The following is a 44,423-nucleotide window of genomic DNA, read 5'->3' on the forward strand; positions in this document are numbered from 1 at the left end:
CGGTGGCGGTGGGTCCGTTCTGGTCGACGATCTCCCAGGCCCGCGTCAGCGACGCCGGCAGCCCGGCGGAGGAGACGAGACGCAGGGCCGACATCGGGCCCCGCAGATAGACGGCCCCGCCGACGCTCCCCAGTTCCGCCATGGAGTGCTGGAGGGCGAGCCGGAAGACCTCGCTTTCCGTCATGCCGTCGTCAGCGGTGTCGAGTACGTCCAGCCGCCTGATCACAGACCCAATATAGGGGGGAATGCCGGTAATGACATCGTCTGCCAGTCGGACCGCATCCTGACAGGGGAAAGCCACGCGGCGAGGGCGGCTCGGGCAGCGGATCGCTGGAACCCGGGTGAGGAACGCTCGGCGGCGCGCCAAGGGACGGCGCAATCCGCGCGTGTCGCCATGATGATCGCTTTTGGTGGTGCAACGCAGAACCACCGACATCGAAGGGACACACCCATGCGCATCCGCACCGCTCTCGCCCTCCCCGCCGTCGCCGTCGTCGCGCTGGTCGGCCTGGCCGGAACCGCCGCCGCCGACGGTGACGCCGGAAACGGCAACGGCGACGGGACCACCGCCACCCAGACCATCACGGACAACACCCTCAGCGGCCTGGGCCTCCCCGGACACGTCTTCAGCGTCGGCAACACCGGCCTGGAGCAGAACCCGGTCACCATCACCTTCGCGAACATCGACTAGTCCGTTCGGCCGACGGCATCGCCCGCCGCGGCCGACAGTCGCTTCCAGCGGGGCCCGGCTCCCGAGCCGCCACGTCCGGCACACCGGGACGGAAGGGCCGACGCCCCGGTGACCACCTTCCCGGGGCGGCACCGGACCCCGGCTCCCGCCCGTCACCGGAGTGCCGTCACCGTACGACTCCCGGGTTGCGGGCCCCGGTACGCGCCCCCACGCTGACCTGGACGCCCACGGGAGTACCGATCACGACCCGGTCGCGGCATCCCCGCGCCACCTGGGTCGCCCGGCGATTCCCGTACGCGAGCACGGGGGCGTCGGTCCCGACGACGCGAGGGCGGTGGCACACGGGTGAACGCCGGACCGCGTCGTTCGCACCGGCAGCGGGACGCGCCCGGCACGGGGCGCGGCGGACGCCGGATGCGCTCCGTCGTGCTCGGGAACCGTTCCGCGCGCGGGTCCCGTTCCGTGGCGCGGGCCCGCACGGCCGTCGCGACCGCGGGCTCCGGCGGCGCAGGCCGCGACGGCGCGGCCGTGGGCCACGGACTCCGGGTGGCCGCCGCGTACGCCTGGCGGTTGGTGGTCGTCGGCGTGGTCGCCTACGCGGTCTTCTCCCTCCTGGGCCGACTGCAACTCGTCGCCGTGGCGCTCTTCCTCGCGCTGGTCATCACGGCTGTCCTGCGCCCCCTCGCCGACCTGCTGGCCCGTCACATGCCCCGGACGCCGGCCGTGGTGATCAGCATCGGGGGCAGCGTGCTGCTCGTCCTCGGGCTGTTGGCACTGGTCGGCGGGCTCGTGGCGGGCGAGTCGGGCCGCCTGGGGCACGAGTTCGCCGGGGGACTGGGGCGCATCGAGCGGTGGCTGGAGGGATCCCCCTTCCACGTCAGCCACGCGGTGCTGTCGAACCTCCAGGACAAGGTCGCCCATCTCGTCTCCGAGAACCGGTCGGTGCTGATCAGCAGCGCCCTGAGCGGCGTCGGGCGTGCGGTGGAGGTCGTCACCGGGCTGGTGCTCGCCCTGTTCTGCTCACTGTTCTTCATCCGCTCAGGGGACAGGTTCTGGCGCTGGTTCAAGGACCTGATCCCGCAGAGCGCACGCGACCCCTGGGACCGGGCGGGACGCGCGGCCTGGCGGTCCTTCGCCGGGTACACGCGCGGCATCATCATCGTGGCCGCCACCAACGCCGTGCTCGTCGGGATCGCCCTGTACGCGCTGGGGGTCCCCCTCGCGCTGCCGCTCACCCTGCTGGAGTTCTTCGCGGCGTTCATCCCGCTGGTGGGCTCGCCCGTCGCGCTCGGCGTGGCCACCGTCGTCGCCCTGGCCACCAGGGGGCCGGTCGTCGCGATCGTGGTGCTCTGCCTGATCGTCGTCATCGGCCAGTTGGAGGGCCACGTACTGCATCCGCTCGTCCTGAGCTGGGCGGTCCGCCTGCACCCCGTGGTCGTCGCGGTCTCCGTCATCGGCGGAAGCATCCTCGCCGGCGTCATCGGCGCCGTCGTGGCCGTGCCGATGGTGTCGGTCGCGTGGTCAGTGATCGGCGAACTCCGCACACCGCCCGAGCCGACGGGCCGCTCACCGGACAGCCCGCCCGCGCCACCCTGACCCCCGCGCCGTCGCGGGGGCCGCCTCCGACATGACCTGGCGCCTCACTCCGCCCAGCCGAGCGACGTGTAGACGCTCCCGGCGGCGATGGCGGTGAGTGCCGTACGGGTGTAGCCGACCAGGTCGTCCGGGAGCGCGTCCAGGGGCCACCACCGCCATGCCGTGCACCGGTCGGGTTCGAGGACCCGGGGTTCGCCGCTCCAGCGGGCCGCGGCGAAGAACAACTGCACACGGGGAAAGGGACTTCCGGGGTTGCACAGGTCCACGGTGTGGACGAGGGAGAGCGCGTCCGGCTCGACGGCGATCCCGGTCTCCTCCGCGGTCTCCCGCACCATGCAGGCGAGCGCGGACTCACCGGGCTCCCGATGCCCGGCCGGCACATGCCACGTCGAGGGGGCGTACGCGCTGTCCGGGTGCCGTCTGCCGAGCAGCACCGCACCGTCCCGTACGAGGACGAGGTGGGCGCCCACGATGCTGCGGGCGCGGACCTCGCCACCCTCCCGGACACACACGGTCCGCGGCACTCCGTCGGCGTCCAGGCGGGGACGCGGGTCCCTCCGGTGCTCGCGGAGAACCGCCGTCGTGCCGGGATCCATGGCCATGTGCGCCGTCTCGGTGATGCTGGTCCAGCGCAGTTGGATGCCTTCGTGGAGGGGAATCTCGTGGGCCGGCCGGTTCAGCGTGCCCACGTGGACGAGGCAGCGGTCGGTCAGTGTGCCGTCGACGTCGAAGGTGTCGACGACGAGGAAGGGTGCGAGATCCGGAACGGTGAGGCCGGTCTCTTCGAGGAGCTCGCGGGCGATGCCCTGGGCGGGCGACTCGCCGGGCTCCGTACCCCCGCCCAGCAGACCCCATTGGCCGGGCCGCCAGATGGGCTTGTTCGCGTCCCGCAGATGCAGCAGGTACCGCCCTGAGTCGTCGACGAGAAGAGCCGAGGTGCCGTGGTGCCCGGTGGCGGGTCGGGAGTGCGGGGACGGCATGGCGTCCAGGCTGGTCATGCGCGTGTCCTTTCGGTCGGCCGCGGTGGTGGCGAGGTTGCTGAGGCGGAGGTGGAAGCAGAGGTCAACTGCACGCCCCCTCAGGTGATTTCGTGTGGTGAGGGCTGCTTTCACCGGACTCAACGACACGTGCCGCGATATCGAACGCACGTGTTTCGGCCGCATCGGAATCCGTGGGGGACGGGGAGGCGGGACCGGACGTGCCGCGATATCGGGGCCGGTCCGCACCCGTTCATGTCCGAATCGCCGTTGACGATGCGGGAGTGACAGATGAGACGCAGCGCACGGCCGACGCGACGCCGGGGGCTGGACGTCGAGGTCGGGTGGCCGGTGCAGAAGCCGCACGGGATCACAGAGGCCGCACGGGATCGCAGAAGGGATCCCGGATGACAGAAGTCACGCGGGAGTACAGTTGAAGATCCGGCCGCTGATCCCCGCCCCGCACCACGGGGCGCCGCGTGCCGAACTTCGAGGTCGCCATGCAGCCAACGGAAGTCGCGTCGGACGGACACGCGGAGGTACGCATCACAGCCGCCTCCCCGAAGGTCGCCCGCCGCGTGGCGGAAGTGCTCCGGCACTGCTTCGCAGCCACCGAACAGCGCAGCTACCCCGCGAGCGTCGAAGGCGGTACCCGACTTCACCTCACGGTGGACACCGACCGAGCGGCGGAACCGGCACGTTCCTGGCTGGAGTCCAGCCGCTCCTCTGCCGGGCGCTCCGACCGGAGATGAGCGGGCCCCGGCGAAGGGTCCGTTCTGCCCTTCCCGGGAGTAGCGTTGACGCATCGGGAGCATTCCGCGCACCGGCCCCGATGCCGGTGTCGTTCCTGGTGAGTCACGACACCGGGCGTCCGCGTACGAGTGGCGGTCCGGGGACGGGTCCCGCACGATGACCACGACCACAGACCAGCCCTCGCCGCGTGCCGTGCCCTTCAGATCCCCGACCACACGTCTCGCCCTGAAGCCCGTGAGCCCGAGTCCGTCGGCCGGTCCCACCGGTCTGGACGGGGCATGGTGGCCCCGAACGCGTGATCTGGCCCGCGAACTCACCGCCTTGGCCGATGTGCTCGACCCCCTCTGGGGGCGCATCACGCGGATCGCCGTCAACCCCCTCCAGTGGCCGATCATCCCGCGCAGGATCGTGGTGAACGGCCACGTGGTGAAGGTCGATTGGTTCACCTCGCCGTTCGAGCAGCACAAGATCCTGCTGCTGTCCTACACGGCGGGCCGCTGGGACCTCCTGGTGATCCCCCCGGAGACCGACGCCGCCGCGGCGGACCGGCTGATGACCGCCGCGACGGCGGTCGCCGTGCCGGCGCCGACCGCCTCCGACCTCATGGCGGTGGACCAGGAAGGCCGCCCTTCCCCGTCGTACGGATACGACGGGGAACGGCACGCGCGACCGGTGGCGGGGAGGTGACGGTCGCCGCCACCGGCCGGCCGGGCAGGGCGGGTCCGTCGTGGGTCGGCCTCCCGGCTGTTCGTGGGACGTGCCGCCGACGGCCGGTCAGCGGAAGAGGCCCGCAGCGGCCGACATGAGAGGTTCGGCGGCGTCCTCGGTCGCGCCCGGAGGGACGACCAGCAGGTCCCAGCGCCCCTCTCCGGGCGCGACGAGGACGATGGTGTGGGGGTCGGACGTCGTCGCGGTCGTGGTGAGCCGTACGACCTGGTTGACGACGAGGATGCGGCCGGGCAGCGCGGACCACGCGGCGCTGTTGACCGTGACACTGCTGATGTGGCCCCATGCGCTCGGCAACCCGGCGAGCAGCTGGGGGAGTTCGGTGAGCAGGTCGTCGGAGTGCGGCCACCATGCCCCGTCGATGGCTCGGGGCAGCCCGCCGTGCGGCGCCAGGCGCAGGCGGAGGAACGGGCGCTCGGGAAGCGGGGGTTGCACTGCGGTGGTCATGGTGGCTCCAGCCAACGGACCTGCACGGAAAGGCGGTTGAGTTCACAGGCGGCGAGCGGTGACGCGCTCCGCTGTCGGCCAGTGCACCTCGGACACCCAGCCGAGCCGTTCGAGAAGGCGGATGGTGGCGGCCGACGGGTCGATCTGGCCGCGGTCCACGCCGTGACGGGCGCTCGTCGGATCGGCGTGGTGCATGTTGTGCCAGCTCTCACCGAACGACAGCAGGGCCAGGGGCCACAGGTTGGTGGCCCGGTCGTGGCGCCTGGTCCGGAACGGACGGTCACCGATCAGATGGCACAGCGAGTTGACGCTCCACGTGACGTGATGCAGCAGCGCGATCCGGACAAGTCCCGCCCACAGCAGGGCGGTCACGCCGTACACCCAGCTGCCGCCGATCGCCCACCCCAGACCGAAGGGCAGGGCGAGCGTGAGGAAGCACAGGGCAGGGAAGGCCCGGGAGACGGCGCGCATGTCGCGGTCGGCGAGAAGGTCCGGGGCGAACCGCTCGGCCGGTGTCGCTTCGCTGCGGAACAGCCAGCCGACGTGTGCGTGGAACAGTCCGCGCAACTGGCCGCGCAGATGGGTGCCGTAGCGGTACGGGGAGTGCGGGTCTCCCGGGCGGTCGGTGAACGCGTGATGCCGGCGGTGGGTCGCGACCCAGCCGATGACGTCGCCCTGGAAGCTCATCGACCCGGCGACCGCGAGCGCGACGCGCACCGGACGGACGGCTCGGTAGCCGCCGTGGGTGAGGCCGCGGTGGAAGCCGACGGTGACGCCGAGGCCGGTGACGATGTAGAGGACGCCCGCGAGAACGACGTCGGCGGGATGGATGAGCCGTCCCCACAACAGCCATCCGGCCAGGCCGAGGGCGACGAACGGCAGGACCACGATCACCGCGGTCACCGTCACGTAGAGCCGCTCGCCGCCGCCGCGCGGGGTGCGCGAGTCACCGATCGGGAAGGGAGACGTCCCGTCGTAGACCGCAGGTGGTGGTGCGTTGTCGGACGGGACACCCCTTGGAGTAGGGGTGGACGTGAGTGCCATGGGGAACTCCTCGGCCTCGGTGCGGCTGGCGCGGCCGGGGTCAGGGGCTGCCCCTGTGACGGGATGGGTGAGAGCTGGACAGGGCGGGACAGCGACAAGTGAGTCCTCGCTCCCTCACCGTACTCCCGAACGCTCGGCATCGGGGCGTGGCCCGTCGCACGACCGGGGCGGGTGACGTGCGCGGAGTACTGTGGACGGTACCGAGGGCACTTCGTGCACCGGCTTCCATGCCGGGTCGTTCTCGGCGAGACACGAAACCCGGGCCGCCGACAAGCGGCTCGGAGACAGGCCCGCATCATGTCGGCGACCTTGTCCACCCTGCCCTCCGTCGAGTCCGTCGAGTCCGTCGAGTCCGTCGAGTCCGTCGAACCCGTCGCAACTCCGGCCGCGCGGCTCGCTCTCAAGACCGAAGGCGGCGCCCGCGGACTCCTGGACGGCGCCTGGTGGCCCCGTTCACGGGATCTGCTGATCGAACTGCCCGAGCTGACCGAGGTACTTGACTCGCGGTGGGGCCGCATCACCCGTGTCGCGGTCAACCCGCAGTACTGGCCGGTCATCCCGCGCAAGGTTCCCGTGAACGGCCATGTCGTCAAGGTCGGTTGGTTCACGCCGGAGATCGACGCCCACAAGCTGCTCCTGCTCTCCTACGGCACCGGCCGCTGGGATCTCCTGATCATCCCGCCCGAGACCGACGCGGAGTCGGCGGCCTGGCTGATGGCAGCCGCGTCCGACCATGACGGTCCGCCGTTGACCGCCAGCGCGCTCGTCGAGGCGTGCGGGGACCGGCAGGGTGTGACCACGACCGAGGGGATGCCGAGCCCGGCCGAAGCGTGGGAGGACGAGGGCGGAGCGTCGGCGAAGGCGCCGGCCGTTCCCGCGCAGACCGGCCCGGATCACGTCGACCGCGCACCCACCGGCGCCGAACCGGTCTGCGCGGACGGTCGTCACGGCCGCCTGATCGTCGGACTGTGAGGCGAGACCCGTACCCCTGCTCCCGGCCGACCGGTCACAACTGACCGGTGCGGCCAAGGTCCTGACCGACCCGTACCTGCGGCGTCCTCAGCAGGTCCTGACCGACCCGTACCCCTGCGGCGTCCTCAGCCGATGCCGACGGGACCGGCCGAGGACGGCGGACGGCGGGTCAGGACGCCTCGACCGCGGCCTTGATGCGCTGGCCGAACGCCGGCGCGTCCTTGCGGGCCGCGCCGAGGGCGAAGCCGACCAGCAGCTTGCCGATGCCGTGGCCGTTGAGCACGTTGAAGATCCGCACGCGGGTCGTGCCGTCGCCGGTGGACTCGAGGTCGTAGCCGCCCTCGTCCGCCGTCACGGAGTTCTTCGAGATCTCCGTCCAGCGGATCAGGTGGGGCGCCTCGAACTCGGTGATCCGGAACCTGCGGGCCGACTTCATGCCGGCGTCCTTCACCGTGCTGGTGAAGATCGTGCCCACGGCCGTCGGGCCCTCGGGCGTCTTCGTGATCTCCTGCACCCTGGGGCTGAACTTGGGGTCGTTCGTGCCGGCGGCGAGAAAGGCGAACACCTCCTCGACGGGACGGTTGACCTCGGTTGTCGCCTCGAACTGACCGGACACGATTCCTCCTGTGCTGCGATCACGAACGCCGCTGAGCACGCGGACCGGCCGCGCACTTCCAGACTATGGGCCATGCGCGCCCCCGTCGCGTCAACAAGGACCCATTCGCAACGCGACCGTCACGTGGGCCGGTCCCCAGGCCGGTCGCAGTCCCAGGCCGATCGCAGTCCCCGGCCCGTCAGCGGTCCAGCGACTCGGTCAGGCGCACGGTGTAGCCGTCCTCCTCCATCAGGACGACGGTGACACCGAAGGGATTGGGATGGTCCATGTCCATCGGTGTGAAGGCGTAGTCCACGGCGGCCCGGACGGGCGCAACCAGGTCGCCGCCCTCCTGGGGTGCCGGGGTCGCCTGCCACGCGATGCTCACCGTCGCCGCCTCGCCCTCCGCCCCCGGGGCGGACCCCACCTCGTCGTAGGGGAACCGGTGCAGCACATGGCCCGCGGGGGTGGCGTGGACCATGTTCAGGCAGGGGACAGGGCCGGCGGAGGGCAGCCGGCAGACGGTGGCGACGTCGTGGGACTCCCACGCGAGGACGACCTCGTCCGCCCCGGCCGCCGCGGCGATGTTCGAGAGCGCGGCGATCCCGGTGAGCGCGTCCGCTCCGGGTTCGACCGGGCGGAGCCAGATCAGCCCGACCAGTTCGCCGCGGACCAGCGGCATGATGACCGGCTTCGGCACCGCGCCCTCGCCCACTCCTGTCGCGTAGGTGCCTTTCATCGAGCCGACCAGCGTGTCCCACGTTCGGCTGTCCACAAAGGCCCCCCTTCTCCTCGCTGCTGTCCTCGATCACCGCCGACCCTGCCACGCCGGGCGTCACCGTGTCAGCGCGATGTCCGGCTTGTGCCTCCTTGGGGCCGGACCCGGCCACCTGCGGGCGGTCGCTTAGGCTCGATCAGGTGCAGCATGTGGAAATCCTTCAGTTGTTGGTGTCCGCCGTGCACCGTTTCGAGGGGCGACCCCGTGACGGGGCGCCCGCACTGCCGGACGAGGACCTGGTGACGACCGCCCAGGTACGCGCGGACCTGGGCATCGTCGGCGACCGGTACTTCAACCGTCCGGCCCACCGCAACGCCTCGATCACGCTCATGGCGGCCGAACGCTTCCCCGAGGGCCTCGACGCCACGGCGGACCTGCGATCGACGCGGCGGAACGTCCTGCTGAGGGGCCTCGACATCGAGTCGTACGTCGGCGCCACCGTGTCGCTGGACTGTGGCACCGGGCCCGTCGTCCTGGCCGTACGCGGCGAGGCACGGCCCTGCGCGTGGATGGACACGATGTTCGGCCCGGGTGCCCAGCGGGCACTGCGCGGCCGCGCCGGGGTCCGCTGCCGCCCGCTGTCCGACGGGACCCTCACCGTGGGACCCGCCGTGTTCGCCGTCGTGGAGCCCGCGCCGGACAAGGGCTGAGCGAGGACGACGTAAGCGAACGGGGCGACGTACGCGCTGGGAGCGGCGGTACGTGAACGGGACGAGGTACGCACTGACCGGGGCGTACGCGAGCGGGCCGACGGTCGTGACCGCCGGCCCGCTCGCGCCTCGCGTACCGGCGCGCTGTCGGGTCAGAGTTCCTGGACGAAGTACGGCTCCACGGTCATCCAGCCGTTCCCGCGGGCTCCGTAGCGGGTGCCGGTGTCGCTGCGGGCGAGGGTGTACCAGGAGTCGACGTAGTCGGGGTCGTCCGTCCACCAGTCGTCCGGGATCGCGTCCAGCACGGCGTTCACGAGCGGGATGTAGGTGCCCTGGTCCGTGATGGTGAGCAGGGCGGTAGCGATGGCCTTCGCGAGGTCGCGGTAGTTGGTGCTGCCGTCCTCCTCCATCATCACGGCGTCGGCCAGGTCGTACTTGTAGTTCGCCCAGTTGACGAGGACCTGGTTCGGCCGGTAGACGGTCCCGTCGTTGTCGAGGTACGGCATGTCGACGGGGTCGACCCGCACCGCGCCGTCCTGTCCGAAGCCCGTGACGAGGGTGTAGATCTCCGCGTCGCCCTTCGCCCAGGGCTCTTCGTCGTCCGAGAGCTCCACGGCCGTGATCCGGCTGGTCCAGAAGCCCCCTCCGGCCGTCCGTGCCCCTGCCGAGCGGCCGACCTGCGGCTGCGCGTGCGGGGCCGTGGAGCGGAGGCCGTACCGGTTGAGCCGGTCGCTGAGGACGTCGAGGCCGGCGGCCAGCGCCGCCGAGCCGTCGATGTCGACGACGTACACGGGGCGGGCAGGTGGGTCGTGGGCGTCGAGCGTGTGTGCCCGGCCGTGGCGGTCGTAGGCGACGAGCGTTCGCGTGTCGTCGTCGGAGGTGGCCGCGGCGACCCAGGGTGCCGTCCCGGAGCTGAGCGCCGTGCGCATGCCGTCGGCGCCCAGGCGCAGCCTGAGCAGTGAACCGGCTTTCGCGTCCAGCCCCTTGGCGGCGGCGATCCGCTGGTCGGCGGCCGCGAGCGTGGCCTTGAGCGGGCCGGCCGCCCGGGCCGCGAGGGCGGTGACGGGCACGTCGGCGGACGTGAGCGCGGCGCGCTGTACGCGGGCGCGCCAGGTGGAGTCGGTCAGGGAGCGGGCGATCGCGCGGGCCGCCCGGTCCTGTGCGGTGCTCACGGTGGTGGCGGTAGCGGTCACGGGGTCCGCCGCGGTCGCCCGGGCGGCGACGGCGGTCTGACCGGCGGACAGGGCGAGCAGCGTTCCGGCGAGGGCGGCGACGGCGCCGCGCGTACGGGGTCGACGGGGTCTCACTGGGGCGATCCTCCTGGGCGTGGGGGAAGGACGGTCGCTTGCAGCGGAGCGGGTACGGCTGACGGAGCGGCGAGGACCCGGGTCTATGCGGGTAGATCGCCGCCGACAAGCATGGCGTGTACATGTCTGCTCGGCAAGGGTGCGGCGTCCGCTGTCGCGCGCCGCAGGGCTCCTCGGCGGGGCGCCCGCGCGTATTCAACCGATCGGTTGACAATGAGGTGTCGGCGGTCGTACGGTTATTCAACCGAGGGGTTGAATATGGGAGGTGGGAAGTGGTCGACGACCGGCTGTCCCGGGTGTTCTCCGCGCTGGCCGACCCGACCCGACGCGACATCGTCGCGAGGCTGGCCGGCGGCGACGCCACGGTGAACGAACTGGCCGAGCCCTACGACGTGACCGTCCAGGCCGTCTCGAAGCACATCAAGGTCCTGGAGGACGCCGGCCTCGTCAGTCGCACCAGGGACGCCCAGCGGCGGCCCTGCCACCTCGAAGGTGAGGTGTTCGACCTGATGACGAAGTGGATCGAGCGATACCGCCGCGAGGCGGAGGACCGTTTCCGCCGACTCGACGCCGTACTCGAGCAGATGGAGGAACGGCCCGCGCAGGACAACACGCCCAAGGAGGAAGCATCATGAGCACCACAGAGGTCAACCGCCGGCTCGAGACGCAGATCGAGGCCGACCCGGCGCTGCCGACCATCGTCATCACCCGTGAGTTCGACGCCTCGCCGGACCGGGTGTTCAGGGCCTACACCGACCCCGACCTCGTCGTCCAGTGGCTCGGCCCGCGCCGGCTGGAGATGCGGATCGACGAGTACGACGCCCGCAGCGGCGGCGCCTACCGGTACGTGCATCGCGAGGACGACGGCACCGAGTACGGCTTCCGCGGCGTGTTCCACGAAGTGCGCCCCGACGAACGCATCGTCCAGACCTTCGCCTACGACGGTTTCCCCGACAGCGTCAGCCTGGAGAAGGCCGTCTTCGAGGACCTCGGCGGCCGCACCCGCGTGACCACGACATCGGTCATGGAGTCCGTCGAGGCCCGCGACGCGATCATCAAGAGCGGTATGCAGGACGGCGTCCGGCAGGGTTACGAGCGGCTCGACGAACTGCTCGCGGGCCGGGGGAGCGGCGAGGCCGACGACACCACCGACTCCGACGGGGAGCTTCGGACCGACGGAAAGGGACTGAAGCCATGACGAGCGCAGCCGACGAACACCACACCGTCGCGGGGGCTTTCACGGAACGCGTGCGCGGGGTCAGCCCGGAGGCGTGGAACAACCCGGCGCCCTGCGAGGACTGGGTTGCCCGGGACGTGGTGCGCCACCTCGTCGAGTGGTTCCCGGCCTTCCTGAAGTCCGGCGCCGGCGTCGAACTCCCCCAGGGGCCCTCGGTGGACGACGATCCCGTCGCGGCCTGGACGGTCCACAGCGACGGGGTGCAGGCGCTCCTCGACGATCCGGCCACCGCGGGCAAGGTCCTGTCGAACCCGCACATCGGCGAGGTCCCTCTCGACCAGGCGGTCGACCGCTTCTACACCGCCGACGTCTTCATGCACACCTGGGACCTGGCGCGGGCCAGCGGCCAGGAGGAGACCCTCGACCCCGGCAGGTGCGCGCGGCTGCTCGACGGGATGCTGCCGCTCGACGACGTGCTCCGTAAGAGCGGTCAGTACGGGCCGCGGGTCGAGGTCCCCGACAGCGCCGACGTGCAGACGCGCCTGCTCGCCTTCATCGGCCGTAACCCCTGAGCGACAGGACGGGGTCCGCGGGGCGACCGGCCCGGCGCTCGGGACCGACTCCCCGTCTCCGTCCCTCCGTCGTGAACGTGCCGTACGGGCCGTGGCGTGATGCCACGGCCCGTACGGTGCCTACGCCGTTGTGCGGCCGGTGGGGGGTCAGGCGGCCTTGTTCACCTTGGCGAGGGCCTTCGCCAGACCGTTGGCCCACAGCTGGTTGACGCGGGAGCGCTCGGTCGCGTTCGGGTAGCGGTTGGTGCAGGACGTGCCGGGGCCGCCGCCCGACATCAACTCGCTGCACGGGCCGCTGTAGTGGTCCGGCAGGCCCAGGACGTGTCCGGTCTCGTGGGCGGTGACACGGATCGAGTCGTACTGCCGGTTCTGCGCGTAGTCCAGGAAGATGTAGCCGCTGCCGTGACCGTTCGTGGAGGCGTACGACCCACGCGAGTCGTTGCCCTCGTAGTAGGTGAAGTCCGCGCCTCCCGTGGTCGACTGGAGCTTGACGTTGGCCACGGAGCTGTTCCAGATCGAGGCGGCACTCGATATCTGCGAGCGGAAGCTCGGCGCCTGGGAGGCGTTGTAGTACACGGTCACCGACGCCAGCGACGGGTTGGCCGTCTGCCTCTTGGCGACCGACTTCAGCACGGCGTCGAAGAACGCCTTGTTGCCGGCGGCGCCTTCGGCTCCACCGACGTACCGGGCGTTCGCGGTGGCCGCGGAAGCGGCCGGGGCGACCGGGGCCGGCTGGGCACTCGCCGGCACCGCGGTGCCGAGCGCGGCGGACACCAGGCCGGTGCCGAGCGCCAGGGCCACGAGTCTGCGGGACGTCTTCGAGGAAAGCATGGGGGGTGCTCCTACTCGTTCGTGTGGGGTGTGAACGATGGGTTCAGCAGGAGTGTCGGGCAGGCGAAGGGTCCTGCGGATGATGGCAACAGGGGATAGGACCGAGCTATCGGGGCCAACTCGTGAGCGTTCGTCGCGATTTGAACATCTGGTGCGACGCCCCGTGCCGCCCTACCCTTCCGGCATGGATCTGGAGGTGAGGCACTTACGTGCCCTCTGCGCCATCGCCGACGCGGGCAGCCTGCACAAGGCTGCCCGCGAACTCGGCGTCGCGCAGCCTTCGTTGAGCACTCAGTTGCGCCGCATCGAGCAGACCCTCGGCGGCCAGCTCTTCGTCCGCGCGGGCACGGGCTGCCGCCCTACGCCGCTCGGTCACGCCGTACTGAGCCGGGCGCGGCCTCTCGTCGCCGAGTTCACGGCGATGGTCACGGAGACGAGGGCGGCGGTCGCCCGGGCCGCCGACGAACGCCGGCTGCGCATCGGCGCCACGGCCAGCCGCGCCCTGCCCGGCTGGATCCGGAGACTGCGCACCCGGGTCCCGCGAACCGAACCCACCCTGCGGATGGACGTGTCGGCGAACTCCCTGCTGCGCATGGTCGCCGGGGGCTGGCTCGAACTCGCCTTCGTCCACGAGGTCGAGGGCAGTCCGCTCTGCGTCCCGCCGGAGCTGTGCCTGCGCGTTCTGGTGGAACGCGAGCCCCAGTTCGTCACCCTCGCCCCCGAACACCCGGCGGCCCGGCGACACGAAGTACCGCTCGCCGAACTCGCCGACGAGCAGTGGATGGTGGACTCGACCGTCGACGGCGAGTGGGACGGCGTCTGTCGCGTGCTGCGCGGGGCGGGACTCGATCCCGACATGCTGCACGGCGACTACCTGACCGCCTACTCGCTGGCCGCCACCGGCGAGGTGGTCACGGTCAGCCAGCCCACCGCACGCCCTCGCTCCGACGTCGCCATCCGCCCGCTCCAGGGCGACCCGATCGGCGTGCGGCTCCTGCTGGCGGCACGCACCGAGGCCGAACTCGACAACGGATACAAGGAGTTGGAGGAGGCGTACTGGGAGGCCGCTCACCAGGCGCCGGCCTACCGGGAGTGGCTGATCCGCAAGGAGGCGCGGGACGCGGCGCGAGCGCTGGGCGAGAGCGTCGCGGGAGCGGACCAGGAGGGCCCGGAGCGGATGCTCGTCGCGGAGGCGGGGCAGAGCGGGTGAGCGCTCACCTTCGGTAAGGCGTGACGGGCGGTAGCGGTGACGGCGGGCGGGGCGACGGGCTCCGGGTGAACGCCTCGGCGGCCTCGGCCGTGGTTCCTCGGGGAGGCCGCCGCGCGGCGGTGTGGTCCGCTGATGGGTGTCGTCAGCGGACGACGTCCAGAACGTTCATCTGGAGGCCGTTGGAGTACACCGCGTGCTCGACGAGCTTCAGCTTCTGGGTGTCCTTGTCGGTCGCCGGGAACAGCCGCTTGCCCGCGCCGAGCAGCAGCGGAAAGACGAGCAGGTGATAACGGTCGACGAGACCGGCGTCCGCGAGGCCGTGGTTCAGGGCGGCGCTGCCGTGCACGATGATCGGGCCGCCGTCGGTCTCCTTGAGGGCGGCGACCTCGTCGAGATCGCGCAGGATGGTGGTCTCGCCCCAGTTGGAGACCAGCTTGTCCTCGGTGAGGTTGCTGGAGACCACGTACTTCGGCATGTCCTTGTAGCGGGCGAACTCCGGCATGTCGGGCCAGACGGGGCTGAACGCCTCGTAGCTGACCCGGCCCATCAGGATCGCGGCGGACTCCTCCTGCTCCCGCCCCTTGAGCTCGAAGGCCTCGGGGACGAACTCGACCTCCTTGAAGGTCCATCCGGAGTTGCGGTAGCCGGCTTCGCCGCCGGGGGCCTCCATGACGCCGTCGAGCGAGACGAACGCGGAGCTGATCAGGGTGCGCATGCTGGTTCCTTAGGTGTCCGGTGTGTGGCCCTATGTGAGGAGTCTTGCGGGCCGCACCGAAGACGTACCGGTACGACACCCACGGCATTCGGCCGCCTGAGGTTCCTCGATCACGGCGGCGTCCAGCACTGCTCCAGGATCCGTCCGACAAAAAAATTTGTCAAGGAGGGAAAAGGTGTCGGTGGCGAACGGTGTGCCGGCCTGACCGTGGCGGCCGATCTCTCCCGAGCGGACCGGTCGCATCAAGCGGTGGGCCCCGCACCGGATTTCGGGGCAGCGGCCTCCAGGTCGGTGATCGTGCCCGACATGATGGTGCGGACGTGCTCGGTGATGTGGTCCGCCGGCCAGTCCCACCAGGCCACGTCGAGGAGGCGGTCGATCTCCTCTTCGCTGTAGCGCGTACGGATGAGGCGGGCGGGATTGCCGCCGACGATGCCGTAGTCGGGCACGTCCGAGGTGACCACGGCCCCGGAGGCGATGATCGCGCCGTTGCCGATCCGTACGCCGGGCATGACCGTCGTGCCGTGTCCGAACCAGACGTCGTGGCCGACGACGGTGTCCCCTCGGTTCGGCAGGCCGGTGAGCAGGTCGACGTGCTCGGCCCAGGAGCCGCCCATGGTGGGGAAGGGGAAGGTCGAGGGGCCGTCCATGCGGTGGTTGGCGCCGTTCATGATGAACCGCACCCCCGTGCCCAGCGCGCAGTACCTGCCGATGATCAGCCTCTCCGGCCCGTAGTGGTAGAGCACGTTGCGCGTCTCGAACGCGGTCGCGTCGTCCGGGTCGTCGTAGTACGAGTACTCCCCGACCTCGATCAGCGGGGACTTCACCAGGGGTTTGAGCAGCACCACCCGGGGCTGGTCGGGCAGGGGATGGAGAACCGTCGGGTCGGCGGGCAGTGGCATGGCGAGTGATTCCTTCCGGGCACGAGTCGGTGTCTGATCCATGATCACGCCACTGGGCCGGTGACGACAGCTGTGTGCGCGTACGGCAACAGGCGCCCGCCGCCCGCCTCTTGTGGGCAATTGTCCGAAGCGGCGCTTTCCGAGGAGAGGGAGCGGGGAGGGGGGCAGGGACACTGCTGCCGTCGGGTACTCAGGCGATGACGACGCCCCGTCTCGCCAGCGCGTCGCGCAGTTCCTCCGCGAGCGGAACCGTGCTCACCACGCGTCCGAGCCGGGGGAGCAGGTCGAGGTCGGCGGGCGACACCACGTCGAAGAGTTCGTCCTCGCCGTCCCAGGCGGGTGCGCACTCCTGGTACACGCGAAGCCCGCCGTCGACAACCAACTCGTCCACCGTCAGGAGGAGTTCGTCGTCGATCTCCAGGGCCTCGAAGTGGGCGCGGGCCTCGGGGACCACCTGGTGGGACACGTCCTGCTCGTAGGCGTACGACCAGGGGTCGTCACCGAGCCCCCGCGCCCGCAGGAGGTCGGCGAGGCTGAACCGGGGCGTCAGCGTCTCGTCCGAGTACATCAGCTTCTCGATGACGAGCAGCTTGAAGTTGAAGTCCTGGAAGTCAGCCATGCGATCACCGTAAGTCACGCTACCGAGCAGGCGGCTGACGTGTCTGGGTTTCGCCGTCCCGCACGGGCGGCGACGGCTCGTCCGTGTCACCCCCGCCGATGGTCGCCAGCTCCGCCGCGAGGGTCCGTAGCCACCCGTCGATGTCGACCAGCGTGGGTCGCACGGGCGCTGGAGCCGCCGAGATCACCTCGGCCGGCAGGGGCGTCGGTCGCACGCGTACGCCGCCCGGCGGGAAGGTGGCGGCCCGGTCCATGGCGGTGGTCAGCCGGGCGACCGACTCCCGGGCCCATCGAACGGCATTGGGTGGCGCGGGGCCGTGGTCCTGCCGGGGCAGCCAGTGCGCCCCGGCCATCGCGTGGGAGCCGCAGTTGAGCGCGGCGAGCCAGTCGGGGCCGCCACCGCCGGGGTCTCTGCCGCCCTCCGTCCGGTACTGGGCGTAGGCACCCTCGGCGATCCGGAGCCGGTGCCGGGCCAGACGCAGCGCCTCCTCGGTCGCGTCGTCACGAGCGCGCGCCTCGTCGGGCGCGTCGACCAGGTTGGCGGTGGTGAGCGCGACCAGGCGCGCCACGGCGTGCAGCAGTTCGGCGGCACTGCGCCGGACCTCCGCGCGGGCCCCGGCGGGCCAGGCGAGCACGCCGCAGAGCAGCCCGATCGTGCATCCCGTCAGGACGTCGAGGAGCCGTACCTCCGCGAGCCGCCAGGTGGCCGGGGTGAGCTGGCTGAAGGCGGCGGACACGACCAGGGTGAACAGGCCCTGTGCCCAGGCGGGTCCGGCGATCGGTCCCACGGCGAAGGCCACGAACATGGCCGGCACGAGTATGACGGCGTACACGATGGTGGCGTCGCCCGCCCCGAACAGCAGGACCCCGGCGGCCAGCGCGCCCAGCAGGGTGCCGACCGCCGCCGACCGGACCGTGGACCAGGTCGCTCCCGCGGTCGTGCGTCCCAGGGTCAGGACGGCGAGCAGAACCCAGAATCCGTGCGAGAGGTCCAGCGTTCCGGCCACGAGCCGGGCCGCCCCGAGCCCGAGAGCCGTACGGACGGCGTTCTGGAACAGCACCGAGCGCAGGGTGAGGTTGCCGGTCAGCCGCACGGTCAGGAGTCGGCGCGTGGAGGGTTGCGCGTACCAGAACTGTTCGTGCGGCATCCCGGGTGAGCTGCGGCGACCGCCGATCGCGACGGTGACGGCGGTCTGCACGGTCAATGCGGACGCGGCGGTGGCCAGCACGTCGGACCTGTGGCGCAGAAGCCGCGGCGACGCCGCGGCTCCGTTCTCGGAGGGATGTCCGCGTACGGCGACGAAGTCGGCGACCTCCTCCTCCAGCATCTCCTGGCCCGGGACGGCGCGGGTGGCCCGCAGGGCGTCCGCCGTCGCGGTACAGGCCGTGGCGACCTCACGCAGCAGCGCCGCGCAGTGCGGGTCGTCGCCCGGTTCGGGAGCGGGCCTTTCGAACGTACGGGCCAAGTGGTCCAGTACCCGCCGCGTGGCGGATCCGGCGTGCGCCAGCCCACGGGCGGTCCGTCCCGCCCCGGTCGGGCGGGAGGCCGGGGGCAGCTGGGAGAAGCGCAGCGCTCGCCCCTCGTCCCTCAGGCGCCGCGCCCGTTCGGGATCGTGGCCGTGTCCCCGGGCGACGGCGACCGCCGCAGCGGCCGCGAGATCGAGGGCGGCGGCGATCCGGGCACGGTAGGGCGGCGAGGGCGAGGCGGGCAGGAGCAGCAGTTCGCACACGACCAGCAGCGCGCCACCGGCGAGCAGGCCGCAGAGCCGCTCCGGCAGCGTTTCCGGCGCGTAGGGCGGGAAGCACGCGAGCACGTAGAAGAGCAGCAGCCCCGGTACGACGCTCGCGGGCGCCGGACCGTAGGCAGCGCCGAAGGAGACGATGAAACCGATCACCAGCATCCCCGCCACGGCCGAGGCGGTGGTCACGGCGAGTGTGGTGCCGAGGGCGGTCAGGGCCACGGCGAGCGGCAGCACGAGCAGGACCGTGCGCGCTCGCTGCCGGCCGCCGCCGGGCACGGGGGAGAGGACGCCGAGCGCGATCGGTGTGAAGAGGGCGTAGACCGCGACGACCGGCCGGTCCAGCGCGTAGAGCGCGGTGTAGAAGCCGGCGAGGGAGGCGACCGTGACCCGCGCGGCCTGCCGCGCGGCCCGTACGCGGGCGGGGGAGAAGAGCCCCTGCGGCATCGACGCTCCTTCCCGGCGCCTCCCCGGGTCCGTCCCCGCCGTAGGTCCATTGTCGGCCGGGAGACGGGCGGCGGCAGCGCGGCGCGGGCCGTCCCACCGGCCATGTGTCACGCCCGCCCGCGGGGTCCTCAGCCGATCAGGGCCTCGCTGATCTGGCGCGTGGTCTGTGCGGCGACACGCGGTTCGGTGTCCGCGTAGGAGGTGTACGCGTTCAGGGCGGTGGTCAGGGCCCAGCCGCGGCCCCGGGTCCACGTCGCGTCGTCCACCCCGAGCGCCGCGCGGAAGATCGCCCGGCTCGCCGCGGACAGGGAGGTGAAGGCGACGGTCATGTCGGGGGCGGGGTCGCCGATGCCGAGTCCACCGAAGTCGATGACCGCGCTGAGCCGGCCGTCGAGGGTCAGCAGGTTGCCGGTGTGGAAGTCGCCGTGGAACCAGACCGGCGGGCGTTCCCATCCCGGGGCGCTCAGTGCCGCCTCCCACAGTGCGGTCAGGGCCGCGCTGTCGAACGTGCCCGTGACCTCGGCGATGGCGGCGCGGGTCGTGCGGTCGCGGTCTGCGAGCCCTTTGGCCGTGAGGTCGGGGCGGGCGCCCTCGGTGGGCATGCCGTCCGGTGTGCAGCGCTGCAGGGCCGCGAGGAAGCCGGCCAGCTCGGCGGCGGCCACGGACGAGTCGGCCAGGGCCGCCGCCGTCGCCACGTCACCGTCCAGCCAGTGGGACACCGCCCAGGCCCACGGGTAGCCGAAGTCCGGCTCCCCGACCGCGACCGGTACGGGGATCGACAGGGGGAGATGCGGGGCGAGTCGCGGCAGCCATTCGAACTCCTTCCTGGCCTGTCCGAGGGCACCGGCATGGCGGGGCAGCCGGACGGCCAGTCCCTCGCCGAGGCGGTGGATGACGTGGTCCGAACCGGCCGGATCGACGCGCCGCAGGGGCAGTTCGGCCCACTGGGGGAACTGCGTGTCGACCAGGCGCCTGACGAGGGCGGCCTCGATCTCGGGACGGCGGTCCGGGGTGTCCCTCGCGGGCACGTGCGCTCCTGTGGTCGGCCCGCGGCGTACGGCGGGCGGTCGGAGCCATCACAGTGCGCGGCGGTCGCGCCTGTCCAACGCATTCGGCGGCGGCCTGAGTCGGGACGATCCGAAGACCATGACGCGCGCCCCTGACGGTCGTGCAACCCTGAGGTTGCTTCTCGTGGGCTGTCGTGCAACCCTGGAGTTGCATCTGATCGTGGCGACGAAGGAGCCCCTCATGAGCGAGGACCGGATCGAACGCGAGACCCTGATCGAGGCACCCCTGGACCGGGTCTGGTCGCTGGTGGCCCAACCCGGGTTCTGGGTGGCCGACAAGGCGAGCCTGCCGGGCACCGTGGCCAAGGAGGGCGATTCGCTGGTGCTGAAGAACTCCGAGCACGGCGACTTCCCGGTACGGGTGGAGAAGGTCGACCCCCCGACCTATCTCGCGTACCGCTGGACGAGTGCGTTCCCCGGAGAGGAACTGCGCGAGGACAACAGCACGCTCGTCGAGTTCACGCTGACCGAGGAGGGCGACCGGACCCGGCTGCGGGTGGTCGAGAGCGGCTTCGCGGCGCTGGCCGCTTCCGAGGAACTCCGGGGTCGGAACCTGAAGGACCACACCCAGGGCTGGCCCCTGGAGCTCGACGCGCTCAAGAAGCGCGCCGAACAGCCCTCGACGTGAGCGAAGCACGTCCCGGTGGCGGCGCTGAGGATGTCGACAGCGTCCTCGGTGCGCTGGCCGACCCGACGCGACGCCAACTCCTCGACCTGCTGGCCGAGAAGGGCACCGCCACTGCCACGACGCTCGCCGAACGACTCCCCGTCTCACGGCAGGCGGTGGTCAAGCACCTCGTCGTGCTGGACGCCGCCGGGCTGGTGTCCGGCGGTCGCGTGGGACGTGAGGTGCGGTACGCGCTACGGCCCGCGGCGCTGGACGCGGCGGCCCGGTGGATGGCCGCGCTCGCGGCGGACTGGGACCGACGGTTGGCGCACATCAAGCAGGCCGCGGAGACGCCGGACGAGGCGCCGCCGTTCCCCCGGGACGACTGACCGGGATGGGGGCGGGTCGGCGCGGACGCCCTCGACTTGGGGCGAGGTGGTCCTGAGCGCGGTGCGCGGACGGGTCCACCTGGTGGCCGGGCAGGCCGGTGCGCCCGGCTGGTCGGGGGTCAGGGCGGGCGCACCGACCGACCTTGACCTGGATCCTGGATCGGGTCAGGCGCCGGCCTCGTCCGGCCGGCTCCGGCGGTTGCCTGATGCGTCCGGCTCGCTCCGGGCTGGTGTCCACCTGGACCGGCTTCCAACGTGGGTGCCTGCCGCGTCCGGCTCGCTCCCGTCGGGCGCCGGCCTCCGTGCCGGACGGCAGGGTCGTACGGGACCGGCCGGTCCCCCGGCCGGTCTCCTCGACGGCCGTGCCGGGAGCAACGCACCCCGGCACACCCGTCAGTTCCGGGACCCGCGCGGCACGGACGCGGGAACCGGCTGACCTCAGGTTCGGTCGGAGTGGAAGGCGTGGACGGCTTCGACGACGCGGTCCGCCTCCTGGTCCGTCAGCTCCGGGGCGATCGGCAGGCACACCGTTCGAGGCACGACATCGAGAGAGACGTCGATGTCTTCCACCCGGTGCGGGATGTCGGCCATCGCCGGCTGGTGGGGGAGCGCCTGCGGATACACCTGCTCGGTGGTGATGCCCGCGCGGCTCAGATGCGCCATGAGGGAGGCGGCGACCGCCGGATCGGCCGTCGTCAGCGGGTACTTGTAGTACGTGTGCGACCGTCCGGCCACGTCGCCGGGCCTGTGCACGGGCAGGCCCGCGAACGCGTCGGTGTAGCGGGCGGCGACGGCACGACGGCGCTCGGTCCAGGCGGGCAGCAGGTCGAGCTGGTGACGGATCACGGCCGCGTCGATCTCGCCCATCCGGCCCCGACTGCCGCGCACATGATGGGTGTTGCGCTCCCCGTCCCGCCCCAGATCGGTCAGCTTGCGGAGCAGGGGCAGACGCGCGGGATCCCGGGTGAGGAGGAGACCGCCGTCGGCGAGGCCGCCGAGGTTCTTGCCGACCCACATCGAGAAGCAGCCGATGTCCCCCATCGACCCGGCGTGCCGTCCCGCGTCGGTGGCCCCCGCCGCCTGCGCGCAGTCCTCGATCACCGCGAGCCCGTGTGTGTCCGCCACTGCGCGGATCGCGGTCATGTCGGCCATCAGACCGTGCAGGTGCACGGGGATCACCGCGCGGGTGCGCGGCGTGACGGCGGCGGCCACGGCCCGCGGGTCGATGGTGCGGGTGGACGGGTCGATGTCGACGAACACCGGAACCGCTCCCGCGGCCGCCACGGCGAACGCCGTCGACACGAACGTGAGCGCCGGCACGATGACTTCGTCCCCCGCGCCGATCCCCAGGGCGCGTACGGCGGTCTCCAGGGCCATCGTGCCCGAGCTCACGCACAGCGCGTGGCCGCCCCAGCGCTCCCCGGCCGTTGCCTCCAGCTCCCGGATCCGGCGCCCGCCGTGGAAGACACCGTCGTCGATGACCTCCTCCACCAGCCGCAGGACGTCCTGCTTGAGACCGCGCACACGCCGCGCGTGGAACTCTCCGGCGATCATTCCGACAGTCAGGGTGTTCAAGGTGCTTCTCCGTCGTCTGTGCAGGTCAGCTGGGAGGGGACGGTTCTTCAAGATCGTCCTTCGGGCGGGATAACGACGAAACGATCTTTCCGGAACTGGCCGACTGCCTCGAACCTCGTGGAGCGTCCGCCTGCCCTTGCGGCCTGCCGTGAGGAGGGCGGCCCCGAGCGCCAACTGCGTTCGTTCACATGCCACTCGGACGCAGCGGCGGAACGCGTTGAGTCCCGGGCCCACGGCATGGCCGTACGCTGACCCGCGTCCGACGTCCGTTCCTCCGTGGGGCGGGGCCTTCAGGGCGTCGCACGAGCCGTCACGGGCCCGTCGGAAGCCGCCGGATTGTGGGCCGCCGTGGTGAGCGCGGGCCCGAAGCGTGTCTCGTCCGCGCTGCCGTGCGCGGCGGTCAGGACGACGATCTTGAGTTCGGACTCGCCGTCGATCGGCACGTCGCAGTCCACCTCCACCGGCCCGGCCCCGGGAAGGGCACCGACGCGATCGTCCGGCCGGCGACCGAGGGGCCGGGTGCGGGCTCGGGACGGTTCGTCGACCGCTCCGGCCCGGTGGACTGGGGAATCGGGGCCCGTTCACCGTCTGATGTCAGGTGGGTCACGATGACCGGCACGGACGTGGCCGACCGTGGTGTGTCTCGTTGGACCCGTCATGACGATGTGGCACCAGGACAGACCCGTCACGGTCTCGGTCCGGCCTGCGGGCACGGACTGGCTGAGCGGTGCGGAGGGCGACTGCCGGTGGTGCTGTGAGCTGGGCGCCCCCGTTCCCGCAGGCGCGGTGACCCCGGTCGGCACCCCTTGCGCAGACCCCGCCGGCGCGTCGTCCGTCGTGCCGATGACCGACGGCCGGACCGAGCGGACGGCACCCGGACCGACGAGCGGGTCGTCACCGGCGCTGACGCACGTGTACGGATGGATCGAGCGGACGCGGGTCGTCATGGTGCCGGTGGCCATGATCACCGTACTGGCCGCCCTGACGCTGGTGGCCATCGGCTGAGACCTGTACTCGTGCCAGGTGCCCGCGTTCTGACCCGACCTTGAGAACACGACCCTGACCGATTGCCTTCGGTCACCTGCTCCTCGGCCCCTTTCGCGCTCGCCCACTCGACTACTTGGACTCGATCCGTCCCACCGGGTCGGACGCGGTCGCCAGTGTGTCGAGGGCCGTCTGCCAGGTGGAGTCCCCCGGGTCGAGTTCGCTGCGGAGATAGGCCGCGGTGAGCCGCGCGACGGCGGTGACGCGCTCGGGGTTCTCGTCCGTGGTCTCGGCGACGTCGTATCCCGAGACCCCGCCGAGACCGTGCTCCGCGTCGAAGAGGGTGAGCAGGGACTTGCGGCCGGGGGAGAGGACGTACGGGTCCGTGTGCCATTCCGGGCCCCGGACCGTCAGGTGGGTGGAGGTGTCCTTGTCGCCGGCGACCACGAGTGCGGGGGTCCGCATGGTGGAGAAGTCCGTGGTGAGGAAGAACGAGTAGTTCTCGGCGGCGAACGCGCTGAGCGAGTCTCCGCCCCGGCCGGGAGCGGCGAGCAGCACGCCGGCCTTGATGCGGGGCTCGGCGAGGTTCACCACGGTCCCGTCGTGCGGGTCCGTGAGGCGGGCGCCGAGCAGCAGGCTCGCTGTGTGTCCGCCCATGGAGTGCCCGGCCACGGCGACCCTGGATCGGTCCATCCGGCCGCGGAGCAGCGGTACGGCGTCCTCGATCGCGTCGAACTGGTCGAGGACGCGCGTCATGTCCTCCGCCCGCGACCGCCAGTGCAGCGGGGCCCCGGGCAGGACCGGGTCGAGGCTCAGTGACCGGGAACTCAGATGGGTGGGCTGGACGACCACGAAGCCGTGCGCCGCCCAGTGGTTGGCGAGCGGCGCGTAGCCGTTCAGCGAGGAGAGGTTGTTCGACGGGCCCTGGCCGTGCGACAGGAGGATGACGGGCAGCCCGGTGCCGGTCAGAGGTGCGGAGACGCGTACCTGAAGGTCCACGACGCGGCCGGGAGCGGGGAGCACCACCGGGCTGACCGAGAGGACGGGCGCGGGCGAGTCGCCGCTGCCTGAGGTGGTGGGTTCAGTCATGATCCGTGATTCCTTTCGTGGCCGCTCCTGCCCGCTCGCGCTGATGCCGGCGGGCGGGGGCGATGGTGGGCGGCGGTCGGCGCGGGCCGACCGCAGCTCAAGCGGGACGTTGTTCCGTTTAATATACGGAACGACGTCCCGCTTAGTCAATCGCGCAGCGTTTCGACGCCTCGGTGATGCGCCGGAAACTCGACCACCCTCACACTTCCCACCCGTTGTCCGCTCTCTCCGTTGACACCCTCTGTTCGCCCTCCTAGGGTCACGCCACCGTTTCGAACGCATGACGAAATTTCGAACAACGCAACAACTGGCCGTCCGGGTCGGGGGGTTGGGCTGCCTTCCCCGCCTGATACATGACGGCCCGTCACCTCTTTCTCAATGACGAGAAGAACAAGGAACGATGACCATGCGCAACCGAAGAACCGCCTTCGTCGCCATCGCCGGGGCCGCCTCGGTCTCCCTCGCCCTGTCCGCCTGCGGCGAGTCCCGCGAGGTCAGCTCCGACAAGGGGGGCGTGGTCGGCGTAGCCATGCCGACCAAGGCGTCCGAGCGCTGGATCACGGACGGCAACAACGTCGTCAAGGACCTGCGGGAGAAGGGCTACGGGACCACGCTGGTCTACGGCGACGACAAGCCCGACCAACAGGTGTCCCAGATCAAGAACCTGATCACGCAGCACGTCGACGCGTTGATCGTCGCCGCCATCGACAACAGGTCCCTCGGCACGGTGCTCAAGCGGGCGGCCGCCGCGGGCATACCGGTGATCTCCTACGACCGCCTCATCCTCGGCACCGCGAACGTCGACTACTACGCGTCGTTCGACAACGACCAGGTCGGCCGACTCCAGGCCCGTTACATCATCGACAAGCTCGGACTGGAGGACGGCAAGGGACCCTTCACCGTCGAGCTGTTCGCCGGTTCGAAGGACGACAACAACACCAAGTACTTCTTCAGCGGCGCGATGGAGCTGCTCGAGCCGTACCTGGAGAGCAGGCAGCTGGTCGTCCGGTCCGGCCAGACCGACCTGGACGAGGTCACCACCCTGCGCTGGGACGGCGCGACCGCGCGCAAGCGCATGGCAGGGATTCTCGCCAAGTCGTACGGGAGCGGAACGGTCGACGCGGTCCTGTCGCCGTACGACGGCATCTCCATGGGCGTCCTGGCCGCCCTGAAGGCGGACGGCTACGGCTCCGGCGCCAAGCCGCTGCCGGTCATCACCGGCCAGGACGCGGAACTGGCCTCGGTGAAGTCGATCATCGCGGGTGAGCAGTCGCAGACCGTCTACAAGGACCTGAGCCAGCTCGCCCTCGTCGCGTCGACCATGGTCGACGAGGTACTCAACGGCAGGCAGCCGAACGTCAACGACAAGGCGACCTACGACAACGGCGCCAAGGTCGTCCCGGCCTACCTCCTCCAGCCGACGAACGTCGACAAGACCAACTACAGGAGCGTCCTCGTCGCCAGCGGCTACTACTCGGAGACCGAACTCAAGTAGTCCCCAACAGGGGGTGGTTGCGAGCCGGTCGGCGTCGGCGGTTGTCCGGAGCGCGCGTGCCGCGCGTCCCTTTCCGGTGGTCGGACACGAAGATGCTCCCGGGCGATGGCGAGCACCCGGGAGCATCCAGTCGTCGAAACCGCCTAACGCCGTGCCCGTACCAGCAGATAGAGGAAGTACGGCGTGCCGATGACCGCGGTGACCACTCCCGCGCCCAGTTGGGCCGGGGCGATGAGGGTGCGGCCGAGGAGGTCGGCCGTGCAGACCAGGATCGCGCCGAGGAGCAGGGCGACCGGGACCACGCGGGCGTGGCGGCGGCCGACCAGGGCGCGTGCCGCGTGCGGGGCGACCAGGCCGACGAAGCCGATCGTGCCGGCGGCGGCGACGGCGGTGGCGCTCAGCAGGACGCTGACGACCAGCAGGCCGAGCCGGGCGGGTGCCGTGCGCAGGCCGAGCAGCTTCGGCGTGTCGTCGTCGAGGGCGATGAGGTCGAGTTCCGTGCGCCGCAGCACGGCGACGACGACGCCCAGGGCGAGCGCGGCGGCGACCGGCAGGGCGTCGGGCAGGGTGCGCCCGTAGGTCGACCCGGACAGCCAGGTCAGCGCCTTGGTGGCGTTGAACGGATCGGTGAGGACGATGAACAGGCTGATGAGTGCCGTGGTCGCCGCGGACACGCCGACGCCCACCAGGACCAGTCTGTTCTGCCCGAAGCCGTCGCTGGACGCGAGACCGAACACGACGACCGCGGTGACCGCGGCTCCCGCGAAGGCGGCGCCGGCGATGCTCCACGAGCCCGCGAGGGGCACGGTCGTCACGAGCAGGACGGCACCGAGCGCCCCGCCGCCCGAGACACCGAGCACCCCCGGCTCCGCGAGCGGATTGCGCGTGACGGCCTGGACGAGTGTGCCCGACAGGGCCAGCGCGGCACCCGCGAGGAGGGCGGCGAGGACGCGAGGCATCCGGGTGTCGAGGACGAACGACACGGACTGACCGGCTCTGCCCTGCGCCCAGTTGACCACGTCGCCCAGCAGCAGTTTGGTGTCGCCGAGGAGCACCGCTGCGACGACGGTCCCGGCCAGCACGACGGTGAGTACGGCCGCCGTCGTCAGGAAGGCCGACCTGCTCGGGATGCGTAGCCGTTCCGTGCTGGTGGCGGTGGTGGTGTCCCGTACGCGCAGGGCCATTCCGACGAGGAACACCGCGCCGAGGATGCTGGTGACGACACCGGTGGGGACGGCGACCGCGGCCTCGGGGCTCACGGTCGCGCGGAGCAGGACGTCCGCACCCAGCACGAGGGCCGCTCCGGCCAGCCCCGCGACGGGAAGGCCCGCCCGGATCCGGACCAGCGGCCTGACGCGCCGGGTCAACGGGCGGACCAGGGCTGGGGCGCAGAGGCCGACGAAGCCGATCGGACCGGCGAGCGTGACCGCCGCGGCGGCGAGCAGCGAGGCACAGACCACGACGATGATCCGCGTGCCGCGGACCGGTACGCCGAGACCGCGGGCCGCCTCGTCGCCGAGCGCCAGAGCGTCCACCCGGCGGGCCACCAGCAGGAGTCCGGCGAGGCCGACGACCGCGACGGGCGTCATCTGAAGGACGCCGTCGAACCCGTTCTGGCTGATGCTGCCCTGGTTCCACTGGTAGAGGCCGTTCGTCCGCTCCGGGTACAGCAGGAGCAGTGCCTCGGTGACGGAGGACAGGCCGAGGGACAGCGCACTGCCGGCCAGGACCAGCCGTACGGTGCCGGCGCCCGGTCCGGTGAGGGACAGGACGACAGCCGCCGCGGCGAGCGCACCGGCGAACGCCACGCCCGAGGACGCGACGAGCGGCAGACCGGCGCCGGTGACGGTGAGCAGACCGAGAGCCAGGTACGAACCCGAGTTCACGGCAAGGGTATCGGGCGCGGCGAGCACGTTGCGGCTGACGGCCTGGAGTGCGGCGCCGGCGACGCCGAGGGCCGCGCCGACGAGGAGGCCCGCGGCCGCCCGGGGCAGCCGGGAGGCGATGACCACCGAGGCGTCGCCGGGGTCGGCTCCGCCGGTGAGGGCCTTCCAGACCTCGGCCGCGCCGACGGCGGCGGTGCCCTGGGTGATGTCGACGACCGCGAGAGCGGCGACCAGGAGCACGAGCACGGCCGTCACCGCGACCGCGCCCGTCCTGGAGGTGATGGCCCGTGAGCCGACGGCGGGGGCTGGTGCGGTGACGGCCATGGCGCTACTTCGTCAGGGCGCCGACGAGCGCGTCGACGTAGGCCTGCATGGACTTCGGGCCGCCGAACATCCAGATGCCGTCGGGCAGCCGGTGCACGTTGTCCTTCTTCACGAAGGGGAGCGAGGTCCAGGCGGAGTTCTTGGCGAGGTCCTTGGCGAACGGGTCGGAGGGCTCGCTGGCGTTGCCGATGTAGGCGAAGTCCAGGTCGCCGAGACCGGACAGGCCCTCGACGTCGGTGCTGCCCAGGCCGTAGCTCTTGTCTCCCTTGACCTTCCAGGCGTTCTTCAGGCCTATCGCCTCGTTGACGGTGCCGATCAGTGATCCGCTGGTGTAGGGGCGGACGGAGACCTGGTTGGAGGCGACCCAGCCGTCGGCGAAGGCGACGGACCGTCCGGCCAGCCCGGCGTCGGCGAGCGCCTTCCTGCCCTCGGCGACCTTGGCGTCGAACTCCTTGTTCGCCTGCGTGGCCTCGGCGGTGGTGCCGGTGGCGCGGGCGATGAGGTCGAGGTTCTCCTTCATCCGCCCGATCTGGTCGGAGGCGTCGGCAGGGCTCAGCTCCAGCACCGGTGCGATCTTGCGCAGCTGCTTGACGGCGGCGGCCGGCAGGTCACTGGTGGCGACGATCAGGTCGGGGGAGAGCGAGGCCACCGTGTCCATGCTGGGCTCGCCGCGCGTACCGATGTCCTTCGGCGCGTTCTTCAGCGGGGCGGAGGTGTCCCAGGCCTTGTAGCCCTTGACGTCGGCGACACCGACAGGGTCGACGCCGAGGGTCACCAGGCTCTCGACGACGTTCCATTCGGTCGCGACGACCTTCTTGGCCGGCCCGTCGAGCTTGATCTTCGCGCCGGTCGCGTCGGTCAGGGTGATGTGCCGGGTGCCCTTCGCGGCGGCGTTCGTCGAGGCGGGCTCGGTCGTGCCGCAGCCGGCCAGGGCGAGCGCCGCGGCGGACGCGGCCGTGAGGGCGAGGAGGTGGCGTCTCATGAGGTGGTGCTGAGCCTTCCGGTTCGTGCGTGGTGGCGGCCGACGGCGCGGGTGCGCAGGCGGCCGGTCAGAGGGTCGGTGTCGACATCGATGCGGATGCCGTACGTGTCGGTGAGGCGGTCGGCCGTGAGGACGTCCTCCGGTCTGCCGTCGGCGATGATCCGTCCGGCCCGTAGCAGGGCGATCCGGTCGGCCACGGCGGCCGCCTGGTCCAGGTCGTGCAGGACGACGCCGACGGCGATGCCGTGCTCGTCGGCCAAGTCCCTCATGAGGTCCAGCAGTTCGACCTGATAGCGGAGGTCGAGATAGGTGGTGGGCTCGTCCAGGAGGAGCACTCCGGTCTCCTGGGCGAGGCAACCGGCCAGCCAGACGCGCTGGAGCTGTCCGCCCGAGAGGTGTTCGGCACCCCGGTCGGCGAGGTCGTCGAGGTCGGTCATGGCGAGCGCGCGCCGGATCGCGTCCGGGCCGCCGGGGTCGGCTCTCGACCAGCGTGCCCGGTGCGGATAGCGCCCGAACTCCACGATGTCCCGCACGGTCAGACCGCTCGGCGTGGGCCGCCCCTGGGTCAGGAGCGCCACCCGGCGGGAGAACTCACGGGCGGTCAGCGCGAGGCCGTCGGCCGGCTCGTCCCCGTCGTCGAGGGTCAGGGTGGCGGTACGCGGGCGCTGGAGACGCGCCAGGGTGCGCAGCAGCGTCGACTTGCCGCTGCCGTTGGGGCCCACCAGAGCGGTGACGTCGCCGGGCCGGAGCGTGATCGCCGCTTGGTGGACCACGTCCGTTCCGTCGTACGCCACGGTCACGTCCCGGGCGGACAGTTCATGACCGCGCGCACGGGGGATCTCGATTGCTTCATCACCGGAACTCACGGCGATAAGGTTAGCCTACCCTTAGTGCTATCGATCATTCCGGATCCATCTCAGATGAGGAGCCCTTCGCGCCATGGCGAAGATCCACCGGCTCACGCCGCAGCAGCCCAGGATGTTCCGCGCCCACGTCCTGCGCACCGAACGCGTCTCCCCGTCCCTGCGCCGCGTGACGGTCGCCGGACCGGAACTCGGGGACTTCCCCTGGCAGGGCTACGACCACTGGTTCCGCCTCTTCCTCCAGCTCCCGCACCAACACGGGCTGCGGCTGCCGGAGTTCACCGGGACGCGCTGGTACCAGCCGTACCTGGCCATCCCCGAGGACGAGCGGCCGCACTGCGCCAACTACACGGTGGCCGACTTCCGTCCCGAGGCGGCGGAGATGGACATCGACTTCGTCGTGCACTGCGGACCCGACGGTGAGATCGAGGGCGGCGCGGCCATCTGGGCCTGCCGCGCCCGGCCCGGCGACGCGCTCGCCGTCCTCGACCAGGGTGTCCTCTTCGACTGCCCGCCGGACGCGTCCGAGGTCGTCATCGTCGCCGACGAGACCGGCCTGCCCGCCACCACCGGCATCCTGCGCTCGCTGCCCCGCGACACCGTCGGCCGCCTCATCCAGGAGGTGCCGACCGCCGCCGACCGCCGCACCCTGGACGCGCCGCCCGGCGTGACCGTCACCTGGGTCGTGCGCGACGACGACGGATCCGTCGCCGGCACCGCCGCACTCCGTGAACTCCGTCGGCTCACCTCCGCCGACGCCGCCGGGTACGCCTTCGTCGTCGGTGAGTCGACCCTGGCGCAGGAGGGACGCAGGCACCTCCACCGCCTGGGTCTGCCCAAGGACCGCATCACCTTCTCGGGCTTCTGGCGCCACGCGGCGTCCGTGGCGGCCTGAGCCGTCGACTCCGTTGCGGAGGTGGGGGAGTCGGAGGGGGATCTGTCGATCTGCCCCAGTGCTACTGGGAGGGCGCCTCGTCCGCCCGTGGCGAGACCCCGTCGCCCAGCGTCTCCCTGGCGATCGCCACGAAGTCGCGGACGTGACGCTCGCGCCGGTCCTTGGCGACGACGACGCACACGTCGACCGGCTCGGCGTCCGTCACGGGGATGTGCGCGAGGTCGGACCGCGAGTAGGAGCGTGCGACGCTGTGGGGAACCAGCGCGATGCCGTGCCCCGCGGCGACGAGCTCGAACTTCTCCTCCACCGACGACGTACGGCGCTCGCGCGCGTCGAGGATCGACTCGCCCTCCAGGTCCGCCATCAGCAGCGCCGATCGACGGGCCAGGGGATGGGTCACCGGCAGGCAGGCGTCCTTCCGCTCGGTGCCGACGGGGACGGCGTGCAGCCCCCTGTCGTCGAACGGCCGGCGCAGGTATCCGACGTCGGCACGCCCGTCGCGCAGCGGCGCGGTCTGCTCCCACCACTTCACCTGGAGCAGCTCGATCTCGACGTCGGGGTGCCCGGCGGAGAACACCCGCACGGCGTCGGACACGTGCAGTCCGGCGGTGAAGGCGACGACGAGCCGCTCCACTCCGCGGCCGATCTCGTGGACGCGGCGGACCGCCGAGTCCACGCTCGCGAGCAGCCCCGGCGCCTCCTCACTCAACTGCTCACCCGCCGCCGTGAGCTGCACGCTGCGGGTCGTCCGCACGAACAGGGCGCAGCCCAGCTCCTGTTCCAGCGCGCGGATCTGCCGGCTGAGGACGGGCTGCGCGATGTAGAGCTCCTCGGCTGCGCGCCCGAAGTGCCGGTGCTCGGCGACCGCGACGAAATAGCGGAGCTTGCGCAGGTCGAGATCCATACCCCGACGGTATCAATGTCCGGCGAGAGGTATTGGACGCCCGCCCGTGCCGCGCGCAGGCTGGAGCCATGATCGTCATCACGACGCCCACGGGCGACATCGGCAGCCAGGTCCTCGACACCCTTCTTCGGGACGCGAACGGGGAGGACCTGCGGGTCGTCGTGCGCGACCCCGGCAAGCTCTCCGCATCCGTCCGCGAACGGGTCGACGTCGTCGTCGGTTCGCACGGCGACGCCGCGGTCGTCGACCGGGCCTTCACCGCAGCGGACGCCGTTTTCTGGATCGTTCCGCCGGACCCGCAGGCCAAGAGCCTCGAAGCCGCCTTCTCCGGATTCACCGAAGCCGCCGCGCAGGCCTTCGCGGACCACGGAGTCGGCCATGTCGTCGGGGTGTCGGCGCTCGGCCGGGGCACCCCCCTCGCGGACCGGGCCGGGCTCGTCACGGCCTCGCTGGCCATGGACGACCTCGTCGCGAGCACCGGTGTGGCCTATCGGGCGCTGGCGAACCCGTCGTTCATGGACAACCTGCTGCGCCAGGTCGACGGGATCCGGGAGAAGGGGGTCTTCACCGACACCGTCGAACCCGACCGCACGGCGCCGTCGGCCGCCACCCGGGACATCGCCGCCGTCGCCGCCGGACTGCTCCTCGACCGCTCCTGGTCCGGGGTGGGCAGCGTGCCGGTCCTGGGCCCCGAGGACCTGTCGGCGAACGACATGGCCCGGATCATGTCCGAGGTGCTCGGGCGCCCGGTGCGTTACGAGCGTCAGCGGCTCGACGAACTCGGCAGCACCCTCTCGGGCTACGGGCTCGGCGACGCGTTCGTCCACGGCATGGTGGACATGATGCGAGCCAAGGACGAGGGGCTGGACGCCGGTGTGCCCCGCACCCCGGACACCTCGACCCCGACGACGTTCACGCAGTGGTGCGAGGAGGTCCTCAGGCCGGCCGTCCTCGCCTGACCACGGACCACCGCACCGGTGTTCACGCCCCCGCGTTCGCCCCGGCGATCCGCGGGGGCGTCGCGCTTCTCGGGAGGGAGGCGGGCGCTTGGCCTGGAGGTTCTCTCCGTCGAGACGTCGTCGAGACGTCGTCGAGACGCCCCTCGGACACAGGAACTGGAATTCACCCTTTTCAGTGCCGGAATAATGTGTCTACCATACGGAGATGCGTGAAGTACCCGAGTCACACACCGGATGGACGTTCCTGACCAACCACGCGCGCGTGCTGGGCGCGATCGCCGAGGACCGCGGCACCCGCATCCGTGACATCGCGGCCCGCTGCCGGCTCACCGAGCGGGCCGTGGGAAAGATCATCGCTGACCTGGAGGAGGGGGGCTATCTCACGCACACCCGGCACGGCCGTTCGAACGAGTACCGGATCGAGGAGGGGACCGCCCTCCGTCACCCGGCCGACTCCGGGCCGACGGTCGCCGACCTGCTCGCGCTGATGGCCCAGGACGACAACGGACACAGCGGCACACCCGCGGACGCGCAGGAAGCGCACGCGCACCGCGAGAGAGGGCCGATGGCGACACCGGCACCCCCTGCCGGCAACTGAAAGCGACGGCGCCGCGTCCGACTCTCGAAAGTCGGCTGCACGGCGCCGCGATTCATGGACAAGAGAACCAAGGGAACTGGCGCCGGACTCCTCAGACTTCGGAGGCGACGTTGACGTCCGACACGGACACGACCGAGCAGACCCCGCTGCCCGCCGAAACCTCGGCGGCCGCGGTGACACGCCTGGAGGGCGAGAACCTCCAGCTCAAGCAGGCCGTGCGCTCCCATGCCGTCGTCGATCAGGCCATCGGCGTCATCCTCGCCGTCGGGCAACTGACCCCGGACGAGGGCTGGGACGCGGTGCGGGCGATCTCGCAGAACACCAACATCAAGCTGCGCCATGTCGCCGAGCTGATCGTCGACTGGGCCCGCACGGGCGAGCTGCCGTCCGAGATCCGCGGTGAGCTCGAGCGCCAGCTCCGCCTCGACGGCACGGTGGGGGACGAAAGGTAAGACGCAGAGTAAGAAAAGCAGCCGGTCCGCGGAACGGGCTTTGGGGAGCGCACTCGGGGACACACGGACCTCGTGCTGAAGATACGTCTTGTCGTCCTGCTCGCCCTGCTGACAGCGGGCGGCCTCGTCGCCGCCGTCCTCGTCTCCCCCTGGTACTGGTGCGTGGCCGGCCCGCTGCTCGTGGCCTCGGTGGTTGCCGTCCACGACCTCGTGCAGCGGCGGCACTCGGTGCTGCGGAACTACCCGGTCCTCGGACACCTCCGTTTCCTGCTGGAGGCACTCCGCCCCGAACTCCAGCAGTACTTCATCGAGCGGAACTTCGACGGCCGGCCCTTCGACCGCGACACCCGCAGCATCGTCTACGAGCGCGCCAAGGGGACCGCGGCCGAGGAGCCCTTCGGTACCGAACTCGACCTCTACCGGGCCGGGAGCGAGTACCTCACCCCGTCCATGGCCCCCTGCCCGGTGCCCGAGGACGTGCCCCGCGTCCGCATCGGCGGACCCGACTGCACACAGCCGTACGACATGGCGCTCCTCAACGTCTCGGCGATGAGCTTCGGCTCCCTGTCAGCCAACGCCGTCCTCGCCCTCAACACGGGCGCCCGGCTCGGCGGTTTCGCCCACGACACCGGTGAGGGCGGCCTGTCCGAGTACCACCTGCGGCCCGGCGGAGACCTCGTCTGGGAGATCGGCACCGGCTACTTCGGCTGCCGCACGGACGACGGAGGCTTCGACGAGCGGAAGTTCGCCGACAAGGCCGCGCACGAGCACGTCAAGTGCGTGTCACTGAAGATCAGCCAGGGGGCCAAACCGGGCATCGGCGGTGTCCTGCCCGGAGCCAAGGTGAACGCGGAGATCGCCGAGGTCCGCGGAGTGCCGCAGGGGGAGACGGTGACCTCGCCGCCCTTCCACCGCGTGTACAGCACCCCGCGTGAACTGGTGCGCTTCCTGGGCCGCATGCGGGAACTCGCCGGCGGAAAGCCGGTCGGGTTCAAGCTGTGCGTCGGCTCGCGCCGGCAGTTCCTCGCCGTCTGCAAGGCCATGCTGGAGGAGGGTGTCACCCCCGACTTCATCATCGTCGACGGCGCCGAGGGCGGGACCGGCGCGGCACCGCTGGAGTTCGCCGACAACGTCGGGCTGCCGCTCGGCGAGGGCCTGATGACCGTGCACAACGCGCTCGTCGGCGTCGGCCTGCGCGACCGCGTCAGGATCGGCGCGAGCGGCAAGGTCGCCACCGGCAGTGACCTCGTGAAACGCCTGATCCAGGGCGCCGACTACACCAACGCCGCACGCGCCATGATGTTCGCCGTCGGATGCATCCAGGCGCAGCGCTGCCACACCAACACGTGCCCCGTCGGCGTCGCCACCCAGGACGAACGCCGCGGACGGGCCGTGGACGTCGAGGACAAGTCCCGGCGCGTCCACCGCTACCAGGAAGCGACGGTGAAGAGCGCCCTGCAGATCATGGCCGCGATGGGTGTCGACGAGCCGCACGGACTGCGCCCCCACATGCTGGTACAGAGGGTCGACCCGCACACGGTCCGCTCCTACGCCGAACTCCATGCATGGCTCACACCCGGACAACTCCTCGCATCGGTCCCCGACAGCTGGGCACTCGACTGGAAAGCGGCCCACCCGGACCGCTTCACGCACTGAAACTCTCCCCCCGCGCCACCCTAAGGGGGCGTACCCGACCGAAGGGCATTCCTGTGACACGTACCGTCGCCCGTGTGATCGTCGACGCACTCAAGGAACTGGGCGTCCGGCACGTCTTCGGGGTCGTCGGGGACGCCCTGAACCCCCTGACCGACGCCATCCGCACCACGGACGAGGTGGACTGGGTCGGCTGCCGGCACGAAGAGGCCGCGGCCTTCGCCGCGGGGGCCCAGTCGCAGCTCTCGGGCACGCTCGGCGTCTGCATGGGAACCGTCGGACCGGGCTCGGTCCATCTCCTCAACGGGCTCTACGACGCGGCCAAGAGCCGGACCCCCGTCCTCGCGATCTGCGGTCAGGTCCCGCTCGCCGAGATCGGCAGCGAGTACTTCCAGGAGGTCGACAACGACCTCCTCTTCCGCGACGTCGCCGTATACCGCGCCACCGTCACCTCGCCCGACCAGATGCCCCGCATGCTCGAATCGGCCGTGCGCGCCGCGTTCAGCCAGGGCGGAGTAGCCGTCCTCACCGTCCCCGGCGACCTCGGCGACCAGGAACTCGCGGAGGACCGGCCGACCCGCTTCGCCCTGGACCGCGCCGTCACCCGCCCCGACGACCCCGCGCTCGCCGAGGCCGCCGACCTCCTGAACAGCGCCTCCCGCGTCACCCTGCTCGTAGGCCGCGGCGCCCGCGACGCCCGCGCCGAGGTGCTCGACGCCGCCGAACTGCTCTCCGCCCCGATGGTGCTGACCCTGAAGGCGAAGGAGGGCTTCGAGGGCGACAACGCCTACCAGGTCGGCCAGACGGGCCTCATCGGCAACCCCGCCGCCGCGCACGCCCTCGACCACGGTGACGCGCTCCTCATGCTGGGCACCGACTTCCCGTACCGCGACTGGTATCCGAAGGACTGCAAGGTCGTGCAGATCGACACCCGAGAGGAGCACCTGGGGCGGCGGGTCCCCGTGGACGTGGGCCTCGCCGGTGACGTCGGCGCGACGCTGCGCGGCCTGCTCCCCCTGCTGAAGGGCTCGTCCGACCGCGCCCATCTCGACGACGCCCGGAACCGGTTCACGCAGTGGCAGGAGGGCCAGCAGAGGCTGGCCGAACCCGACCACGAACGCCGCTGGACCGGGAAACTGCGCGCTGCCCTGGACAACCGTGACCACGAGATCCGTCCCGAGGCACTCGCCGCCGCGGTCGACAAGTACGCCGAACAGGACGCGGTGTTCACCTCCGACACCGGAATGGCCACCGTCTGGCTCTCGCGCTTCGTCACCATGACCGGCACCCGCCGCCTGATCGGCTCCTACAACCTCGGCTCCATGGCCAACGCCATGCCGCAGGCCCTCGGTGCCCAACTCTGGGCGCCGGACCGCCAGATCGTCGCCTTCTGCGGCGACGGCGGCCTCAGCATGCTGCTGGGCGACCTCATGACGATCAAGACGTACCAACTCCCGGTGAAGCTGGTCGTCTTCGACAACCGGCGGCTCGGCATGGTCAAGCTGGAGCAGGAGCAGGCGGGGCTGCCCGAGTTCGGTACCGAGCTCGACAACCCCGACTTCGCCGCCGTCGCCACGGCGCTCGGCCTGACCGGCATCAGGGTCACCGACCCGGCCGACCTGCACGACAGCGTGCGCCGGGCGTTCGACACCCCCGGACCGGTCGTGCTGGACGTGCTGACCAACCCGGAGGAGGTGGCGGTGCCCGGCAAGCCGACCGTGTCGCAGGGGTGGGGCTTCGCCATCGCCAAGGTCAAGGAGGTCCTGTCGAGCCGCGAGAACTGACGGCTTGGGATCCCGACGTCAGGCGGGGGCGCCGAGCGGGACACGCAGTGCGCTGCGTTGGTCCCGCCAGGAGGCCAACAGGTGTGCGGCGAGCCGGTCTTCGAGGAGGCCGGTGACCCGCACACCGAACGCGACGTCGGGTTCGAGTTCGGGTTCGTCCTCCAGGAGGCCGCCGACGACGTCGTGGCGCACGACCTGTTCGTGCACGGCGTCGGCCTCGACGTGCTCGTCGTAGAAACGCTGGGCGGCCTTGCCCACGCCCATCCTGCGCAGGGCGGCGGCCAAGCGACGCGATCCCGGGGATGAAGTCGTCTCCACCGCCGCGAAGTGGCCGACCAGTGCGCCCCGTAGAGCGCGGTGCAGGCCCAGCAGGGACATGAGGTTGACGGTGGCGAGCGCCTCGGCCGGAGCGGCGTCGAGATAGTGGCCGTATTCCGTGCGCAGACCGAGGTCCGCCATGAGGTCGGCGAACAGCCGGGCGTGGATGTCCTCTTCACGGCCGGCGCCGAACTCGTCGTACTCCACCGCCACCATGGCGGCCTTCGCGCGGCCGTGCAGGCGGGGGATGACCCAGGCGTGCGGGTCGGCCTCCTTGAGGTGGTAGAGCGAGCGCAGGGCCGCGTACTCCTGGAACTGCCAGAGTTCGCCGTCGCGTTGGAGGTGGTGGCTGACGCTCGTGTCGTCGTGGCCCACCGCTTCCACCAGCAACTCGTCGAGTGCGGTGTCGGCGCTGTGGTCGACGGGCACATCGCCGCGCAGCGCCTGGAGGAACCGCAGCTCCAACGACCGCCGCAGGGCGAGCAGTCCGGGGTCCCACTCCCGTTCGTCGGGCACCTCGGCGAAGCCGCGGTAGTGGAGTTCGTACAGCGTGTACAGGGTGATCTGCAGGTCGTCGCCGTACGGGTCCGCCTCCTCCAGGCCGTCGGGTGCGGGGAGCGGGGTGCCGTAGCGCAGCGTCGACAGGAGCGGGCCCGACAGGTCGCCGCGCGCGGCCGGGAGCCAGGGGCCCTTCATGGCGTCTCCCGCTTCGTCCGGCGGCGGTGACTGGTGTCGCACCACGGATGGATGCGGCTGCGGCGGCAGGTACAGATCGCCGTGCGGAAGCGGCACGACGTGTGGACCGTGCCGTCCTCGTCGACCACCTCGACCGGCCCCTCGACGAGAAGTGGCCCGTCGCGGTCCATGGTGACGCGTCGCGGTCGCTCAGGCGTGCTGGGCACGGATGACCACCAGCTCTTCCCGGTCGTCGTGGTCGGGGGACAGCAGTCCCTGGTGGCGCAGCCATCCCCGGCGTGTGCTCAGCACGGGCCCGAACGGGATGACGGCGCGGTCGGTGACGGAGGCGTCGAACCCGGCGTCGGCGAGCCTCCGCAGGGTCGCGAGGGTGCCGCAGAGGGCCGAGTGGACGAGCAGGAGCACGCCTCCGGTGCGCAGCGCGGTGGGTGCCTCGTCGCAGACGCGGTCCACGAACGCGCGGCCGTCGGGGCCGGCGTCCCAGGCCCGTGCGGGGGAGTGCCGGGGCGGTCGGGCGCCGGGCGACGGCACGTAGGGCGGATTGCTGACCACCAGGTCGTACGTCCGTCCGCGCACCGCGGCGGTGAGATCACCCCGGAGGACGGTGACCCGCCTGCGGGCGATGAGCGCGTTCAGGCGCGTCGTGAGCACGGCACGCCAGGCGATGTCGACGGCGGTCACCCGGGCGCCTAGCCCGGCGGCCCGCAGCGCGAGGGCGCCGCTGCCGGTACCGAGGTCGAGCACGTGGGTGGAGGGGTCGACGCGTTCGCGTGCGAGCGCGCGCAGGAGGAGTTCGGTGTCGTCCTGCGGGGCGTAGACACCGGGGGGTGTCAGGAGCGGGCTGTGTCCGGGTGTTCCCATGGGCCATCTCCGGATCGCATGTTTGGTGCAAAAGTGTAGAAATGCGACTCTTCGTGACGAGTGCCCCACGCGAGGATGCCTACACGCGATCTCCGTTGGCGTCTTCGCCGGCGCCGGCTGCGGCTCGCCGAGCCGGATCCTGCGGGGAATTCCTGTGTGGCGCCGGTACCGCACGCCACACAGGAGTCGCCGACACCAGGGGTGAAGTCGGCTTCATCATTTTATCGGTGGATCGCCGGGAAGGCCGTTTTTGTGACGGTCTCAGACGGCGGCGGGCTTCCACTCCACCATCAGGATGGTCGCGTCGTCCCGCAGTTTGCTGTGCTCCGAGTCGAGGAGCCGGTGGATGAGGCGGCGCAGCGTCTCGGGCGCCAGCTCCCCTCCGGCCGTCGCCCGGATGACCGAGTCGGCGAACCGGTCGAGACCGAAGAGCGAGCCGTCCTGCATACGGGCCTCGGTCACACCGTCCGTGTACAGCAGCACCCGGTCCCCCGGTTCCAGGGAGATCTCGTGCACCCTGCGCGGAGCGTCGAGCAACGTCGCGGGCGCCCCCATGGGCGGGTCGGCCTCGGCGGCCAACGCGTCGTCCACCAGGCGCTGGTTCCGGATGAGCAGCGGGGGCGGATGACCGCAGTTGATCCACCGGAGCGCACCGGTCGTCAGTTCCAGCTGGAGGAGCACGCCCGTGCAGAACTGGTCCGGCAGCCAGTGGGCGAGCGCCTCGTCCACGCACGAGACGAGCTCGGGCAGGTCGGCGCCCGTGCGGCGGGCGTTGCGGCAGGCCGCCAGCGTCACCACGCTCGTCAGACCCGATGCCAGATCGTGGCCCATCGAGTCGAGCATGGCCGCGTGCAGTGTCGTGGCGGTCAGGGCGTGGTCGAAGGCGTCGCCCCCCACCTCGTAGGCGGGTTCCAGTACGGCGGTCGAGATGACATCCGCGTTGCCGATCGTCCGGGGCGGCAGATAGGCCCGCAGCATCTCGGCGGGCAACTGCATGGTCTCCGTGCGCGTGCGCTGGACGAAGGTCTCCTTGTACGCGCGCTTCGACGTCACCATCATCGCCAGCAGGGCCGCTATCGAGCGGCTGCGGCGCAGGGTCGCCGCGTCCACCGCGTCGGAGTGCACGCACATCACGCCCAGCCGCTCCGTGCCGTCCACCAGCGGCAGCCAGACCATGACCTCACCCGTGGGGGACTCCTCGACGCGCAAGGAGAGGGTGCGGTAGGCCCAGCCCGCGAGGCAGGCGTCGATGTCGAGGGGGGTCGAGATCTCCGTCAGCGGCATCAGATGACGCTGCTGGAGGTCCGCGAGGTACACCACGATCTGGTGCACCCCCAGGGCGGCGGCACAGCGGCTCACCACGGCCGCGAAGTCCCTGGCCGCGACACCCGGCTCGGACAGGACGTCCTCCAGCAGCAGTATGTCGTCGTCCGGGGCCGGCACCGGATCTCCCCTCGACGCGCTCGTCATGGCATCAGCAGTCAAACACCAGGTGAGCCGCTGTGCCCGACGGGCCGGGCGCCACGATGTCCACGGTTCCGCCGGGAGCGGCGCCCGCGTCGATCGGCCGCCGGGACCGGCCGGTGATCACCGACATCATCGTCCCCCGGTGGGGTACTCGCGTCGGACGCCCAGCCGTGCCATGCCCTCCGGAGGAAGCGAGAACGCCGTGAAGACCGTGAACGCGCACTCCGTGCCCGGGCGGGCCACGCTGGGAGAGGCGGCCCCTGCCTGGAGCCGTGCCGTGACACCGCCGAACGGGTGACGGAAGGCCAGTTGTGCGGGCGTACCCGCGCGCCGCACATCACCCGCCTCGGCAGAGCCGTACCCGAGCAGAAAGGAGAGTGACCCTCATGGTCACCGTGTCCCTCACCGGAGCGTCCAAGGAGGACGCAGCCACCGTCTTCGGCGTCCTGCGGACGGCGTTCCCCACCGACCGGCCCGCGGAGGACGTGCTCCAGGAGCGGCCCGGCGAGCAGCACGCCGTGTGGACCGCCGAGTTCGAGCCGACCGAGGAGCGCATTCCCACCGGACCCACCTCGCTGGAGGGCTCCGTGGCCGCCACGCTCCAGGGCGGCTACGTCGCCGTCGACCTGCTGTGTGACGCGCTGGGCGGCTCGTTCGCCGTGCGGGAGCAGGGCTCGGCCTCCGGCGACCAGGAGAAGGAAGTCGACCTGCGGCTCGGGACGAAGCAGTAGAGCGGCGGCGCACAGGCGCGTCCACGCGACGGTGACACCCGGGCGGGGAGCGGACGTTCGGCCCGCCCGCCAGAGAAACGCAGCGCGCCCCGAACGGCGCCCCACCACGAGGAGGAGAGCGGCATGGTGCAGATCGGGTACACGATGATGACGGAGCAGGCCGGGCCGCGTGAGCTCGTCGGCCATGTGGTCGGCGCCGAGCGCGCCGGCTTCGACTTCTCCGTCACCTCCGACCACTACTTCCCCTGGCTGGACTCCCAGGGACACGCCCCGTACGCCTGGAGCGTCCTCGGTGCCGCGGCGCAGGCCACCGAGCGCATTCCGTTGATGACGTACGTGACGTGCCCGACGACCCGCTACCACCCGGCGATCGTCGCGCAGAAGGCCGCCACCATGCAGCTCCTCTCCGAGGGGCGCTTCCGCCTCGGCCTCGGCTCCGGCGAGAACCTCAACGAGCATGTGGTGGGCGGAGGCTGGCCGGCCGCCCACGTCCGGCTGGAGATGCTGGAGGAGGCGGTCGAGATCATCCGCGCGCTCTTCGCCGGCGGGAACGTCAACCACCACGGCGCCCACTTCGACGTCGAGAACGCCAGACTGTGGGATCTGCCCGACGCGCCCCCGCCGATCGGTGTCGCCGTCTCCGGAGACCGCTCGTGCGAGCTGGCGGGTCACCTCGCCGACCTGGTGATCGCCACGGAACCGAGGCCCGAACTGATCTCCGCGTTCGAGAGCCACGGCGGCGCGGGCAAGCCCAAGATCGGCCAGCTGCCCATCTGTTACGACACCGACCGGGACGCGGCCGTCGCCCGCGCCCACGACCAGTTCCGCTGGTTCGGCAGCGGCTGGCCGGTCAACTCCGAACTGCCCGGCCCCACCGCGTTCGCGGGCGCCACCCAGTTCGTACGGCCCGAGGACGTGGCCGAGTCCATCCCGTGCGGCGACGACGTCGAGGCGGTCGTGGACGCCGTACGGCCCTATGTCGACGCGGGGTTCACCGAGGTCGCGCTCGTCCAGATCGGCGGTGACCAGCAGGAGCCGTACCTGGAATGGGCCGAGCGGAAGCTGCTCCCCGCCCTCCGTGAACTGTGAGCGACGAACCGGGATCGGAAGACCTGTGAGAGGGAGAGGGCATCTGCGATGAGCACGAAACGCGCCGCGATCTTCGACGTCGACGGAACGCTCGTCGACACCAACCACCTCCATGTGGTGACCTGGTGGGAGGCGTTCCGGCAGGGCGGCCACCGCGTGCCCATGCGTGAGATCCACCGGGCCGTCGGCCTCGGCGGCGGCGACCTGATCGAGCACCTGCTCGGCGAGGACCGTGACACCGGGCAGGACGAGCAGTTCGTCGCCGCCCACCACGCCCTGTACGCGACGTACTTCGACCGGCTGCCCGCCCTCGACTCGGCGCGCGAACTGCTGCGCGCGCTGGCCGCCCGCGGCTGGGAGATCGTCCTCGCGACCTCGGCGAGCGGTGCGGAACTCGCGGCGCTGCGGCGGGCGATCGGAGCCGACGACGTCATCCTCGGGGCGGCCAGCGCGGACGACGTCGACGACGGCAAGCCGGCGCCCGACCCCGTCGCCCAGGCCAGGGAACTGGCCGGGGTGCCGAGCGACCGTGCCGTGTTCGTCGGCGACACGGTCTGGGACATGAGGGCCGCCGCCCGGGACGGCACGACCCCCGTCGCGGTCCTGTCCGGCGGCATCCCGCGGGCGGACCTGGAGGAGGCCGGCGCCCGTGCCGTCTACCGCGACACTGCCGACCTCCTCGACCGCCTCGACACCAGCGTCTTCGCCGATCGGGAGTGACCGCGCGGCGGGGAATGGGGGCGGATCGTGAATGACGGGGATCGGGCTCCTGAAGTGCCCGGATCGGGGTACCCGCTTCCAGACCGAGTTCCGGGACACCTCGAAGTGTCCCGGTCATGGCCGAGGAAACGGGCAGGAGGTGATCGCCGTGTCGAGTGCGCGGCCGCAGGTCGAGGGAACCGACGAGCAGACACGGGAGTCCGGGTCGCACCAGGTGGGTGAGCTGGTGCAGCAGGCATCGCAGCAGCTGACCGAGCTGGTGCGGGGCGAACTGCGTCTGGCGCAGGCGGAGATGCAGGAAAAGGGCAGGCGCTACGGCAAGAGTGGCGGACTGTTCGGCGGCGCGGGAGTGGTCGGCTTTCTGATGCTGGAGGCCCTGGTGGTCACGGCGATCGCCGCCCTCGCCGTTCCGCTGCCGGTGTGGGCCGCGGCGCTGATCGTCACGGCGGTACTGGGCGTCGTCGCCGCGGTACTGGCCCTGAACGGCAAGAAGCAGGTCCACCGGGCGGCACCGCCCAAGCCCGAACAGGCGATCGAGAACGTGAAGGCCGACGTGGCCGAGATCAAGAGGAGTGCCCACCGATGAGCAAGCCCTCCGACGGCGAGCAGACCGCCGCCACTCCCGAGGAACTGCGCGAGCAGGTCGAACAGACCCGCGCCGAGCTCGGGGACACCGTCCAGGCGCTCGCCGACAAGGCCGACGTGAAGGCCCGGGCCAAGGAGAAGGGCGCCAAGGCCAAGGAGAAGAGCGCGGAGGTCGCCGAGCAGGCCGCGGCCAAGGCGACCGAGCTGAAGGACAAGGCGGTCCTGGCCGCCCACTCGGTCCAGGACAAGGTGCAGGACAAGGTCCCGGACCCCGTCAAGGACAAGGCGGCCCAGGCCGCCGTCCAGGTCCGGGACACGGCCCGCGACACGGCCGCGAAGGCAGGCCGCGTCTGGGACGAGAAGGCCCCCGAGCCCGTCCGTCACCAGGCCGCCGAGGGCGCGCGCGTCGCCCGCGACCACCGCACCCTGCTGCTCGCGGCGGCCGGCGCCGCGACGGTCGTCTGGTTGGCGATCCGCCGCAAGAAGGCGTGACCGCCTCCTCGGACGTACGGAAGTCCCCCTGCCCGCGTGGCAGGGGGACTTTCTTTCTCCTGGCGGGGCCTCGGGCGGGGTCCGAACGGCCACGGCTGAGTACGTACGGACTCCGGTGCCGGCCCGGGGCGGCTTCGGCAGTGTGGGGTGGGGGGCATGGCCAAGCGCGAGAGAGTCATGAGGATGTCGGTCGAGCAGCCGCTGTGGCGTG

General features: G+C 71.4%; 49 protein-coding genes (1 of these 49 cut by a window edge). 25 read left to right on the forward strand and 24 right to left on the reverse strand.

Annotation, left to right across the window (positions count from 1 at the left end):
• Positions 1-226: the 5' portion of a SpoIIE family protein phosphatase gene (locus tag AB0C62_RS27765; protein WP_362977628.1), read on the reverse strand. 2,621 nt of this gene lie to the left of the window's left edge; only the first 226 of its 2,847 coding nucleotides appear in the window; it begins with the start codon at positions 224-226; its stop codon lies off the left edge, out of view.
• A 225-nt stretch (positions 227-451) separates the two neighbouring features.
• Here AB0C62_RS27765 and AB0C62_RS27770 point away from each other — a divergent pair, with 225 nt between their 5' ends.
• A complete protein-coding gene (locus AB0C62_RS27770) occupies positions 452-691 on the forward strand; it encodes a hypothetical protein (protein ID WP_362977630.1) in 240 nt (79 codons plus the stop codon).
• Positions 692-1,105: 414 nt separating this feature from the next.
• Positions 1,106-2,287: an AI-2E family transporter gene (locus tag AB0C62_RS27775; protein WP_362977632.1), complete on the forward strand. Its 1,182-nt coding sequence runs from the start codon at positions 1,106-1,108 to the stop codon at positions 2,285-2,287.
• Positions 2,288-2,331: 44 nt separating this feature from the next.
• On the opposite strand, the gene AB0C62_RS27780 is transcribed toward AB0C62_RS27775, so the two are convergent.
• Positions 2,332-3,285 carry an NUDIX domain-containing protein gene (locus tag AB0C62_RS27780; protein ID WP_362977634.1) on the reverse strand — a complete coding sequence of 318 codons (954 nt, stop codon included), beginning with the start codon at positions 3,283-3,285 and terminating at the stop codon, positions 2,332-2,334.
• Between the two features lie 479 nt (positions 3,286-3,764).
• On the opposite strand from AB0C62_RS27780, the gene AB0C62_RS27785 reads away from it, so the two are divergent.
• Complete coding sequence (locus AB0C62_RS27785) at positions 3,765-4,016, forward strand: hypothetical protein (RefSeq protein WP_362977717.1); 252 nt, start codon at positions 3,765-3,767, stop codon at positions 4,014-4,016.
• Positions 4,017-4,173: 157 nt separating this feature from the next.
• Complete coding sequence (locus tag AB0C62_RS27790) at positions 4,174-4,704, forward strand: DUF5994 family protein (RefSeq protein ID WP_362977636.1); 531 nt, start codon at positions 4,174-4,176, stop codon at positions 4,702-4,704.
• Positions 4,705-4,791: 87 nt separating this feature from the next.
• Here the strand turns inward: AB0C62_RS27790 and AB0C62_RS27795 are convergent, their stop codons facing one another.
• The gene (locus tag AB0C62_RS27795; RefSeq protein ID WP_362977638.1) at positions 4,792-5,190 is read right to left on the reverse strand and encodes a DUF5994 family protein; all 399 of its coding nucleotides are present in this window, start codon (positions 5,188-5,190) and stop codon (positions 4,792-4,794) included.
• Positions 5,191-5,232: 42 nt separating this feature from the next.
• Entirely contained in the window at positions 5,233-6,234 is a 1,002-nt protein-coding gene (locus AB0C62_RS27800) for an acyl-CoA desaturase (protein WP_362977640.1), read from the reverse strand.
• A gap of 297 nt (positions 6,235-6,531) precedes the next feature.
• Here AB0C62_RS27800 and AB0C62_RS27805 point away from each other — a divergent pair, with 297 nt between their 5' ends.
• Positions 6,532-7,206 carry a DUF5994 family protein gene (locus AB0C62_RS27805; RefSeq protein WP_362977642.1) on the forward strand — a complete coding sequence of 225 codons (675 nt, stop codon included), beginning with the start codon at positions 6,532-6,534 and terminating at the stop codon, positions 7,204-7,206.
• Positions 7,207-7,375: 169 nt separating this feature from the next.
• Here the strand turns inward: AB0C62_RS27805 and AB0C62_RS27810 are convergent, their stop codons facing one another.
• Complete coding sequence (locus AB0C62_RS27810; protein WP_362977644.1) at positions 7,376-7,822, reverse strand: SRPBCC family protein; 447 nt, start codon at positions 7,820-7,822, stop codon at positions 7,376-7,378.
• 178 nt (positions 7,823-8,000) lie between these two features.
• On the reverse strand, positions 8,001-8,576 hold the full coding sequence (locus AB0C62_RS27815; RefSeq protein WP_362977646.1) for a hypothetical protein: 576 nt from the start codon (positions 8,574-8,576) through the stop codon (positions 8,001-8,003).
• 143 nt (positions 8,577-8,719) lie between these two features.
• On the opposite strand from AB0C62_RS27815, the gene AB0C62_RS27820 reads away from it, so the two are divergent.
• Positions 8,720-9,229, forward strand: a complete 510-nt coding sequence (locus tag AB0C62_RS27820) for a molybdenum cofactor biosysynthesis protein (RefSeq protein ID WP_362977648.1) — start codon at positions 8,720-8,722, stop codon at positions 9,227-9,229.
• Positions 9,230-9,381: 152 nt separating this feature from the next.
• Here the strand turns inward: AB0C62_RS27820 and AB0C62_RS27825 are convergent, their stop codons facing one another.
• A complete protein-coding gene (locus AB0C62_RS27825) occupies positions 9,382-10,536 on the reverse strand; it encodes a DUF3103 family protein (protein ID WP_362977650.1) in 1,155 nt (384 codons plus the stop codon).
• A gap of 272 nt (positions 10,537-10,808) precedes the next feature.
• Between AB0C62_RS27825 and AB0C62_RS27830 the strand changes: the two genes are divergently transcribed.
• From AB0C62_RS27830 to AB0C62_RS27840, 3 genes are read left to right on the forward strand one after another with little or no spacing between them, the layout of a single operon-like run.
• Complete coding sequence (locus tag AB0C62_RS27830; RefSeq protein ID WP_164375382.1) at positions 10,809-11,171, forward strand: metalloregulator ArsR/SmtB family transcription factor; 363 nt, start codon at positions 10,809-10,811, stop codon at positions 11,169-11,171.
• Positions 11,168-11,734, forward strand: a complete 567-nt coding sequence (locus AB0C62_RS27835; protein WP_362977652.1) for an SRPBCC family protein — start codon at positions 11,168-11,170, stop codon at positions 11,732-11,734. The genes AB0C62_RS27830 and AB0C62_RS27835 overlap by 4 nt, the downstream gene beginning before the upstream one ends.
• Positions 11,731-12,285 (forward strand): TIGR03086 family metal-binding protein, encoded by a 555-nt coding sequence (locus AB0C62_RS27840; protein ID WP_362977654.1) that lies wholly within the window; start codon positions 11,731-11,733, stop codon positions 12,283-12,285. Before AB0C62_RS27835 ends, AB0C62_RS27840 begins: the two co-directional genes overlap by 4 nt.
• Before the next feature lie 147 nt (positions 12,286-12,432).
• Here AB0C62_RS27840 and snpA read toward each other — a convergent pair whose 3' ends face one another.
• Entirely contained in the window at positions 12,433-13,116 is a 684-nt protein-coding gene (gene snpA / locus AB0C62_RS27845) for a snapalysin (RefSeq protein WP_362977656.1), read from the reverse strand.
• 184 nt (positions 13,117-13,300) lie between these two features.
• Between snpA and AB0C62_RS27850 the strand changes: the two genes are divergently transcribed.
• Complete coding sequence (locus AB0C62_RS27850) at positions 13,301-14,326, forward strand: LysR family transcriptional regulator (protein ID WP_362977658.1); 1,026 nt, start codon at positions 13,301-13,303, stop codon at positions 14,324-14,326.
• Positions 14,327-14,468: 142 nt separating this feature from the next.
• On the opposite strand, the gene AB0C62_RS27855 is transcribed toward AB0C62_RS27850, so the two are convergent.
• From AB0C62_RS27855 to AB0C62_RS27875, 5 genes are all read right to left on the reverse strand, one after another.
• A complete protein-coding gene (locus AB0C62_RS27855; protein WP_362977660.1) occupies positions 14,469-15,041 on the reverse strand; it encodes a dihydrofolate reductase family protein in 573 nt (190 codons plus the stop codon).
• A 242-nt stretch (positions 15,042-15,283) separates the two neighbouring features.
• A complete protein-coding gene (locus tag AB0C62_RS27860) occupies positions 15,284-15,943 on the reverse strand; it encodes a CatB-related O-acetyltransferase (RefSeq protein WP_362977662.1) in 660 nt (219 codons plus the stop codon).
• Positions 15,944-16,133: 190 nt separating this feature from the next.
• Complete coding sequence (locus AB0C62_RS27865) at positions 16,134-16,562, reverse strand: hypothetical protein (RefSeq protein WP_362977664.1); 429 nt, start codon at positions 16,560-16,562, stop codon at positions 16,134-16,136.
• A gap of 19 nt (positions 16,563-16,581) precedes the next feature.
• Positions 16,582-18,747, reverse strand: coding sequence for an FUSC family protein (locus tag AB0C62_RS27870; protein ID WP_362977666.1), 2,166 nt, complete (start codon positions 18,745-18,747; stop codon positions 16,582-16,584).
• A 128-nt stretch (positions 18,748-18,875) separates the two neighbouring features.
• Positions 18,876-19,775 carry an aminoglycoside phosphotransferase family protein gene (locus AB0C62_RS27875; protein WP_362977668.1) on the reverse strand — a complete coding sequence of 300 codons (900 nt, stop codon included), beginning with the start codon at positions 19,773-19,775 and terminating at the stop codon, positions 18,876-18,878.
• A 220-nt stretch (positions 19,776-19,995) separates the two neighbouring features.
• Between AB0C62_RS27875 and AB0C62_RS27880 the strand changes: the two genes are divergently transcribed.
• The gene (locus AB0C62_RS27880; protein ID WP_362977719.1) at positions 19,996-20,442 is read left to right on the forward strand and encodes an SRPBCC domain-containing protein; all 447 of its coding nucleotides are present in this window, start codon (positions 19,996-19,998) and stop codon (positions 20,440-20,442) included.
• Entirely contained in the window at positions 20,439-20,810 is a 372-nt protein-coding gene (locus AB0C62_RS27885; protein ID WP_362977670.1) for a metalloregulator ArsR/SmtB family transcription factor, read from the forward strand. The genes AB0C62_RS27880 and AB0C62_RS27885 overlap by 4 nt, the downstream gene beginning before the upstream one ends.
• Positions 20,811-21,248: 438 nt before the next feature.
• Here the strand turns inward: AB0C62_RS27885 and AB0C62_RS27890 are convergent, their stop codons facing one another.
• Positions 21,249-22,385 (reverse strand): DegT/DnrJ/EryC1/StrS family aminotransferase, encoded by a 1,137-nt coding sequence (locus AB0C62_RS27890; RefSeq protein WP_362977672.1) that lies wholly within the window; start codon positions 22,383-22,385, stop codon positions 21,249-21,251.
• A 290-nt stretch (positions 22,386-22,675) separates the two neighbouring features.
• Entirely contained in the window at positions 22,676-22,828 is a 153-nt protein-coding gene (locus AB0C62_RS27895; protein ID WP_362977674.1) for a hypothetical protein, read from the reverse strand.
• 214 nt (positions 22,829-23,042) lie between these two features.
• Here AB0C62_RS27895 and AB0C62_RS27900 point away from each other — a divergent pair, with 214 nt between their 5' ends.
• Positions 23,043-23,390: a hypothetical protein gene (locus tag AB0C62_RS27900; RefSeq protein ID WP_362977676.1), complete on the forward strand. Its 348-nt coding sequence runs from the start codon at positions 23,043-23,045 to the stop codon at positions 23,388-23,390.
• Between the two features lie 111 nt (positions 23,391-23,501).
• Here the strand turns inward: AB0C62_RS27900 and AB0C62_RS27905 are convergent, their stop codons facing one another.
• Complete coding sequence (locus AB0C62_RS27905; protein WP_362977678.1) at positions 23,502-24,458, reverse strand: chlorophyllase; 957 nt, start codon at positions 24,456-24,458, stop codon at positions 23,502-23,504.
• Positions 24,459-24,864: 406 nt separating this feature from the next.
• On the opposite strand from AB0C62_RS27905, the gene chvE reads away from it, so the two are divergent.
• The gene (gene chvE, locus AB0C62_RS27910) at positions 24,865-25,953 is read left to right on the forward strand and encodes a multiple monosaccharide ABC transporter substrate-binding protein (protein WP_362977680.1); all 1,089 of its coding nucleotides are present in this window, start codon (positions 24,865-24,867) and stop codon (positions 25,951-25,953) included.
• A gap of 143 nt (positions 25,954-26,096) precedes the next feature.
• Here the strand turns inward: chvE and AB0C62_RS27915 are convergent, their stop codons facing one another.
• From AB0C62_RS27915 to AB0C62_RS27925, 3 genes are read right to left on the reverse strand one after another with little or no spacing between them, the layout of a single operon-like run.
• Positions 26,097-28,163, reverse strand: a complete 2,067-nt coding sequence (locus AB0C62_RS27915) for an iron ABC transporter permease (protein ID WP_362977682.1) — start codon at positions 28,161-28,163, stop codon at positions 26,097-26,099.
• A 4-nt stretch (positions 28,164-28,167) separates the two neighbouring features.
• Positions 28,168-29,145, reverse strand: a complete 978-nt coding sequence (locus tag AB0C62_RS27920) for an iron-siderophore ABC transporter substrate-binding protein (RefSeq protein ID WP_362977684.1) — start codon at positions 29,143-29,145, stop codon at positions 28,168-28,170.
• Positions 29,142-30,011, reverse strand: a complete 870-nt coding sequence (locus AB0C62_RS27925; RefSeq protein WP_362977686.1) for an ABC transporter ATP-binding protein — start codon at positions 30,009-30,011, stop codon at positions 29,142-29,144. The genes AB0C62_RS27920 and AB0C62_RS27925 overlap by 4 nt, the downstream gene beginning before the upstream one ends.
• 73 nt (positions 30,012-30,084) lie before the next feature.
• On the opposite strand from AB0C62_RS27925, the gene AB0C62_RS27930 reads away from it, so the two are divergent.
• The gene (locus AB0C62_RS27930) at positions 30,085-30,903 is read left to right on the forward strand and encodes a siderophore-interacting protein (RefSeq protein WP_362977688.1); all 819 of its coding nucleotides are present in this window, start codon (positions 30,085-30,087) and stop codon (positions 30,901-30,903) included.
• 61 nt (positions 30,904-30,964) lie between these two features.
• Here AB0C62_RS27930 and AB0C62_RS27935 read toward each other — a convergent pair whose 3' ends face one another.
• On the reverse strand, positions 30,965-31,807 hold the full coding sequence (locus AB0C62_RS27935) for a LysR substrate-binding domain-containing protein (protein ID WP_362977690.1): 843 nt from the start codon (positions 31,805-31,807) through the stop codon (positions 30,965-30,967).
• 68 nt (positions 31,808-31,875) lie between these two features.
• Here AB0C62_RS27935 and AB0C62_RS27940 point away from each other — a divergent pair, with 68 nt between their 5' ends.
• The 5 genes from AB0C62_RS27940 (at position 31,876) to AB0C62_RS27960 (ending at position 37,253) form a co-directional block, all read left to right on the forward strand.
• Entirely contained in the window at positions 31,876-32,766 is an 891-nt protein-coding gene (locus AB0C62_RS27940) for an NAD(P)H-binding protein (protein WP_362977692.1), read from the forward strand.
• Positions 32,767-32,971: 205 nt separating this feature from the next.
• Positions 32,972-33,364, forward strand: coding sequence for a helix-turn-helix domain-containing protein (locus tag AB0C62_RS27945; protein WP_362977694.1), 393 nt, complete (start codon positions 32,972-32,974; stop codon positions 33,362-33,364).
• Positions 33,365-33,510: 146 nt separating this feature from the next.
• Positions 33,511-33,816 (forward strand): ANTAR domain-containing protein, encoded by a 306-nt coding sequence (locus AB0C62_RS27950; RefSeq protein ID WP_362977721.1) that lies wholly within the window; start codon positions 33,511-33,513, stop codon positions 33,814-33,816.
• 75 nt (positions 33,817-33,891) lie between these two features.
• Entirely contained in the window at positions 33,892-35,472 is a 1,581-nt protein-coding gene (locus AB0C62_RS27955) for an FMN-binding glutamate synthase family protein (RefSeq protein ID WP_362977723.1), read from the forward strand.
• 53 nt (positions 35,473-35,525) lie between these two features.
• Positions 35,526-37,253, forward strand: a complete 1,728-nt coding sequence (locus AB0C62_RS27960) for a thiamine pyrophosphate-dependent enzyme (protein ID WP_362977696.1) — start codon at positions 35,526-35,528, stop codon at positions 37,251-37,253.
• An 18-nt stretch (positions 37,254-37,271) separates the two neighbouring features.
• Here the strand turns inward: AB0C62_RS27960 and AB0C62_RS27965 are convergent, their stop codons facing one another.
• The 4 genes from AB0C62_RS27965 to AB0C62_RS27980 form a co-directional block, all read right to left on the reverse strand.
• On the reverse strand, positions 37,272-38,267 hold the full coding sequence (locus AB0C62_RS27965) for an iron-containing redox enzyme family protein (protein ID WP_362977698.1): 996 nt from the start codon (positions 38,265-38,267) through the stop codon (positions 37,272-37,274).
• Complete coding sequence (locus AB0C62_RS27970) at positions 38,264-38,473, reverse strand: CDGSH iron-sulfur domain-containing protein (protein ID WP_358820039.1); 210 nt, start codon at positions 38,471-38,473, stop codon at positions 38,264-38,266. The genes AB0C62_RS27965 and AB0C62_RS27970 overlap by 4 nt, the downstream gene beginning before the upstream one ends.
• Positions 38,457-39,128: a HemK2/MTQ2 family protein methyltransferase gene (locus AB0C62_RS27975; protein ID WP_362977701.1), complete on the reverse strand. Its 672-nt coding sequence runs from the start codon at positions 39,126-39,128 to the stop codon at positions 38,457-38,459. Before AB0C62_RS27975 ends, AB0C62_RS27970 begins: the two co-directional genes overlap by 17 nt.
• 261 nt (positions 39,129-39,389) lie before the next feature.
• Positions 39,390-40,544 carry a PP2C family protein-serine/threonine phosphatase gene (locus AB0C62_RS27980; protein ID WP_362977725.1) on the reverse strand — a complete coding sequence of 385 codons (1,155 nt, stop codon included), beginning with the start codon at positions 40,542-40,544 and terminating at the stop codon, positions 39,390-39,392.
• Between the two features lie 437 nt (positions 40,545-40,981).
• Between AB0C62_RS27980 and AB0C62_RS27985 the strand changes: the two genes are divergently transcribed.
• The 5 genes from AB0C62_RS27985 to AB0C62_RS28005 all read left to right on the forward strand — a co-directional run bounded on the left by AB0C62_RS27985 (position 40,982) and on the right by AB0C62_RS28005 (position 44,212).
• Positions 40,982-41,326, forward strand: a complete 345-nt coding sequence (locus tag AB0C62_RS27985; protein WP_362977703.1) for a hypothetical protein — start codon at positions 40,982-40,984, stop codon at positions 41,324-41,326.
• 123 nt (positions 41,327-41,449) lie between these two features.
• On the forward strand, positions 41,450-42,415 hold the full coding sequence (locus AB0C62_RS27990; RefSeq protein WP_362977705.1) for an LLM class F420-dependent oxidoreductase: 966 nt from the start codon (positions 41,450-41,452) through the stop codon (positions 42,413-42,415).
• Positions 42,416-42,463: 48 nt separating this feature from the next.
• Positions 42,464-43,135, forward strand: a complete 672-nt coding sequence (locus tag AB0C62_RS27995; protein WP_362977706.1) for an HAD family hydrolase — start codon at positions 42,464-42,466, stop codon at positions 43,133-43,135.
• A 214-nt stretch (positions 43,136-43,349) separates the two neighbouring features.
• A complete protein-coding gene (locus tag AB0C62_RS28000; protein WP_362977727.1) occupies positions 43,350-43,721 on the forward strand; it encodes a phage holin family protein in 372 nt (123 codons plus the stop codon).
• Entirely contained in the window at positions 43,718-44,212 is a 495-nt protein-coding gene (locus AB0C62_RS28005; RefSeq protein ID WP_362977707.1) for a DUF3618 domain-containing protein, read from the forward strand. The genes AB0C62_RS28000 and AB0C62_RS28005 overlap by 4 nt, the downstream gene beginning before the upstream one ends.
• Positions 44,213-44,423: the final 211 nt, after the last annotated feature.

Source organism: Streptomyces sp. NPDC048643 (genome assembly GCF_040650615.1).
Taxonomy (GTDB): Bacteria; Actinomycetota; Actinomycetes; order Streptomycetales; family Streptomycetaceae; genus Streptomyces.

Excerpts from the sequence above, each read along its gene's own strand:
- AB0C62_RS27770 (WP_362977630.1), top strand. The coding sequence starts at position 452 with ATGCGCATCCGCACCGCTCTCGCCCTCCCCGCCGTCGCCGTCGTCGCG.
- AB0C62_RS27775 (WP_362977632.1), top strand. The coding sequence starts at position 1,106 with ATGCGCTCCGTCGTGCTCGGGAACCGTTCCGCGCGCGGGTCCCGTTCC.
- AB0C62_RS27780 (WP_362977634.1), bottom strand. The coding sequence starts at position 3,285 with ATGACCAGCCTGGACGCCATGCCGTCCCCGCACTCCCGACCCGCCACC.
- AB0C62_RS27785 (WP_362977717.1), top strand. The coding sequence starts at position 3,765 with ATGCAGCCAACGGAAGTCGCGTCGGACGGACACGCGGAGGTACGCATC.
- AB0C62_RS27790 (WP_362977636.1), top strand. The coding sequence starts at position 4,174 with ATGACCACGACCACAGACCAGCCCTCGCCGCGTGCCGTGCCCTTCAGA.
- AB0C62_RS27795 (WP_362977638.1), bottom strand. The coding sequence starts at position 5,190 with ATGACCACCGCAGTGCAACCCCCGCTTCCCGAGCGCCCGTTCCTCCGC.
- AB0C62_RS27800 (WP_362977640.1), bottom strand. The coding sequence starts at position 6,234 with ATGGCACTCACGTCCACCCCTACTCCAAGGGGTGTCCCGTCCGACAAC.
- AB0C62_RS27805 (WP_362977642.1), top strand. The coding sequence starts at position 6,532 with ATGTCGGCGACCTTGTCCACCCTGCCCTCCGTCGAGTCCGTCGAGTCC.
- AB0C62_RS27835 (WP_362977652.1), top strand. The coding sequence starts at position 11,168 with ATGAGCACCACAGAGGTCAACCGCCGGCTCGAGACGCAGATCGAGGCC.
- AB0C62_RS27840 (WP_362977654.1), top strand. The coding sequence starts at position 11,731 with ATGACGAGCGCAGCCGACGAACACCACACCGTCGCGGGGGCTTTCACG.
- snpA (WP_362977656.1), bottom strand. The coding sequence starts at position 13,116 with ATGCTTTCCTCGAAGACGTCCCGCAGACTCGTGGCCCTGGCGCTCGGC.
- AB0C62_RS27850 (WP_362977658.1), top strand. The coding sequence starts at position 13,301 with ATGGATCTGGAGGTGAGGCACTTACGTGCCCTCTGCGCCATCGCCGAC.
- AB0C62_RS27855 (WP_362977660.1), bottom strand. The coding sequence starts at position 15,041 with ATGCGCACCCTGATCAGCTCCGCGTTCGTCTCGCTCGACGGCGTCATG.
- AB0C62_RS27860 (WP_362977662.1), bottom strand. The coding sequence starts at position 15,943 with ATGCCACTGCCCGCCGACCCGACGGTTCTCCATCCCCTGCCCGACCAG.
- AB0C62_RS27865 (WP_362977664.1), bottom strand. The coding sequence starts at position 16,562 with ATGGCTGACTTCCAGGACTTCAACTTCAAGCTGCTCGTCATCGAGAAG.
- AB0C62_RS27870 (WP_362977666.1), bottom strand. The coding sequence starts at position 18,747 with ATGCCGCAGGGGCTCTTCTCCCCCGCCCGCGTACGGGCCGCGCGGCAG.
- AB0C62_RS27880 (WP_362977719.1), top strand. The coding sequence starts at position 19,996 with ATGAGCGAGGACCGGATCGAACGCGAGACCCTGATCGAGGCACCCCTG.
- AB0C62_RS27900 (WP_362977676.1), top strand. The coding sequence starts at position 23,043 with ATGACGATGTGGCACCAGGACAGACCCGTCACGGTCTCGGTCCGGCCT.
- AB0C62_RS27905 (WP_362977678.1), bottom strand. The coding sequence starts at position 24,458 with ATGACTGAACCCACCACCTCAGGCAGCGGCGACTCGCCCGCGCCCGTC.
- chvE (WP_362977680.1), top strand. The coding sequence starts at position 24,865 with ATGCGCAACCGAAGAACCGCCTTCGTCGCCATCGCCGGGGCCGCCTCG.
- AB0C62_RS27915 (WP_362977682.1), bottom strand. The coding sequence starts at position 28,163 with ATGGCCGTCACCGCACCAGCCCCCGCCGTCGGCTCACGGGCCATCACC.
- AB0C62_RS27920 (WP_362977684.1), bottom strand. The coding sequence starts at position 29,145 with ATGAGACGCCACCTCCTCGCCCTCACGGCCGCGTCCGCCGCGGCGCTC.
- AB0C62_RS27930 (WP_362977688.1), top strand. The coding sequence starts at position 30,085 with ATGGCGAAGATCCACCGGCTCACGCCGCAGCAGCCCAGGATGTTCCGC.
- AB0C62_RS27935 (WP_362977690.1), bottom strand. The coding sequence starts at position 31,807 with ATGGATCTCGACCTGCGCAAGCTCCGCTATTTCGTCGCGGTCGCCGAG.
- AB0C62_RS27940 (WP_362977692.1), top strand. The coding sequence starts at position 31,876 with ATGATCGTCATCACGACGCCCACGGGCGACATCGGCAGCCAGGTCCTC.
- AB0C62_RS27945 (WP_362977694.1), top strand. The coding sequence starts at position 32,972 with ATGCGTGAAGTACCCGAGTCACACACCGGATGGACGTTCCTGACCAAC.
- AB0C62_RS27965 (WP_362977698.1), bottom strand. The coding sequence starts at position 38,267 with ATGAAGGGCCCCTGGCTCCCGGCCGCGCGCGGCGACCTGTCGGGCCCG.
- AB0C62_RS27975 (WP_362977701.1), bottom strand. The coding sequence starts at position 39,128 with ATGGGAACACCCGGACACAGCCCGCTCCTGACACCCCCCGGTGTCTAC.
- AB0C62_RS27985 (WP_362977703.1), top strand. The coding sequence starts at position 40,982 with ATGGTCACCGTGTCCCTCACCGGAGCGTCCAAGGAGGACGCAGCCACC.
- AB0C62_RS27990 (WP_362977705.1), top strand. The coding sequence starts at position 41,450 with ATGGTGCAGATCGGGTACACGATGATGACGGAGCAGGCCGGGCCGCGT.
- AB0C62_RS27995 (WP_362977706.1), top strand. The coding sequence starts at position 42,464 with ATGAGCACGAAACGCGCCGCGATCTTCGACGTCGACGGAACGCTCGTC.
- AB0C62_RS28005 (WP_362977707.1), top strand. The coding sequence starts at position 43,718 with ATGAGCAAGCCCTCCGACGGCGAGCAGACCGCCGCCACTCCCGAGGAA.